This window comes from Pseudomonas sp. 2822-17 (assembly GCF_002742485.1).
Classification (GTDB): Bacteria; Pseudomonadota; Gammaproteobacteria; order Pseudomonadales; family Pseudomonadaceae; genus Aquipseudomonas; species Aquipseudomonas cyclaminis.
The window spans coordinates 109,600-165,533 of the sequence record NZ_LJRZ01000392.1; the positions used below are offsets into that span (position 1 = coordinate 109,600).

Sequence of the window (55,934 nt, forward strand, 5' to 3'; positions counted from 1 at the left end):
GCGCGATGCTGGACAAGGTTCGCGAAGCCGTCAAAGCCCAAGGCGTCAAGCCACTGGGTGAAGAAGGCAAGGGCGACAGCGACTGGGTGCTGCTGGACATGGACGATGTGATCGTTCACATGATGACCTCCAACGCCCGTCAGTTCTACGACCTGGAGCGTCTGTGGAAAGGCGCCGAGCAGAGCCGTGCCGCTGATGGCAAGCACCACAGCCCGGAAGTGGGCCACGCGCACTTCGACAAGCTCAACAAAGACCAGGAATAAGGAACGGCTGTGCGCCTGCGTCTGATCGCTGTCGGTTCACGCATGCCCAAGTGGGTGGAAGAAGGCTGGCACGAGTATGCCAAGCGTCTGCCCGCTGAGCTGTCGCTGGAACTGGTGGAAATACCGCTCAACACCCGGGGCAAGAATGCCGACGTGGCGCGCTTTATCCGTCAGGAAGGCGAAGCCATGTTGGCCAAGGTCGGCCCCAATGAGCGCATCGTCACCCTCGAAGTGCACGGCAAACCCTGGAGCACCGAGCAACTGGCGGTGGAACTGGATCGCTGGCGCCTGGACTCGCGCACCGTCAACTTCATGGTCGGTGGCCCTGAAGGGCTGGCGCCGGAAGTCTGCGCGCGGGCGGACCAGCGCTGGTCGCTGTCGGCGCTGACGTTGCCGCACCCGTTGGTAAGGATTCTGATCGGTGAACAGCTGTATCGCGCCTGGACAGTCCTGTCCGGGCACCCTTACCACAAATAATCTGCGCCCCTCCCGATGACCCAGCCGATCCGCATCAAGGACCACGAGAAAGACGCACGTCTTGTACGCGCTCGGGTCGTGTTTGGTGCGATTCTGGTCGTCGGGCTGATGTGTGTGCTGATCGCCCGCCTGTATTTCCTGCAGGTGATCCAGTACGAGTATCACTCCACGCTGTCGGAAAACAACCGGGTGCATGTGCAGCCGATTCCGCCGACCCGTGGGCTGATTTTCGACCGCAATGGCGTGGTGGTCGCGGACAACCGGCCCAGCTTCAGCCTGAGCATGACCCGCGAGCGTTCCGGTGACTGGCAGCAAGTCCTCGATGTCATCGTCGAAGTCTTGCAGTTGACGCCGGAAGACCGGGTGGTCTTCGAAAAACGCATGAGGCAGGGACGTCGGCCATTCGAGCCGGTGCCGATCCTGTTCGAGCTGACCGAAGAGCAGATCGCCCGTATCGCGGTGAACCAGTTCCGTTTGCCGGGTGTGGAAGTGGTGGCACAGTTGGTGCGTCATTACCCACAGGGTGCGCACTTTGCGCATTCGGTCGGCTACATGGGACGGATCAACGAGAAAGAGCTCAAGAGCCTCGACCCGGTCAACTACAGCGGCACCCACCATATCGGCAAGACCGGCATCGAGCGTTTCTACGAGCCGGAACTGCACGGCCAGGTGGGTTACGAAGAAGTCGAGACCAACGCCCGTGGCCGCGTGTTGCGCGTGCTCAAACGCACCGATCCGATTCCCGGCAAGGACATTGTGTTGAGCCTGGACATCAAGCTGCAGGAAGCGGCGGAGATGGCATTGGGCGGGCGGCGCGGCGCCGTGGTGGCGCTGGACCCGAAAACCGGCGAAGTCCTGGCCATGGTCAGCCAGCCGAGTTTCGACCCTAACCTGTTTGTCACCGGGATCAGCTTCAAGGCCTACGCCGAGTTGCGTGACTCCATCGACCGACCGCTGTTCAACCGCGTACTGCGCGGCCTGTACCCACCGGGTTCGACTATCAAGCCCGCGGTAGCGATTGCGGGCCTGGACGCGGGTGTGGTCACGGCCTCCAGCCGTGTGTTCGACCCGGGCTACTACATGCTGCCCAACTACGATCACAAATACCGTAACTGGAACCGTACCGGTGACGGCTATGTCGACCTGGACACCGCGATCATGCGGTCCAACGACACCTATTTCTACGACCTGGCCCACAAGCTGGGCATCGACCGCTTGTCTGACTATATGGGCAAGTTCGGCCTGGGTCAGAAGGTTTCCCTGGATATGTTCGAAGAATCTCCTGGCTTGATGCCATCGCGGGAGTGGAAGCGTGCGACCCGTCGTCAGGCGTGGTTCCCGGGTGAAACCCTGATCCTCGGTATCGGCCAGGGCTATATGCAGGCCACGCCCTTGCAGTTGGCCCAGGCCACGGCGCTGGTGGCCAACAAAGGCATCTGGAACCGTCCGCACCTGGCCAAGACCATCGAAGGCGAGAAGCCGGTGGATGACAACCCGATCCCGGACATCGTGCTGCGCGACCCGTCGGACTGGACCAAGGTCAACCATGGCATGCAGCAAGTGATGCACGGCGCCCGTGGCACTGCGCGCAAGGCCGCCGTCGGCGCGCAGTACCGCATTGCCGGCAAGAGCGGTACGGCCCAGGTGGTCGCGATCAAGCAGGGCGAAAAATACGACCGCTCCAAGGTCCAGGAACGCCACCGCGACCACGCCTTGTTTGTCGGCTTTGCTCCGGCAGACGACCCGAAAATCGTCGTGGCCGTGATGGTGGAGAACGGCGAGTCCGGCTCCGGTGTTGCAGCGCCTGTAGTGCGTCAGGTGATGGACGCCTGGTTGCTGGCCGACGACGGCAGGCTCAAGCCCGAATATGGCGGCCCCCCTTCAAACACCGAGGTTACGGCCAGTGAAGAGTAATTTTGACCGCATCCTCTCCAGTGAGGATGTGATGCGTCGCCGTGCGACGTTGCTGCAGCGCATGCACATTGATGGCCCGTTGCTGATCCTGCTGCTGACCCTGGCCGCCGGCAGCCTGTTCGTGTTGTATTCGGCCAGCGGCAAGAACTGGGACTTGCTGATCAAGCAGGCGTCGTCGTTTGGCCTGGGCCTGCTGTCCATGGTGGTAATCGCCCAGCTGGAGCCGCGTTTCATGGCGCGTTGGGTGCCGCTCGGCTACGTCGCCGGGGTATTGCTGCTGGTGGTGGTGGATGTGATGGGCCACAACGCCATGGGTGCGACCCGCTGGATCAACATTCCGGGGGTGATTCGCTTCCAGCCGTCGGAATTCATGAAGATCCTGATGCCGGCCACCATCGCCTGGTACCTGTCCAAGCGCACTTTGCCGCCGCAGCTTAAACACGTGGGCATCAGCCTGATCCTGATCGGCGTACCGTTCATCCTGATCGTGCGCCAACCGGATCTCGGCACCTCGTTGCTGATCCTCGCCGGCGGTGCGTTCGTGCTGTTCATGGGTGGGTTACGCTGGCGCTGGATCCTCAGCGTGCTGGCCGCGGCCGTACCGGTGGCAGTAGCGATGTGGTTCTTCTTTATGCACGATTACCAGAAGCAACGGATCCTCACGTTTCTCGACCCGGAAAGCGACCCGCTCGGCACCGGCTGGAACATCATCCAGTCCAAGGCGGCCATCGGTTCCGGCGGCGTGTTTGGCAAGGGTTGGTTGCTGGGCACCCAGTCGCACTTGGACTTTCTGCCAGAGAGCCACACCGACTTCATTATTGCGGTGATGGGCGAAGAGTTCGGCCTGGTGGGCATCTGCGCGCTGTTGCTGATCTATTTGCTGCTGATCGGGCGTGGCCTGGTGATCACCGCACAGGCGCAGACGCTGTTCGGCAAATTGCTCGCAGGCGCCTTGACCATGACTTTTTTTGTTTACGTTTTCGTCAACATCGGTATGGTCAGTGGCCTGCTGCCGGTGGTTGGGGTGCCGTTGCCGTTCATTAGCTACGGCGGAACTTCGCTGGTGACATTGCTGTCAGCGTTTGGGGTTTTGATGTCGATTCATACGCATCGCAAGTGGATCGCACAGGTTTGAATAAGGTGAAGATGTCAATGCAAGTAATGCGCGGCTGGGCAACTCGGCATGCGTCCTGGATGGGCCTGATTGGGCTGCTGGGTGCAACGCAGGAGGCGCAGGCCGGTGACTACGATGGTTCACCTCAGGTCGCCGAATTTGTCGGTGAGATGACCCGCGACTACGGTTTCGCCGGTGAACAGCTGATGGGCGTGTTCCGCGAAGCCCAGAAAAAGCAGGCGATCCTCGACGCCATCTCCCGCCCCGCCGAACGTGTGAAGCAGTGGAAGGAATATCGCCCGATGTTCCTCACCGACGCCCGCGTGGCACGTGGTGTGGATTTCTGGCGTCAGCACGAAGCCGTGCTGGCCCGCGCCGAGCAGGAATATGGCGTGCCGGCCCAGGTGATTGTCGCGATCATCGGCATTGAAACCTTTTACGGGCGTAATACCGGCAGCTATCGGGTGATCGACGCCTTGTCGACCCTGGGCTTCGATTACCCGCCCCGCGCCGACTTCTTCCGCAAGGAGCTGCGCGAATTCCTGCTGCTGGCCCGTGAAGAGCAGGTCGATCCACTGACCCTCAAGGGCTCCTACGCCGGGGCGATGGGCTTGCCGCAGTTCATGCCGAGCAGTTTTCGCGCCTACGCCGTGGATTTCGACGGCGACGGCCACATCAATATCTGGAGCAATCCCGACGACGCCATCGGCAGCGTGGCCAGTTACTTCAAGCGCCACGGCTGGGTGGGTGGCGAGCCGGTGGTGATCCGCGCCGATGTCAGCGGGGAGCGTGCCGATGAAGGCCTCACCCAGGGCATCGAGCCGGCCAAGACGGTCGGGGAGTTGCGGGCGCTGGGCTGGTCGAGTCAGAATGCGCCACGCGATGACATGCCGGTCACGGCGTTCCGCCTGGAAGGCGAAAATGGCCCTGAATACTGGATGGGCCTGAAGAATTTCTACGCGATCACGCGTTATAACCGCAGTGTGATGTACGCCATGGCCGTGCATCAGCTGTCAGACATGCTGGTCCAAGCACGGGGCAACAAGTAATGCGGGCATCGCCGTTCAATCAACCGCTCAAGCTGGTGGCGTTCGCCGCGTTGTCCCTGCTGGTCGTCAGTTGTTCCACCAGCCGTGGCCCGGCAACCCAGAAGCCCGGCGGCACCGCCGTGCGTTCACAGCCGGGCCTGGACATCAACCGCGCCCACAAAGACGGCGCGCCGTGGTGGGATGTCGACGTGTCGAAGATTCCGGACGCCACGCCCACCCTGCACACCGGCCCGTACAAGGCCAACCCCTACACCGTGCTGGGTAAGTCCTACTTTCCGCTACAGGAATCCAAGACCTACGTGCAATCGGGCACGGCGTCCTGGTACGGCACCAAGTTCCATGGCCAGAACACGGCCAACGGCGAGGTCTATGACCTGTATGGCATGAGCGCAGCGCATAAAACCCTGCCGCTGCCTAGCTATGTACGGGTGACCAACCTGGATAACAATCGCACGGTGATCCTGCGGGTCAACGACCGTGGGCCGTTCTATTCGGACCGCATCATCGACTTGTCCTATGCCGCCGCGAAAAAACTCGGCTATGCCGAAACCGGCACCGCACGGGTCAAGGTCGAAGGCATCGACCCTGCGCAATACTGGGCTCAGCGTGGCAAGCCTGCGCCGTTGATGCTCAACGAGCCGCAGAGTGCGCAGCCGCAAGTGACGGCGTCCACCGGCAAGATCGAACAGTGGACACCGCCCCCGCAGCAGCACGCGCCGGACACGGTGGTCGTGCCCCATGCAGCGCCAGGCGCCGCGGTCGCCGGCGGGCAATACCTGCAGGTGGGCGCTTTCGCCAACCCGGATGCGGCAGAACTGTTAAGGTCCAAGCTCAGCGGCATGGTCAACGCACCGGTCTTTATCAGCTCCATCGTGCGTAACCAGCAGACCCTGCACCGCGTGCGCATGGGCCCGATCGGCTCCCCGAGCGAAGTCGCGCAAGTACAGAACAGCGTGCGCCTGGCCAACCTGGGGCAACCCAGCGTGGTCACCGCCGAGTAACAAAGGATTGATGGCCCAGGCCCGTACGCGGGTTTGGGCCGTGGTTGTTGGCTCGTTGAACAATAAAAACCCAGGGGCAAGGGGTGAGCGGGCAACCGAACACGTGACAGTCTGGTAGCGGGCTGTCTGAATAAGTTTTGCCCGCGAGGGCAAGTTTCCATAAGCAATTTCGAGAGACGGATGAACATCACCACCTTAGCCAAACGCACGTGCCTGCTTATCTCGCTGATCATCACCCCGGCCGCCTGGGCGGTTGAAATGGTGCCGGCTTCACCGCAACTGGCCGCCAAGGCCTGGGTCCTGATGGACGCTGCCAGCGGCAACGTGCTGGTCGAGAGCAACGGTGACCAACGCCTGCCACCGGCCAGCCTGACCAAGCTGATGACCGCCTACATCGCGACCCTGGAAATCCGTCGCGGCCAGATCGGTGAGAACGACCCGGTGACCGTCAGCGAAAACGCCTGGCGGACCGGCGGCTCGCGCATGTTCATCAAGGTGGGCTCGCAAGTCACCGTGAGCGACCTGCTGCACGGCATCATCATCCAGTCCGGTAACGACGCCAGCGTAGCCTTGGCCGAGCACATCGCCGGCAGCGAAGACGCGTTCGCCGACATGATGAACAAAACCGTGGCCGACCTGGGCATGACCAACAGCCACTTCATGAACCCGACCGGCCTGCCGAACCCAGAGCACTATTCGTCGGCTCACGACATGGCGATCCTGGCGCGCGCGATCATTCGTGTCGACCCGGTGCACTACGCGATCTACTCCCAGAAGGAGTTCTTCTGGAACAACATCAAGCAGCCTAACCGCAACCTGCTGCTGTGGCGTGACAAGACCGTCGATGGCCTGAAAACCGGTCACACCGACGAAGCCGGCTACTGCATGGTGTCGTCCGCCGTACGTGATGGCCAGCGCCTGATCGCCGTCGTGTTCGGTACCAACAGTGAGCAGGCCCGTGCGGCCGAGACGCAAAAACTGCTGACCTACGGTTTCCGCTTCTTCGAAACCCAGACCTTCTACCAGAAGGGTGCTGAACTGGCGACCGCACCGGTATGGAAAGGCGCGACTTCCCAGGTCAAGGCCGGCCTGGCTGAAGACCTGACCCTGACCATGCCTAAAGGCCAGCTGAAAAAGCTCGCTGCCAGCATGACCATGAACCCCCAATTGGTTGCCCCAATCGCCAAGGGCGACGTGATCGGTAAAGTCGAAGTGAAACTGGACGACAAGGTGGTGCACAGCGCCGACCTGATCGCGCTGGACGCTGTCGACGAAGGTGGTATCTTCCGCCGCGTGTGGGATAGCATCCGTCTATTCTTCTACGGCTTGTTCAACTGATTGTGTGCACCTGCAAAGCCCCGCGTTGATCCGACGGCGGGGCTTTGCTGTCGCCACGGCTTACCGCTTACGAGGCCGTTACGCCATGACCGATAAAGAAGTAAAGGCGCCAAAGATCGAATTCCCAGTGACGGACTATCCCGTCAAGGTGATCAGCGATACCGGTGTAGGCAACAAAGACAAGATCATCGATATCGTGCGTAAACACGCGACGATCAACGATAACCGGGTGGACGAACGTTCCAGCACCAACGGTAAATACACCACGATCCAGTTGCACATCGTTGCGACTGATCAAGACCAGCTCTACAACATCAACAGTGAACTGCGGGCCACCGGCTTCGTGCACATGGTGCTGTGATGTCACAGGTCCTGGGCTTTCGCGAGCTCGGCCAGATGGCCTACGAGCCTGTCTGGCACGCCATGCAGCGGTTCACCAACGAGCGCGGCACCTCAGCCCCCGATGAGGTCTGGCTGGTGGAACACCCGCCGGTGTTCACCCAGGGCCAGGCCGGCAAGGCCGAGCATTTGTTGCTGCCGGGAGATATTCCGGTGGTGCAGGTCGACCGAGGTGGCCAAGTGACTTACCATGGCCCCGGTCAACTGGTCGCTTATCTCTTGCTGGATGTGCGCAAGCTGGGATTTGGCGTGCGCGATCTGGTCAGCCGTATAGAGGCTTGCCTGATCGAGCTGCTGGCCAGTTATGGCGTGACCGCTGCGGCCAAGCCTGATGCTCCTGGCGTGTATGTGGAGGGCGCGAAAATCGCCTCCCTGGGGCTGCGCATTCGTCACGGATGTTCCTTTCATGGCCTGGCCTTGAACGTGGACATGGACCTGGCGCCGTTCCGGCGGATCAACCCGTGCGGCTACGCCGGGTTGGCGATGACCCAGTTGAGCGAACACGCCACACCGATTAAATTTGCCGAGGTAAGTGCCCGGCTGCGCGCGCAGCTCGTCAAACACCTCGACTATGCTGAGCAGACGACCCTTACGGGCGGAATCGACTGATTATGACTACTGATGCAGTGCAAACCATGATCCCGACGCTGGACGTCACCGAACGTCCGGCCCCGGCCCCGCGTGCCAAGGTGGAAGCCGGCGTCAAGCTGCGCGGCGCCGAGAAGGTTGCACGCATCCCGGTGAAGATCATTCCGACTACCGAACTGCCGAAGAAACCCGACTGGATCCGCGTGCGCATCCCGGTTTCGCCGGAAGTCGACCGTATCAAGGCCCTGCTGCGCAAACACAAGCTGCACAGCGTGTGCGAAGAAGCGTCCTGCCCGAACCTGGGCGAGTGCTTCTCTGGCGGCACCGCCACCTTCATGATCATGGGTGACATCTGCACCCGTCGTTGCCCGTTCTGCGACGTCGGCCACGGTCGTCCGAAGCCACTGGACGTCAACGAACCGGAAAGCCTGGCCATCGCCATCGCCGACCTGAAACTCAAATACGTAGTGATCACCTCGGTAGACCGCGACGACCTGCGTGACGGCGGCGCCCAGCACTTTGCCGACTGCATCCGCGAAATCCGCAAGCTGTCGCCGAACGTGATGCTCGAAACCCTGGTTCCGGACTACCGTGGCCGGATGGACGTGGCGCTGGAAATCACCGCCGCCGAGCCGCCGGATGTGTTCAACCACAACCTGGAAACCGTGCCACGCCTGTACAAGGCTGCGCGTCCGGGTTCGGACTACCAGTGGTCGCTGACCCTGCTGCAGAAATTCAAGCAGATGATGCCGCACATCCCGACCAAGTCCGGCCTGATGCTGGGCCTGGGCGAAACCGACGAAGAAGTCATCGAAGTCATGAAGCGCATGCGCGAACACGACATCGACATGCTGACCCTGGGCCAGTACCTGCAACCGTCGCGCAGCCACTTGCCGGTACAACGTTTCGTGCACCCGGACGTCTTCGCCTGGTTCGCCGAGGAAGGCTACAAGATGGGTTTCAAGAACGTCGCCTCCGGCCCGCTGGTTCGTTCTTCGTACCACGCTGATGAGCAGGCCAAGCTGGTCAAGGCAAGCCTGGTCTCGTAATACAGATGTGGGAGGGGGCTTGCCCCCGATTGCGGTGTGTCAGTCGCTACCTGTGCTGGCTGATCCACCGCTATCGGGGGCAAACCCCCTCCCACATTTTTTTGCGCGTTAACTAGGGAGAGTTGTGTATGACTGCAGCCGTTCCAGCCCTTCGTTCCGAAGGCACCATCGCCCTGATCGCCCCCGCCGGCCCCGCCGCATTGGACGTTGAAAAGGCCGGGCAATGGATGCGCACGCGCGGCTACGACCTGCGAATTTTCCCCGGCGTCTATGAGCGCGACGGCTACCTCGCCGGTAGCGATAAAGTCCGCCTCAACGATCTGCACGCCGCCTTCGCCAATCCCGATATCGATGCCATCTTCTGCCTGCGCGGCGGCTATGGCACGCCACGATTGCTGGACGCGCTCGACTTCGACCTGATCCGCGCCAACCCCAAGCCGTTTGTAGGCTATAGCGACATCACCGCCCTGCATCTGGCGATCAACCGTTACGCTGGCTTCGTGACCTTCCACGGCCCGATGCTCAATGCCGACCTGCTCGGTAACAAGAAGCCACCGACCGAGTCCTCCCTGTTCAGCCTGCTGCGTGGTCAGCTCGGCGCTGGCAGCGTGCTTGCACACCCGGTGGCCTTCCCGCTGACCACCATCGCGCCTGGCATCGCCTGTGGGCGCTTGCTGGGGGGCAACCTGTCGATGATCGCGGCGGTGATGGGCACGCCTTTCGAGCTGGACGCTGAAGGCATCATCCTGTTTATCGAGGACGTCAACGAACCGATCTACCGTATCGACCGCTTACTCACGCACCTGCGCCTGGCGGGCAAGCTGGCCCTGGTCGCCGGTGTGCTGGTCGGGGATGTGGCGGGGGTGGATAACGCTGCGCTGGAGCGCTTGCTGACGCAGACCTTCGAACCTTTGGGCATTCCAGTATTGTCCGGCTGGCGCAGCGGGCATTGCGATCCGAACCTGACGCTGCCGATGGGTGCATTGGTGCGGCTGGATGCGGGGGAAAAGCGGGTGGTGTTGGAGCAGGATGTGGTGTTCAAAACCTGAATCTGTGGGTGGCTGCTCAACCGCAATCGGTGGCAAGCACCCTCCCACACTTGAATGTATTCACAAATCAAAATGTGGGAGGGGGCTTGCCCCCGATTGCTTTAGTCGCCATACGCAGATCTAGCGGTTTTGCAGGGACTCCAGCAACTTCACGGTCGGATACCCGTCCGCCGGCCAGCCCAGCGCCTGCTGCGCCGCACGAATCGCCTTGCGGGTGTTGGCGCCGATAATCCCATCCGGGTTGCCCGCGTCGTAGCCATTGGCATTCAACGCCGTCTGCAAATCCATACGCTGGGAGCGACTCAGCGGCAGCTCATCTTTTGGCCATTCGCCACGAATCACGCCACCGCCCCCAAACCGTTCCGACAGCAGGCCAACCGCCAGCGCATAGGACGACGAGTTGTTGTACTTGAGGATCGCGCGGAAGTTATCCAGCACCAGGAACGCCGGGCCGCGATAGCCCGCAGGCAGCAGCAGGGCGGCGGAGAGCTCGTCGACATTGGCCGGCATGCTCGCGCCCGGCGGTAACTGGACCCCCAGTTTCAGCCACTCGGCGACGGTCTTGCGGGTGCCGCCATCGGCCAAGGCGTAATCGAAGTTCGCCGGCAGTTGTTTGAGCTCGAACCCCCACGGCTGGCCTTTCTGCCAACCGGAGCTTTGCAGGTAGTGCGCGGTGGAGGCGAGGGCGTCGGCCGGGCTGTTCCAAATATCGCGGCGACCGTCGCCATCGAAGTCCACGGCATGGGTGTTGTAGGTGGTCGGGATGAATTGGGTCTGGCCCATGGCGCCGGCCCAGGAGCCTTTCATCTGGTCGGCCTGGATATCGCCGTGCTGGATGATCTGCAGAGCCGCCAGCAATTGCGCCTGGGCAAAGGCCGGGCGCCGGCCTTCGTAGGCCAGGGTCGCCAGGGAGCGGATTACCGAGTTGTTGCCCTGGAACTGGCCGAAGTTACTCTCCATGCCCCACACCGAGACGAGCGCCTGGCGGTCGACGCCATAGCGTTGTTCGATACTTTGCAGGATATCGGCGTACTTGATCAGCAGCGCCTGGCCATTGCGCACGCGCAGTGGCGACAGAGCGCCGTCGATGTATTCCCACACCGGGCGGGAAAACTCCGGCTGGCTGCGGTCGGCACGGATCACCGCCATGTCCGGGGTGACATTGGCGAACGCATTGTCGAACACGGCGGCGGTAATGCCGGCCTGCAGGGCTTGTGCGCGGAAGCCGGCCTGCCATTCGGCGAAGGTCTGGGTCGGTTGGATGTCGAGGTTATCCACGGCCAGCGGGGCCACGACAGCGGGCGCTACCACGGGTGCGGTCTGGAGTTTGGGCAGGGGTTGAGCGTCGGCGGCGGTGGGTTTTTCCGCGCAGGCGACAAGCAGAATGAGGCTGGAGGCAGCGATCAATTGGCGAAGGTGCCAATGACGGGAAAGACGAGAGGGCATGCACAGGTCCAGGGATTACAAATCAGACACAGACCTTATCATGCCGGAGGGGCGCTTGCCTTCAGGCAGCCAGAAAGTAAGAAGCCTCCCAGCTATTAGACTGGAAGGCTTCGCGGCGGTAGCTGCCTTTGCCCTTGCCGGCGCGTTCCTGACGGGCGCGGAACAGTGGCTGGGCGATGATGGATTTGGCCTTGTTGGGGCCATGCTTGGATGGCTTTTTGCTCATGGTCTTGACTCTCTTGGGGGAGGGAAGCGGTGCAAATAATCTGCCGAAGTTCGGTCGCTGTAAAGCCCATCAATTGTAAGCGCAATCAAAAGCGTGGGAGGGGCTTGCCGCCTCCCATATTGGTTTTGCAGTGTTTTTAACAGAGGGGCTATTCGGCGGGAAGTGTCAGGCGTTGGCCGGCCATCAACAGCGACAAGCGACTGAGGCTCATCCACGGCGAACCGGCTGCCTGGCCTTTGATCTGCGCATCAATGCGCTGCGCCTCAAGCAACAGCTGCGCCCAGCGTTGCGCTGTGTGCCGTTGCAGGGCCTTGCTCATCAGAGGTTTGCGCTTGTCCCACACTGGCGGCCGGGCCTGGCTGAAACACTTGTCCAGCGGTGTGCCCTGGCTGTATTGCAGGGCAATATTGGCCAAGACCCGCAGCTCACGGGCCAGGGCCCAGAGAATCACCGGCGGCTCCACCCCTTCGCCGCGCAGACCTTCGAGCATGCGCAAGGCGTGGGCGGGTTCGCCGTTGAGGATTGCATCCACCAGTCCAAACACGTCAAAACGCGCGCTGTCTGCCACGGCACCTTGAACGGTCTCGACAGTGATCTGTCCGTCTTCGGCCATCAGCTTGAGTTTCTCGATCTCCTGGGCGGCGGCAAGCAAGTTGCCTTCGACCCGAGCGGCGATCAACTCTACGGCGTCTTGCGTTGCAGACAACCCTGATTGAGACAGGCGCTGGCGAATCCACTGTGGCAACTGATTGCTGTCCACCGGCCAGATCTGGATGAACTGGGTCTGAGCCCCTTCTACCAGGGCCTTGCCCCATTTGGTCTTCTGCGCACTGCCGTCGAGTTTGGGCAGGCTGATCAGCAAGACCGTGTCCTCAGCGGGCCGCGAGCAGTATTCCATCAACGCCGCAGCGCCCTTGTCGCCGGGCTTGCCCGAGGGCAGGCGCAGTTCCAGCAGGCGTTTTTCGGCGAACAGCGACATGCTCGCACCGGCCTGCAGCAGCGTGCCCCAGTCAAAGCTGGCGTCGGCACTGAAGACCTGGCGTTCATCAAAGCCCTGCTGGCGGGCGGCGGTACGGATGGCGTCGGCAGCTTCCTGGCACAGCAACGGGTCATCACCGCTGACGATGTAGACAGGCGCGAGGCTACCTTGCAGGTGTTTGGCGAGTTGGGCGGGGGCGAGTTTCATAGGCAGGTAGAGCGGGGCGCCTGGGGCGCCCCGTTCGGCTTACTCGGCAGGTACTTCAACAGGCGACTGTTTCGGCGTGTTGTCTTCGTACTCTTTTGCGGCTTTAAGTGCGTCGGCGTCAGCCTTGGCCTTGTTGTCAGCAGCTTGCTGCAAGGTTTCCAGCTGTTGCGGGGTCAGCATCGACAGGCGCAGGACCATGCGTTGCACCAGATCCCGACGCATTTCCTGGCGCACCTGGGTGATTTCGGCGTCCGAACCTACCAGGTTGTTGCCGTCGTGGCTGACGATTTTCTGCACCTGGATGTTGTCACCCATCAATGGCAGGTGATCACGGCCCTGGACTTCAAAGCTCAGTACGGTGCTCAGTTCGATATCGGACGCACGGCCGGCGCTGGCGTAGCTCAGGTTGCGCTGGGTTTCTTTCTCGTTCGCCAGGAACAGCTTGTAGGTTGCGCCGGTGTAGACGTGGACACCGTTGTTTTCCAGGACCTGGCGCAGCTGGGTCACGGTTTCGCTGTAAGCGTCGCGTGCGCTGACATCCAGTTCCTTGATCGTCAGTTCATTGGTTCCGGTGCCGCGCAGCTGGAAGCCGCAAGCGCTCAGTAGCACGGCAAGGCCCATAACCAGCAGATTGCGTTTGATCATTTTGTTGCTCCCCTTGAAACCATGTGGGCCTTATCGAGGCCCTGAAGGCTTTGTTCGGCGCAGGGCTCAAGCCCTGCGCCCGATCCGATTAGCTAGCGACGATATTGACCAGTTTGCCAGGCACCACGATCACTTTGCGGATCGTCAGGCCTTCGGTAAAGCGCAGCACGTTCTCGTTGACGCGTGCGGCGGCTTCGACTTCTTCACGGCTGGCAGTGGCCGGCATGTCGATCTGGCCACGCAGTTTGCCGTTGACCTGGATCACCAGTTGCAGCGTGTCCTGTACCAGCGCGCTGTCATCCTGCACCGGCCAGCGCGCATCGATGACCGCGTCGCTGTGGCCCAGACGGCTCCACAGGTCGTGGCTGATGTGCGGGGTGATCGGCGCGAGCAGCAGGGTGACTGTTTCCAGGCCTTCCTGTACCAGGGCGCGGTCCTGTTCGGTCACTTGCGGGGCTTTTTCCAGCACGTTCATCAGCGTCATCACCTGGGCGATGGCGGTGTTGAACTTGTGGTTCTGGCCCACATCATGGCTGGCTTGCTTGATGGCCAGGTGGGTGCTGCGGCGGATGAGTTTCTGCTCGTCGCTCAAGGATGCCACGTCCAGCTTGCCCGGCAGGCCTTGGCTGACATGGGCGTGAGCCAGGCGCCAGACACGCTTGAGGAAGCGGTGCGAGCCTTCGACGCCGGAGTCGGACCATTCGGCGCTCATGTCAGGCGGCGAGGCGAACATCATGAACAAACGGCAGGTGTCGGCGCCGAACTGGTCGATCATCGACTGTGGGTCGACGCCGTTGTTCTTCGACTTGGCCATTTTCTCGGTACCGCCGATTTCCACCGGCAGGCCGTCGGCGATCAGCTTGGCGCTGATGACCTTGGCTTTGCTGTCACGCTCAAGCTCGACGTCAGCCGGGTTGAACCAGGTGTAGGCGCCATTGGCTTCGCGGCGATAGTAAGTCTCGGCGATCACCATGCCCTGGGTCAGCAGGTTCTTGAACGGCTCGTTGGAACTCACCAGGCCTTCGTCGCGCATCAGCTTGTGGAAGAAGCGCGCATACAACAGGTGGAGAATGGCGTGTTCGATACCGCCAATGTACTGATCCACCGGCAACCAGTGGTCGGCTGCGGATTTTTCCACCAGGCCGCCCTCGTAGTGAGGCGAGGCGTAGCGGGCGTAGTACCACGAGGACTCGACGAAGGTGTCCATGGTGTCGGTTTCACGCTTGGCCTGGGCGCCGCATTTCGGGCAGCTGCACGCGTAGAACTCGGGCATGCGCGCCAGCGGCGAACCGGCGCCATCCGGCACCACGTCTTCGGGCAGTACGACCGGCAGTTGGTCTTCCGGTACCGGCACGTCACCGCAGGTATCGCAGTGGATGATCGGGATCGGGCAGCCCCAGTAGCGCTGGCGGCTGATGCCCCAGTCGCGCAGGCGGAACTGGGTGCGCGAGGCGCCGAGGTTCTTCTTGATCAGTGCGACTTCGATGGCGTCGAAGGCGCCCTGGAAGTCCAGGCCGTCGAATTCACCGGAATTGATCAGTGTGCCGTGTTCGTTGTAAGCGTCCTGCCAAGGCGTCGGGGTGGTGTCACCGGCGCTGGTACGCACGACGGGCTTGATCGGCAGGTTGTATTTGACGGCGAACTCGAAATCGCGCTCGTCGTGGGCCGGCACAGCCATTACCGCGCCGTCGCCGTAATGCATCAGCACATAGTTGGCGACCCACACCGGCAGTTTTTCGCCGGTCAGCGGGTGCTCGACGAACAGCGAGGTCGGCAGGCCTTTTTTCTCTTGGGTGGCGACGTCGGCTTCGGCCACGCTGCCGCCTTTGCATTCGGCAATGAACGCCTGCAGTTCAGGATTGTTCTGTGCGGCCAGGGTGGCCAGCGGGTGTTCGGCGGCCACGGCGACGTAAGTCGCTCCCATTAAAGTGTCCGGACGGGTGGTGAAGACTTTGAGCGCGCCCGCTTCGCCGATGGAATCGACGTTGTACGGGAACTGCACTTCCATGCCCTTGGACTTGCCGATCCAGTTGCGCTGCATGGTCTTGACCTGTTCAGGCCAGCCCGGCAGATCGTCGAGGCTCGACAGGAGCTCATCCGCGTAGGCGGTGATCTTGAAGTAGTACATCGGGATCTGGCGCTTCTCGATCACCGCGCCGGAACGCCAGCCGCGACCGTCGATGACTTGTTCGTTGGCCAGCACGGTCTGGTCAATCGGGTCCCAGTTCACGGTACCGTTCTTGCGGTAGATCACGCCTTTTTCGAACAGGCGAGTGAACAGCCATTGTTCCCAGCGGTAGTAATCCGGCTTGCAGGTGGTCACTTCGCGGGACCAGTCCACCGCCAGGCCCAGGCTGCGCAGCTGGGTCTTCATGTAGGCGATGTTTTCGTAGGTCCACTTGGCGGGAGCCACGTTGTTTTTCATCGCGGCGTTTTCTGCCGGCATGCCGAAGGCGTCCCAACCCATGGGTTGCAGAACGTTTTTGCCGAGCATGCGCTGGTAGCGGGAAATCACGTCGCCGATGGTGTAGTTGCGCACATGCCCCATGTGTAGCTTGCCGCTGGGGTAAGGGAACATCGACAGGCAGTAGAAAGTTTCCTTGCCCGGCTGTTCACTGACTTCAAAGGACTTTTGCTCGTCCCAGAAGGTTTGGGCGGCATTTTCTATTTCACGGGGCTGATATTGTTCGTGCATGGCTACTTTTGAACTGGATAGGGGTGGCCTAATCCTCTTCGGTGCAACGTTCAGGTTGTTCGACACCAAAAAGCGGCGCGTCCGTGCCCAAACCCTGCGGGAAGTGGAGTTACAGGAAGCGCCGTAGCATACATGACCCCACTCTATCGAGGGAAACCCTGATTGCGCAGCCGAGGCCGTCTGTCGCGGCGCCGGGCAGGCGTAGCTACGGGGGCTACGCTGTTTATTGGGGAGCAAGTCTTTCTTCAATGAGGTGAGGGGATGGTTGAATCGCAGCGAATCGCAACGAAACCGGAAGTCTACGAAGGACTGATCGACCGATTGGGTCGTGCATTGGATGCAGCGAGAACAGCGGGCCGATTGCGTGATGAACGGCCTGTCGAGTTGGAACTGCGCGGGTTGAGCCGTGCAGAGCTGGAACTGATCAAGGCTTATTTGGAACGCAACAAGCGCAGTGCGCCCCCTTGGGTGGCAACCCCGCCAGCCCAGGAGCCTACGCACTCTGCCAAGGTGGTGTGGCTCAAGGACTTGCCGGCCGGTCGTGGCCCGGAAACATTCCGGTCCGCCCGCTACAAGTAGTTCACTCCCCGCAGAACCACACCACTGCGCTATGTCACTGTAGAGATTGTCGCTAAACCCCGTTACACCTTAGGCTTCGGGCATCTATGGAGATGCCCGATGCCTATTCGTTATTTCATCAAACAACTGCTCCTGCCCCCCGGCATTCTCTTGCTGCTGCTGGCCCTTGCCTGGTGGTTTCGTCGCAGCCGTCCACGTTTGGCCGGATGTTGCTTCGCCTTGGGCTTGGGCGGCATGTGGTTGATCAGCCTGCCGGTGGTGGTGGAGTGGGGCGCGCGCGCTCTGGAAACCTCACCGCCCTTGGCTCGTGAAGACTGGTCGACGTTGGCCCAGCGCGCCGATGCCATCGTGGTACTGGGCTCGGGGCGTGAGCGCGGGGACCCCGCATGGGGCACTGACCAGCCTACCGGTATCGGCCTGGAGCGCCAGCGGTATGCCGCCCGATTGGCCAAGGCGTCCGGCCTGCCGGTGCTCACCACCGGTGGATTGCACTACGGCACGCCGCCCAGCGAAGCTGAGCTGATGGCGGTGTCGATGCAGGATGATTTCGGCGTGGCGGTACGCTGGAAGGAAGAGCGCAGCCGCACCACCTGGGAGAATGCGCAAATGAGTGCCGAGATTCTACTGCCCGAGGGGATCAAGCGCGTGGTCGTGGTGACACAGGCCTGGCACATGCCGCGTTCAGTGTGGAGTTTTGAAAAGGCCGGTTTTACCGTGGTGCCGGCGCCCGTGGGCTTCCTTGGCGTGGACAACGCCCGGCCGCTGGGCGGCTGGATGCCGGAGTTCAAGTCGGTGTGGCAGAGCGGGCAGTTGATCAATGAAGCGGTGGGGCAGGTGGGGTATCGGCTGTTCTATCAATAACACCGTAAGTCAAAAATGTGGGAGGGGCTTGCCCCCTCCCACATTTGTTTCGGTGTTGGTCTGTTAGACGGTTTTCGACATGCGGGCCGCGAGCAACGCCCAACCAAACAGCATCAGGCACACGATGATCAGCGGCCACGAGCGCCATTGCAGGTACGGCGTGAGGTTATGCATCGGCACCACTTCCCCGTAGAGAATGCCGCGTTCGAATTGCGGGATCTGCACGGTGATCTGGCCATACGGATTAATCAGCCCGGTCACGCCATTGTTGGTGGCGCGGATCATCCAGCGCCCCGCTTCCAGCGCGCGCATCTGCGCCATTTGCAGGTGCTGCAATGGGCCGATGGAGCGGCCAAACCAGGTGTCATTGCTGATGGTCAGCAGCAGATCGCTCTGGGCCGACAGGCCGGCGGCAAATTCCGGGTACACCACTTCGTAGCAAATAAACGGCGCTATCTGATAGCCCTTGGCCTGCAACATCGCCTGGTCGGCGGGGCCGCGAGCGAAGTCCGACATTGGCAGGTCGAAGAAGGCAATCAGTCCGCGCAGCACGTCTTGCAGCGGAACGTACTCGCCAAAGGGCACGAGCTTCTGCTTGAGGTAAGTCCCATCACCTTCGCCCACCACGGTAATCCCGTTGAAGTAGCGCTTCTGGTGGTGCACTTCCTGGCGAATCGGTACGCCGGTGATCAGCGCGGTGTGCCGGTCGGCCGCGAACTTGCCCATCATGCCCAGGTAACCCTCGACGGATTCCTTGAGCACCGGCACCGCCGTTTCCGGCCACACCAGTAAATCGACGGGCTTGGAGCTGAAACTCATGTCACGGTACAGCGCCAACTGCGCGGTGAGCTGCTCCGGATCCCATTTCATGCTTTGTTCGATGTTGCCCTGGATGGCGGCCACGGTCAGCGGCGCGCCGGACGGAGCCGTCCAGGCGTGATGCTTGAGCGCCAGTCCGATGGCCCAGGGGGCGACCAGCAACACCAGCCCTGCGCCGATAAAGGCATTGCGCTTGCCCGCCAACAGGCGCGGCAGGTTGCACAACAGGGCTGCAGTCAGCGCAAGCGCGAAGGAAATCAGCCACATCCCGCCGATGGGCGCCAGGCCTGTCAGGGGGCCATCGAGCTGGCTGTAACCGGAGTACAGCCACGGGAAACCGGTGAGGAACCATCCGCGAAAGGCTTCCTGGCCGACCCACAATGCGGCAAACGTGAGCGCGTCCGCCAACGGCGCTTCATTGCGGCGCAGCCAGCGCGCCCACAGCCAGGCGGGCAGGGCGAAGAACCAGGCAATGGCGGCGGTGAACAGCAGCATCAAGAACCCCGCCAGCAGCACCGAAGCGCCGCCGAAGTGGTGGATGCTGTAGTAGATCCAGCTGGTCCCTGCGCCGAACAGACCGAAACCGAAACACCAGCCACGGCCCAGGGCCTGGCGGGGTGTCAGTTCCCGCAGGCCGATATAAAACACTGCGACTGCGACCAGTGCAAACGGCCACAGATCGAACGGCGCCAGCGCCAGGGTGGTGATGGCGCCGGCCACCACGGCCAGCAAGTTACCGGGCCAGCCGGGTGCGATCAAACGGCGCATGTCAGTCCTTAGCGGGCAATCGGAGTCAGGCGGATCAAGTGGATACGACGGCTGTCCGCATTCAGGATGCGGAAGCGATACGCGCCGATCTCAGTGGTCTCGTTACGTTTTGGCAGGTGGCCAAACGCACTCATCACCAGGCCGCCAACGGTATCGAACTCATCATCGGAGAATTCGCTGTCGAAGAACTCGTTGAAGTTCTCGATCGGTGTCAGGGCCTTGACCAGGAAGTCACCGCTCGGCAGCGGCTTGATGTAGCTGTCTTCTTCGACGTCGTGCTCGTCTTCGATGTCGCCGACGATCTGTTCCAGCACGTCCTCGATGGTCACCAGGCCAGCCACGCCGCCGTATTCGTCGATCACAATGGCCATGTGGTTGTGGTTGGCGCGAAACTCGCGCAGCAGCACATTCAGGCGCTTGGATTCGGGCACGAAGGTGGCCGGACGCAGCAGGTCCTTGATGTTGAAGCTGTCGCCGTTCTCCTTGAGGATCAGCGGCAGCAGGTCCTTGGCCAGCAGGACGCCCATGACGTCGTCATGGCTTTCACCGATGACCGGGTAGCGCGAGTGCGCCGAGTCGATCACGGCCGGGAGGAATTCCCGTGGGGTCTGGGTCGCCTTGATGCTGATCATCTGCGAGCGCGGGACCATGATGTCCCGGACTTGCAGGTCAGCCACCTGGATGGCGCCTTCGACGATGGCCAGCGCTTCGCTGTCCAGCAACTTGTTCTGGTGGGCCTCGCGCAGCAGCTCCAGCAGCTCCTGGCGGTTTTTCGGCTCGTGGGCAAAAGCCTGGGTCAGTTTACCCAGCCATGACTTTTGCCCGTTGCTCGATCGGTCTTCGCTCATAGCGATTACTCTAAATCCTTTGTTGTGTCAGTTAGGTTTCGTCGTCTGCATACGGATCAGGGTGACCCAATTCGGCAAGCAACGTTTGTTCCAGTGTTTCCATTTCCTCGGCTTCGTCATCGTCTATATGGTCGTAACCCAAGAGATGCAAGCAGCCGTGGATGACTAGATGAGCCCAGTGGGCTTCAAGTTCCTTGTCTTGTTCCTTCGCCTCGCGCTCAACCACCTCGACGCAGATCACCAGATCGCCCAGCAACGGGATATCCAGCAGCTCGTCGGGGACGTCGGCGGGGAAGGACAGCACGTTGGTTGCGTAGTCTTTCTGGCGCCAGGTGTGGTTCAGTTCGCGGCCTTCGGGCTCGTCCACCAGACGGATGGTCAGTTCCGAGTCGGCAGTGCGCTGGCGCAGGGCCAGCTCGCACCATTGGCGGAACTGGTCTTCGCTGGGGGCAGGCGCGTCGGTGGCCAGTTGCAGGTCAAGCTCAAGCATCGCGGCGAACGTCCTTTGACAGTCCATCGTCGCGGTGTTCGAAGCGCTCGTAGGCTTCGACAATGCGCTGCACCAACGGGTGGCGTACCACGTCCTTGGGCATGAAGTGCGTGAAGCTGATGCCCGGCACGTCCTTGAGTACCTCGATCACCTGGCCCAGGCCGGACTTGGTGCCCTTGGGCAGGTCGACCTGGGTGATGTCGCCGGTGATTACGGCGGTAGAGCCGAAACCGATACGGGTGAGGAACATCTTCATCTGCTCGACGGTGGTGTTCTGGCTTTCGTCGAGGATGATGAAACTGTTGTTCAAGGTGCGACCGCGCATGTAGGCCAGCGGGGCGATCTCGATCACCTGGCGCTCGATCAGCTTGGCCACGTATTCAAAACCAAGCATCTCGTACAGCGCGTCATACAGCGGGCGCAGGTACGGATCGATCTTCTGGGCCAGGTCGCCGGGCAGGAAGCCGAGTTTTTCACCCGCTTCAACCGCCGGGCGCACCAGCAGGATGCGGCGCACTTGCTCGCGCTCCAGGGCGTCGACCGCACAGGCCACGGCCAGGTAGGTCTTGCCGGTGCCGGCCGGGCCGATGCCGAAGTTGATGTCGTTGCCGAGGATTTCCTTGACGTACTTCTGCTGATTCAGGCCGCGTGGGCGAATCATGCCTTTTTTGGTACGCAAGGCCACGCTGGCTTCGGCCACAGGGTTGTTGGCCAGGTCTTCTACAGCGGACTCTTGCAAGTACAGGTGCACCGTTTCCGGTGACAGTTCACTGCCCTTGGTCTCGCGATAGAGGCGACGCAGCAGGTTTTCTGCAGACGTGGTGTGTTGGGGTTCACCAATAAGCTCGAACTGATTGCCGCGATTGCGGATTTCGATGCTCAGGCGTTGTTCGATCAGGCGCAGGTGCTCGTCGAACTGTCCGCACAGATTGGCGAAACGGCGAGCCTCAAAGGGCTCAAGGATAAAACGATGGGGTTCTACTATGGGTGCGTTCAAGGTCGCTTTTAGCCGCCCTTTGGCAATTGAGGTGAAAGAGAGAATAACGCCAGAGGCGCGGGTACGAAAGCACTTACGTCATCGGAATGTGCACGTTTCAAATGTGGGAGGGGGCTTGGCCCCCGATGGCGGAGTGTCAGAAACAGGTGGGCCATCTGATCCACTGCCATCGGGGGCAAGCCCCCTCCCACATTTTGATCTCCAATGATCTGAAAATTATTGGATCAGCGAGCCACGCAACGAGTGCGGTTGCGCCGCATCGATGTGCACATCGGCAAACTGGCCGATCAGGGTCGGGTTGTCGCAACGGAAGTTGACGATTCGGTTGTTCTCGGTACGGCCTTGCAGCTCGCCCGGGTCTTTCTTCGAATAGTCGGTGACCAGAATGCGCTGGGTCGAGCCGACCATTTGTCGGCTGATTTCGAAACCCTGCTGATTCAGGCTGTGCTGCAGCGCGTTCAAGCGTTCTTTTTTCAGCGCTTCCGGGGTTTCGTCCACGAGGTCAGCGGCCGGTGTGCCGGGGCGCTGGCTGTAGACGAACGAGTAGGAAAAGTCGAAACCAACGTCTTCAATCAGCTTCATGGTCTGCTGGAAGTCTTTTTCGGTCTCGCCGGGGAAACCCACAATAAAGTCCGAGCTGATGCAGATGCCCGGCACCGCTGCGCGCAATTTGCGCAGTTTGGATTTGTACTCCAGGGCGGTGTGGTTGCGCTTCATGGCCGACAGGATGCGGTCCGAGCCCGATTGCACCGGCAAGTGCAGGTGTTTGACCAGCTCCGGCACGTCGGCGTGGGCCTGGATCAGGCTGTCGGAGAATTCCAGTGGGTGCGAGGTGGTGTAGCGGATGCGCTCGATACCGTCCACAGCCGCCACCACGCGGATCAACTCCGCCAGGTCCGCGAGGCGGCCGTCGTCAGTCAGGCCGCGATAGCCGTTGACGTTCTGGCCCAGCAGGGTCACTTCGCGTACGCCGTTTTCGGCCAGGTGGATGATTTCCGCCAGCACGTCGTCGAATGGCCGGCTGACTTCTTCACCGCGGGTGTAGGGCACCACGCAGAAGGTGCAGTACTTGCTGCAGCCTTCCATCACCGACACATAGGCGCTTGGGCCGTCGATACGCGGCTCGGGCAAGTGGTCGAATTTTTCAATTTCCGGGAACGAGACGTCTACCTGAGGCAGCTTGGTGACACGGGCGGCGTCGATCATTTCCGGCAAGCGGTGCAGGGTTTGCGGGCCGAAGACCACATCGACATAGGGCGCGCGGTCGCGAATCGCGGCGCCTTCCTGGCTGGCCACGCAACCGCCGACGGCGATGACCATGTCCGGGTTGGCCAGTTTCAATTCACGCCAGCGGCCCAGCTGCGAATACACGCGGTCCTGGGCCCGTTCGCGGATCGAGCAGGTATTGAGCAGGATTACGTCGGCATCTTCGGCGCGGGCGGTGACTTCCAGGGCCTGGTGTTCGCCCAGCAGATCGACCATGCGCGAGCTGTCGTACTCGTTCATCTGGCAACCGTGGGTTTCGATATAAAGCTTCTTGGCCATGGGAATCGTCAACTGGTGGTAAAGAACCGCGCATTATAGGGGGCATGCCCATTGGTTCCTAGCGTTGTGCATCGGGTGCCATGCTATAGTTCGCGCCCTCTTTTATATCCCCGATGTGTTGCTCGCCCACCATGACCAAACGTGAAGCTCCAATCTACAAGGTGATTTTCCTTAACCAGGGCCAGGTGTTCGAAATGTACGCCAAGCAGATCTATCAAAGTGATCTGTGGGGTTTCCTGGAAGTGGAAGAGTTCGTCTTTGGCGAGCGCACCCAATTGGTCGTCGACCCGGGCGAAGAAAAGCTCAAGGCTCAGTTCGAAGGCGTGGTGCGCAGTTTTGTGCCGATGCATTCGATCGTGCGCATCGATGAAGTCGAGCGCCTGGGCACGCCCAAGATCAGCGAGGCGCGGGGCGTGAGCAATGTGATGCCATTTCCGATGCCGATGCCTGAAAAGTAAGGCGGCTGTCAGGGCAGGGGGGAGAAGGGCGAGCGCCCATCGGCACTCTGCAATTCCTGAAGATAGTTGCGGAAAATCTGGCCCAACACCTGGGTAGCGACTTCCAGCTCATCGCGTTGCATGTGCTCGGCGACTTCGTCGGCGGTGTCCAGCGCGTCTTCGGCGCCGTTGACCGCGGCCATTTTCAGCACGATATACGCCTGAACGTTATTGGCCGGCACGCCTTCGCCTTTGAAGAACATGGTGCCGAGCTGAAATTGTGCCTGGGCGTGGCCCTGCAACGAAGCTTTCTCGAAGTAGCTCAAGGCTTTGTTGAGGTCGCGTGCAGGGTTTTTACTGTCGTGGAAGTACTCGCCCAACTCGTATTGCGCCTGCGCATCCCCGTCGTCGGCCTGTTTCTGGCACGCGCTCAGGGATTCGGCCTGGCTGTCTGGCTGGGTATTGAGGGTGCAACGACCCATCGCTGGAATTAACAACGAGTTGCCGCCTGCCTGGGCATGTGCCAGCAGCGGCTGAAGGAGCAACAGGCAGCCCAGTACCAGGGTGCGGCCGGTGCGTTTCATGGGAATCGACTTACCTCTGACGGGGCGCGCGGACCCTCACGGGATCCAATAAGCGCGCATTATGAAATAAGCAGGCCTCTGCTTACAAAGTCTTTACTCGTTTTTCTGCTGCTTGGGCAAGTTATCTGCCGGATTGCAGGTAAATTCTCGAAAAAATAAGGAAAGCTCTGTCAGAAAAGTAGCAAATCTGACGCCACCTATGGCGACGCCAGATTTTTGCGACCGTTTATTTCAGGGCAGCGAATGCGCGCTCGGCGGCGTCCAGAGTCAGTCGCAACTCGGTTTCGCCATGGGCAATCGACGTGAAACCCGCTTCAAAGGCACTCGGGGCCAGGTAGACCCCGCCTTCCAGCATCAGGTGGAAGAAGCGCTTGAACAGATCGGCGTCGCTGCCCATCACGTCATCAAAGGTGACGATATCGTCGGCACCGCTGAAATACAGGCCGAACATGCCGCCCGCCTGCGTGGTGACAAATGGGATACCGGCCGCGTCGGCGCGCTGTTGCAGGCCATCCAGCAGACGCGTGGTGTAGTCGGTCAACTCGGCGTGGAAGCCGGGGCGGCTGATCAACCGCAGGGTAGTCAGGCCAGCGGCCATGGCCAACGGGTTACCGGACAACGTGCCAGCCTGGTACACCGGGCCCAGTGGTGCGATGTGTTGCATGATTTCGCGCTTGCCGCCAAAACAGCCCACCGGCATGCCGCCGCCGATGATCTTGCCGAAGGTGCTCAGGTCCGGCGTCACGCCGTAGTGCGCCTGGGCACCGCCGAGGGCGACGCGAAAGCCAGTCATCACTTCGTCGAAAATCAGCACCACGCCATGCTTGTCACACTGCTCGCGCAGGCCTTCGAGGAAGCCCGGCGCCGGCGGTACGCAGTTCATGTTGCCAGCCACGGGCTCGACGATGATGCACGCCACGTCTTGGCCGACTTCGCTGAGCATCTGCTCGACGGCAGCGATGTCGTTGAACGGCAGCGTCAGGGTGTGCCTGGCAAATGCCGCCGGCACACCGGCCGAGCTTGGCACGCCCTGGGTCAGCAGGCCGGAGCCGGCTTTGACCAGCAGGCTGTCGGAGTGGCCGTGGTAGCAGCCTTCGAACTTGATGATGCTGTCGCGGCCGGTGAAACCTCGGGCCAGGCGAATCGCGCTCATGGTGGCTTCGGTGCCGGAGCTGACCATGCGCACCATCTCCATCGACGGCACGATTGAGCACACCAGGTCCGCCATCTCGGTTTCCATGGCGGTTGGGGCGCCGTAGGACAACCCGTGCTCCAGCTGTTTACGCACGGCATCCAGCACGTCCGGGTGGCTGTGGCCCAGGATCATCGGGCCCCAGGAGCCCACGTAATCCACATAACGCTTGTCGTCTTCGTCGGTGACGTAGGCGCCTTCGGCATGCTTGAAGAACAACGGCGTGCCGCCCACGCTCTTGAACGCACGCACGGGGGAGTTCACACCGCCGGGGATGTGTTTCTGGGCATTGGCAAACAGGGTTTCGGAACGAGACATGGTGAGGGCTCTCTGAATTCAGGATGTGATTAAAGCGTTGAAGGCGCGGGCGCGGCGCGTGACTTCCTGGGTGCTGTCGGCGCCGAACAAACCGTGGACCACGGCCAGCAGATCGGCACCATGGGCCACCAGGGGCTCGGCGTTCTCCAGGGTGACACCGCCGATCACGCAGATCGGCAGGTGCAAGCGCTTGCGGGCCTCGGCCAGCATTTCAACGGTGGCGGCAGGTGCGCCGGGCTTGGTAGTGGAATTGAAGAAGCGACCGAAGGCGACGTAACTGGCGCCTTCCTTCGCGGCCTGCTCGGCCAGTTCGATCTGGCTGTGACAGGTGGCGCCGATGATGGCTCTGGAACCGAGCAGCGCACGGGCTGGCGTCAGTGGGCCGTCGGTCTGGCCCAGATGCACGCCGACGCCCAGGCGCGCGGCCAATTCGGCGTCATCGTTGATGATCAGTTGGGTCTTGTAGCGCGAGCACAGCTCCCGCAGCTTTTCGGCTTCGCGCAGGCGCCGGGCTTCGTCGCTGCTTTTGTCGCGGTACTGCAACAGGGTCACGCCACCGTCCAATGCCGCTTCTACATAGGCGAGGAATTTGCCGGCCAGCAGTTGGCTGTCGGTGATGGCGTAAAGGCCACGTAGTTTCATCGGGCAGGCCTCTTGCTTCTAAGAGCAGAAAGTTACGAACAGAAATCCAGCGGCAAACGGCGCGGTACAAACTGACCCTGGCCGAGCTGTTCGGCGTCACGCAGGGTACGCCACGTGTAGTTGAGCGCCGATTGCACCGCGCTCACCAGCCCTTCGCCCTGAGCGATCCGCCCGGCCAGTGCGCTGGCCAGGGTGCAGCCCGAACCGTGATAACTGCCGGGCAGGCGTTGGCAGGTAAAGGTCTGCTGGGTGCCGTCGCGGCTGTAGAGGCGATTGTGCACTTCATGCTCGTCGCCATGGCCGCCCGTGATCAACAGGTGCTTGATAAACGGCAGCAGCTTTTCGGCGCACTCGTCCGCCGTGCCTTCGGGCAACTCTGCAAGGATGCGCGCTTCGGGCAGGTTGGGCGTGGCAATCAGCGACAACGGCAACAGCCGCTCGCGCATGGCGTAGCCGACTTCGTCCTTGCCCAGGCTGCCGCCGCCGCCGGCACGCAGCACCGGGTCGCACACCACTGGCAGGTGCGGGTGCGCCTGCAGCAGTTCGACCACAGTGTCGACCATCGCGGTGGAGCCGAGCATACCCAGTTTGACCGCCGCCACTTCGGAATCGCCAAGCACGGCATTGGCCTGTGCCAGCACCCACTCGCGGTCGAGCACACGGAAGTCGCTGACATTGACGGTGTTCTGCACGGTCAGGGCGGTGACGGCCGGAGCCGCATGGCACCCCTGGGCGAGCAGGGCTTCGATATCTGCCTGCAAGCCGGCGCCACCACTGGGATCATGGCCGGAGAGACAGAGGACAACAGGGCGAGAGCTGTAGATATTCATGGTGCGCGAGCTTACCACCAAACGCTTTTGGCGTGGCCGTCGGGCGATGGTTGAATTTTGTCCAAAGTGCGACGCTTTTTTGGCGCTTTTCTCTCCGCAAAAGTGCGCTGAAACGCTTGTTCTAGAGCCTTCAGGAAAATTATTTCAATGGTGTCCAATGGCCTTTAGCGGCTATGCTAAAGTGGATCCAAACAACTTAACTGTACCGCCGGTGTACGTCTTCTCAAAAGGAATGGGGAGCTTTTGACCTTACCGGACACGCCACGCTGGGGCTCTATGCGCTATTTGCTGATTTTATTGTTGTGCGGGCTGCCGATGCTCGCCAGCGCCATTGAGTTCAACCAGGACACCCGCAGCCTGGCGCTGGGCCGAGCTATGCAAGTGCTCGAAGACCCCACCGATTCGCTCACCATTGCCGACGTCAGCGCGCCTTCCGCCGCCCGGCAGTTCAAACCCCACGATAAAGACACCCTCAATGCCGGCTATTCACGTTCGGTGTTCTGGCTCAAGGTCAACCTGCATTACCTGCCCTACGGCCCCGAGGCCCAACGCACCTGGCTGTTGGAGTTGGCCTACCCGCCGCTGGACCACCTCGACCTGTACCTGCCCGACAGCGCCGGCAACTACCGTCTGGCCGGGCGCACCGGGGATGCGCTGCCGTTTTCCGCCCGTGAGATTCGCCAGAACAACTACCTGTTCAAGGTCGACTTCAATCCTGGAGAGGCGAAAACCGTCTACCTGCGTCTGCAAAGCGAAGGTTCGATCCAGGCCCCGCTGACACTCTGGTCCAGCACCGCCTACCTGGAGCAGCAGCCGCTGCGCCTGTATGTATTGGGCCTGATCTACGGTGTGTTGCTGGGGATGCTGGTCTACAACCTGTTTATCTACCTCAGTGTGCGCGATACCAGCTACCTCTATTACATCTTCTATATCGCTTCGTTCGGCATGTACCAACTGTCGGTCAACGGCGCGGCGGTGGAGTATTTCTGGCCGAACAACCCGTGGTGGGCGAATGCCGCGACGCCGTTCCTTATTGGCGCGGCGGCGTTGTTTGGCAGCCTGTTTGCGCGCAGTTTCCTGAACACCGCACTGCACAGTCGCTGGATCAACCGTTTTCTGCTGGCGCTGGTGGGCTGCGGCGCGGTGGTCATGTTGCTGTCGCTGATGACCAGCTACGCCCTGGCGCTGCGCCTGGCTACCGGCTTGGCGTTGGTGTTTACCGTGACCATCTTTGTCGCCGCCATCAAGGCCTGGTATTGCGGCCAGCGGGTGGCGCGCTATTTCATCATCGCCTGGTCGGCCTTCCTGCTGGGCGGGGTGGTGAATACGCTGATGGTGCTGGGCTACCTGCCCAATGTGTTCCTTACGATGTACGCCAGCCAGATCGGTTCGGCGATTGAAGTGGCGCTGTTGTCCCTGGCGTTGGCAGACCGCATCAATTCCATGCGTGAGCAACAGGCGCAGATTCTCCTCGACGCCAGCCAGAAGCTCGAAGTGCTCAACCAGCAGCTTGCCCGCAGCAACCGGCTCAAGGATGAGTTCCTCGCCACACTGACCCACGAACTGCGTACCCCCATGAACGGCGTGATCGGCTCCCTTGAGCTGATGCAAACCGTGCCGCTGGACGACGACCTGGCGCAATACCAGCAAACCGCTGCCGGCTCGGCGCGAGACATGATGCGCATGGTCAATGGCATTCTCACCCTCACCGAACTTCAGGCTGGGCGCCTGAGTGCCCAGTCGCAGGTGTTCAGCCTGCGCGGGGTGCTCGACACCTTGCGCCAGCAGTTCAGTGTCAGCGCCCAAAGCAAGGGCCTGGCGTTTTCCATCGACGTGGCCGATGAACTGCCGGACCGGGTGGTGGGCGACGCCGACAAACTGATCCAGTGCCTGGATTGCCTGCTGGACAACGCATTCAAATTCACCCACGAAGGCGCCGTACGCCTGCGGGTGGTGGGCGTGCCCCACAGTGACGGTGGCTTGCGCCTGAGCTTTATTGTGACTGACACCGGTATTGGCTTCGCCTTCCTGGACGAGGCCACCCTGTACCAGCGGTTTTTCCAGCTGGATGGTTCCATGACTCGCGAATACGGCGGCCTGGGTATCGGCCTGGCGATCTGTCGGCAATTGATCGAGCTGCTGGGCGGGCGCCTTACCCATCATTCCGAGTTGCGCAAGGGCAGCCGCTTCCAATTGGAGGTGGAGGTCAGCCCGGTGGCGCCAGAAGCAAAACCAGCAGTGGACCGGCAGCGTGCGCCCCAAGACTGCGCGGTGCTGCTGGTGGATGACAACAGCGTCGGCCAACTGGCAGTGCGCGGCATGTTGCTCAAACTGGGTTACCGGGTAAAAAACGTGGACAGCGGCCCCAGCGCTCTAGCGGCCTTGCAGGGCGGCAATTTCGACGCAGTCGTGTTGGATCTACCTGAAGGCGGCTTCTCATTGTGCTGTCAGATCCGTGCTCTGCCGGGCTGCGGTGAGTTGCCGGTGATTGCCTTGAGCACGTCACTGAATGTGTCTGAACGCGAGCACTGTCATGGCATCGGCGTATCCGACCGCCTCGCCAAGCCCGTGCGTTTCGAGGCCTTGCAGGCGGTGTTGACACGCCGGGTGCTGTGTCCGCAAGAGGGTGAACGCGCCGGGTATTCGGCGGGTATGCCACTTTTTTAAGGCGGATGACGGTGCTTAACTGAAATTCAGGCCTCAACCCAACGGGGCTGTTTCCAGGAGGCCCGTCATGAATCTGCACCCATTCGCTGAAACCCACGACGTCACCAACCAGCCCCCATCCCTGGATGGCACCAACCTGTACCGCATTGACCTGCCTTTGCAAGAGTGGTCGCGCCGCTATGGCGCAGGCTGGGCAGAGGCGCGCATCGATGCCTACGGCGCGCTGGCCGGTGGGCCGTTGATGGCGGCCGGGTTCCTGGCGAACCAGAATAAACCGGTGTTCAACAGTCATGACCGTTATGGTCATCGCATCGACCTGGTGGAGTTTCACCCGGCCTACCACGAGCTGATGCGCACGGCTGTCGAACATGGCCTGCCGTCGTTGCCGTGGGCTCATCCGCAATCCGGCGCCCATGTGGCGCGGGCCGCGATGACGTACCTTCACAGCCAGGCCGAAGCCGGCACCGGCTGCCCGCTGACCATGACCTTCGCCTGCGTCCCGGCCCTGCGCCTGCAACCAGACCTGGCCAAGACCTGGTTGCCGAAAATCCTCAGCACCGAATACGACCCGCGCAATGTCGGCATTGCCCACAAGGCCGGCGCCGCCATCGGCATGGCCATGACCGAAAAACAGGGCGGCACCGATGTGCGGGCCAACACGACCCGTGCCTATCCCGTGGGCGCGGGCGGCCCGGGGCAGGCTTACGAACTGGTAGGGCATAAGTGGTTCTGCTCGGCGCCGATGTGCGATGGGTTCCTGACCCTGGCCCAGACTGACAAGGGCCTCACCTGTTTCCTTCTACCTCGGCACCGTCCAGATGACACGCGCAACGAGTTCTATATCCAGCGCCTGAAAAACAAGCTCGGCAACTGCTCCAACGCCTCCAGCGAAGTAGAGTTCCGTGGTGCCCTGGCCTGGATGATCGGCGAAGAAGGCCGCGGCGTTCCGACCATCATCGAGATGGTTGCCATGACCCGCTTCGACTGCATGGTCGGCTCCAGCGCCTTGATGCGCCAGGCGCTGACCCAGGCCAGCCATCATTGCGCCCACCGCTTGGTGGGTGGCCGCGTTCTCAGTGAGCAACCGCTGATGCAAAACGTGCTGGCCGACCTGGCCTTGGAAAGCGAGGCCGCCTTGGCCTTGAGCCTGCGCATGGGCCGCGCCCTGGATCACCTGGGCGATGAGCAGCAAGCCAAATTCGCCCGGCTGGTGACGGCGGTGGGCAAGTATTGGATCTGCAAGCGCGCGCCGGCGATGATCAACGAAGCGGCCGAATGCATGGGCGGTGCCGGGTATGTCGAGGACAGCATCCTGCCGCGCCTCTACCGTGAGGCGCCGGTGAACTCGACGTGGGAAGGTTCCGGCAATGTGCAGTGCCTGGATGTGCTGCGCGCATTGTCCAAGGAGCCGGGTGTATTGGAAGCGCTGTTTGTCGAGCTGGGCGATGGCCAAGGTGACAAGCAACTGGCGCGGCACATCGAACGCCTGAAGTCGGCGTTCATGGACACCCAGGACATCCAGTACCGCGCACGCCAGCTGACCGAGGATATTGCTGTCGCCTTGCAGGCCAAGCTGTTGCTGGAGGCGGGGAATGCGGCGGTCAGTGATGGCTTTATCGCCAGCCGGTTGGGTGAATCGTCGGGTCGGGTGTATGGCGCCTTGCCACGCGGCATTGATGTGGCGGCGATTGTCCAGCGAGCCACACCCCATCCCCCCAAGTAAACACGGGCCAAGGGAGGGCAAGCCCCCTCCCGCATTTTAAAATGCATTCCAAACCACCTGTTTCAGTGAAGCCGGGATACAGGCAAGATAAAGGCCTGCACGTCAGAACACAGGATGCTTACCGTGACCGAAGCTTTTGTTGTCGTTCAAACCGCCGAAGAAGCCGTGGACCGGCTGGCGGCTCTGCATGAGCGTGCTACCGGCGCGCTCAACCAGGCTCTCAAGCAATACCTCAAGGACCGCGTCGAACCCGACGCCGCACAACGCGCTCTGTTTCGCTATCCGGAACTGCGCCTGACCTACCACTGCCACGGCGAAGTCCCACAGACCACCCGGGCATATGCCAAGGTTCAGTTGCCGGGGACCTACAGCGTCACCGTCACCCATCCGTCGGCATTCCGTAAATACCTGCTGGAGCAACTGGTGCCGTTGATGCACGACTTCACCGTGACGGTGGAAGTGGGCGTCAGCCAGCAGAATATTCCTTACCCGTACGTGGTGGAGCAGGGCGACGAGTTGGCCGGTTCCGGCGTGACCGCTGCGACCCTGGCCCGGGTGTTCCCGAGCACCGACTTGTCGGCCGCCACCGATGGCATTGCCGATGGCCTCTACGACTGGGAAAACACCGACCCGCTGCCCCTGGCACTGTTCGATGCGGCCCGTGTGGACTTCTCTCTGCGCCGTCTGGTGCATTACACCGGCAGCGACTGGCGACATGTGCAGCCGTGGATCCTGCTGACCAACTATCACCGTTACGTTGACCAGTTCATCCTGCATGGCCTGGAGCAATTGCGCAGCGACCCACGCTTTATCCGCATGGTGCTGCCGGGCAACGTGGTGATCGACAAGAGCATGGACCATGGCGAAGCGTCAGCCATCGCTGCGGGTGTGGTCTGGCACCGTTACCAGATGCCGGCATACCACCTGCAGGCCAGTGATGGCCACGGCGTGACATTGGTGAATATCGGCGTGGGCCCATCCAACGCCAAGAACATCACCGACCACCTCGCTGTGCTGCGTCCGCATTGCTGGCTGATGATCGGCCACTGCGGCGGCCTGCGCCAATCCCAGACCATCGGCGACTACGTACTGGCCCACGCCTACATGCGTCGCGATGGGATTCTGGACCGCGTGGTACCGCCGAACATCCCGATTCCGGCCCTGGCCGAAGTGCAGATGGCCTTGCAGCAAGCCGCTGCCAATGTCACCGGCGAAAAAGGCGAAGAGCTAAAAAAACGCCTGCGCACCGGCACCGTGCTGACCTACGACGACCGTAACTGGGAACTGCGCTGGGCTCAGGAACGGCCGCTGATCAACCTGTCCCGCGCCGTGGCGGTGGACATGGAAAGCGGCACCATCGCTGCCCAAGGCTACCGTTTGCGAGTGCCGTACGGAACCTTGCTGTGTGTCTCGGATAAACCGCTGCACAGTGAGATCAAACTGCCCGGTTCGGCCAACGCGTTCTATGAGCGTGCGGTCAGCCAGCACTTGAAGATCGGCATCGAGGCGGTGGACCTGTTGCGCACCGAACTCAACTCGCTGCATTCGCGCAAACTGCGCAGCTTCGACGAACCGCCGTTCCGCTAAGCGGTTGGGATGGTCATTTAGCGGTCAGGCCACTAGCATTGTCGGTCCTGACCGTTAGATGTTCCTTTTGCCATGTCCCGTCCTACTCGCCCCGATTCGCGCCGCCCTGGTGTGAAACCTCCGCATTCCGCCGCTCGTCGTGTCGCCAAGGCGCCACCGGCCGAGCCGAAGTTGATCCTGTTCAATAAGCCATTCGACGTGCTGACCCAGTTCAGCGACGAAGGCGGACGGGCGACCCTCAAGGATTTTATCGACATCCCCGGCATCTACCCGGCGGGCCGACTGGACCGCGACAGCGAAGGCCTGTTGCTGCTGACCAACGATGGTCAGTTGCAGGCGCGTATTGCCGATCCCAAGCACAAGTTGGCGAAAACCTACTGGGTTCAGGTGGAAGGCGAGCCGACGCAAGAACAACTGCAGCAACTGCGCGACGGTGTCGAGCTTAACGACGGCAAGACCTTGCCCGCCGAAGCGCGACAACTGGAAGAACCGGAGTTATGGCCGCGCAACCCGCCGGTGCGGTTTCGCAAAAGCGTGCCGACCCACTGGCTGGAGCTGGTGATTCGTGAGGGGCGTAACCGCCAGGTACGGCGTATGACCGCAGCGGTAGGCTTGCCGACCTTGCGCCTGGTGCGCGTGCGCATTGGCGACTGGTCTATCGAAGGCCTCGACCAAGGCCAGTGGAAGGAAGTGCCGGCGCGCTTATAAGGCGCCGGACTCGATCAGGCCGATCACCACGCTCTTGATGATGAACGCGGCCACGCCCAGGCCCAGCACAAAAAACAGGATGAACGAGCCAAAGCGCCCGGCTTTGGATTTCTTCGCCAGGTCCCAGACGATAAAGCCCATGAAAATGATCAGGATGGTGACGAGGCCGGTCATCATCCATTCTTCGAAGAGGGCGGGGTCGATGTTGTTCATGGGGCTCTTCCGTGGGGCGGGTGGCAAGTATAAGGCAGCGCTACAGGCGCAACATTGACCTGAGTCCAAGCGCAATCCAAATGTGGGAGGGGGATTGCTCCCTCCCACATTTGACCTTCACTGATCTCAGGTGCGCAGGTGGGTCAATGGCAGCTCGGTGCTGTTCAATACCTGGTTGAGCACAAAACTCGACCGCACACTGGTCACGCCTTCGATCCGGGTCAGGTGCCCCAGCAGCAATTTCTGATAGTGATCCATATCCGGCACCACCACTTTCAACTGGTAGTCCGCATCCATCCCCGTCACAAGGCTGCATTCGAGCACTTGCGGCAAGGTGCGGATGGCCGCTTCGAAGTTCTCGAAACGCTCGGGCGTGTGACGGTCCATGCCGATCAGCACGTAGGCCGTGAGGCTCAGGCCGAGCATCTTGCGGTCGAGCAGGGCGACCTGGCGCGAGATGTACCCATCGTCCTCCAACTGCTTGACCCGGCGCGAGCACGGCGAAGGCGACAAGCCGATGCGCTCGGCCAACTCCTGGTTGGAGATCCTCGCGTCACGCTGCAATTCCGCCAAAATACTCAGGTCGTATCGGTCAAGCTTGCTCATTGGGTTGGCCTTTGTCGTAACTATTGCGGTGAATTATCCATGAAGGGTTAAAAATTGCGCAAGCACTGTTTATTGACGCAATCTTCGCAATCATCTGGCGGGCGCGGGCCTGTATCTTTATCAACAGAATCACCGCCTGGACAACAGTCCACAGCAGCGAGCCCAATCAGGCCTGCTGCGGCCGCCACCCCAGCAGGGTTGAGCCGGCCTCCAGGCTGCACACTGTCTACAAGACGGCGTGAGGTGAGCCAACGCCAAAAGCGTTGAGCCAGGACGAAGTTCTCAAGGGGTGGCCGACGGGTCACCCCTTTTCTTTTGCCTGCTGATAACCTGTGCCAGAACCGGGCCCCTCTTTTCCAGTCTCATGGACAGGCCCTAATCCGCAGTGAGGAATAGCATGAAGCGCATCTGGCGTATGGCAGGTGTTGGTTTGCTGGTGGTCAGTGTCGGCACGCAAGTCGTGGCTGACGAGCGCGATAACTCACCGAATCAAGGGCAGCGGCCGCAAGGCGGTGGTGGGCAGCATGAGCGGGGTCCTGAAGGCGGGCGGGCAGAAAATAATCCGCCGCGACCCGAGAACAATCAGCCACGTCCGCAGAATCAGCATTTTGAACGTGGCGGCCCTAACGGCGGCGGGCAATGGCAAAGTCGTCCGCAAAACAATGAGCAGCCTCGGCCGGCGCCGCAGCCCCAACCGGCAAACAACCTGCCGATCCAGGGCCGGCCCGATACCGTGCGCCAGACCCAGGAACCGCGCCAGGGTTACTACCGCGACATTCCCCGGCGCAACGACGACAACCGGCACTGGGAGGCCGGCGGCCCAGGTTCCCGTCCGGGCGACAACGGACGTCCCAACGATAATCGCTGGCCAGGTCGCCCGGACGGCCATGGCAATGGCTGGGGCCCAGGCCCGCAGCATCGTCCCGGCTATATCATTGATCGTTTCCCCGACCGCAACTACCGCGTGCCGTATCGCGGGCAGGACTACTTTTTCTCCGGCGGCTACTGGTATCGCCCACAGGGGCCGCGCTACGTCGTAGTGGCGCCGCCGTATGGCATCCGGGTGCATTACCTGCCGGATTATGCGCGGGAAGTATGGGTGGGGGGTTCACTGCTATTCCTTGCCGCTGGCGCCTACTACGCCTACGAGCAAAGCACCCAGCAATACGTGGTGGTCCAACCCCCGGCGCAAGTGCCTTCGCCGCAACCGGCGCCGCAGGGCAATGGCTATGACGTGGTCGCCTATCCCGCCAACGGCCAGTCACCGGCGCAAGTGCAGCAGGACGGTTATGACTGTTACCGCTGGGCGGTGCAGCAAAGCGGCTTCGACCCGCAGGCCGTCACCTACGCCCCTGACCCGGCGGTGGTGCAAGCCTACCGTCAGGCCCAGGGCAACTGCTTGAGCAGTCGCGGTTACCAGGTCCAGTATTAGGCCTTGGCGCCCGTGACCACTTCCTGCGGGTCGGCGTGCACCAGCACTTCGGCGCGCGGGTAGACGTGGTGAATGGCATCGGCGGCCTGATCGCTGATGCCGTGGGCCACTGACAGGGTCAACTCCCCCGGCAGCTCCAGGTGCAACTGCACAAACCAGTGGTTGCCCGACACCCGCGTGCGCAGGTCATGGGCCCCCAGTACCCCGGGCACCCCACGGGCGAGTTCGAGCATGTGCTGGCTCACGTCCGGCGGCAGTTCTTCATCCATCAGCACCGCAAAGCTTTCGCGGGCGATCTGGATCGCGCTCCACAAAATGTAGGCGGCAATCCCCAGCCCGAACCAGGCATCGACCTGATGGAAACCGAAGCCCGCCAGCACCAGCGCCACCAGGATGCTGCCATTGAGCATCAGGTCGGAGCGGTAATGCAGCGAATCGGCGCGCACAGCATTGGAGCCGGTTTCGCGGATCACCCGGTGTTGCAGCATCAGCAGCGCCACCGTCAGCGCCAGCGAAAACACGATCACCCCGATGCTCAACCACGGCGCCCCCACGGGCTCGGGATGCTGCAAGCGCGCATAGGCCTGCAGCGCGATCAACACCGCACTGCCGCCGATAAACAGCGCCTGAGCCATGCCCGCCAGCGACTCTGCCTTGCCATGGCCGTAACGGTGATCGTCATCGGCCGGGCGCAAGGCGTAATGCACCGCCAACAGGTTCAACAGTGACGTCACGCCATCGAGCAACGAGTCCGTCAGCCCGGCGAGCATGCTCACCGAGCCGCTGAACCACCAGGCAATCGCCTTGGTAACAATTAGCACACAGGCCACGCCAACGGAGGCGCGGGTGGCCAGGCGCAGAAGCCTGGCGTGTTCGGGGCTGCTGGTCATGGGCAGTCCTTATGCGGCGGGTTGCAGGCCCAGGCTGGCGAGTTGCTGCACGCTGCCCTTGAACTGGATCATGCGCGGATCGTCCAGCGGCAAGGTACGGCCGGTTTCTTTCTGGATGATGCTTTGCAGCTTGGCGTTGTCGACCTTGCCGTCGGTGCCAATGGCTTCGTGGAGTTTTTCCGGGGACACCTGGGCGGTCTTGCCCGGTTCGAAGTAAATGGCGCCGGTGGCGAAGTCGACGCCAAACGCGATCAGGCCAGGGATTACATAAAACAGCAGGCCCACGGCGTCGAGTACGGCAATCGTCGGGTCGATCTTGCCGTCGATCTGGCCACGGCGGTCCGGGTAGAAAATCGAACCGCAGGCCGTCAGTTGGCTCAGCAGGGTGACGGCGAGGACACCGCCGATGACACGGGAAGCGATACGCATGAAGACTCTCCTGAACACAGTTGATACGGGACTATATAGCACTGCCATTGAGACCAGCGTCGGCATCCGGCAGTTCGCCGTTATACTCGCCGCTCTGCTTTGGAGCCAGTATGAATTCGTTGCCAATCGATGATGTTTTACCCGCCCTGCGTGACGCCTTGGCGAATCGCCATGAAGCCGTGCTGGAAGCGCCGCCCGGCGCCGGTAAAACCACCCGTGTGCCCTTGGCCTTATTAAACGAGCCCTGGCTGGCCGGGCAGACCATCCTGATGCTCGAACCACGCCGCCTGGCCGCACGCGCCGCTGCCGAACGCCTGGCCAGTGAGCTGGGTGAAAAGGTCGGCGAAACCGTCGGCTACCGCATCCGCCTCGACAGTAAAGTCGGCCCCAACACGCGCATTGAAGTGGTTACCGAAGGCATCCTCACCCGTCGCCTGCAGGACGACCCGGCGCTGGACGGCGTGGGCCTGCTGATCTTTGACGAGTTCCACGAACGCAGCCTCGACGCCGACCTGGCGCTGGCCCTGAGCCTTAACGGCCGCGAGCTGTTTCGCGACGAGCAACCGCTGAAGATCTTGCTGATGTCCGCCACCCTTGAGGGCGAGCGCCTGGCCAGCCTGCTGGATGACGCGCCTATCCTGCGCAGTGAAGGGCGCATGTTCCCGGTGCAGATGCGCTGGGGCCGGCCGTACCAGGCTGGCGAATTTATCGAGCCGCGGGTGGTGCAGACCGTCCTCGAAGCGGTGCATGACGAGACCGGCAGCGTGCTGGTGTTTCTGCCGGGGCAGGCCGAGATTCGCCGGGTCCACCAGCAACTGGCCGACGCGCTGGGTGATCGCCCGGACGTGCTGTTGTGCCCGCTGCATGGCGAGTTGGACTTGAACGCCCAGCGCGCCGCCATCGACCCGGCACCTGCAGGTAAACGCAAAATCGTACTGGCCACCAACATCGCCGAGACCAGCCTGACCATCAACGGCGTGCGCGTGGTGATCGACGCCGGGTTGGCGCGGGTGCCGCGTTTCGACCCCGGCAGCGGCATGACCCGCCTCGACACCCAGCGCATTTCCCGTGCCAGCGCCACCCAGCGCGCTGGCCGGGCAGGGCGCCTGGAGCCGGGCGTGTGTTATCGGTTGTGGTCCGAGGACCAGCATGAAGGCCTGGCCGCGTATGGCAGTGCGGAAATCCTCGCGGCGGACCTCGCCGGCCTGGCCTTGCAACTGGCGCGCTGGGGCGTTACGCCGACGCAACTGGTGTGGCTGGATGTGCCGCCGACCGCCGCCTATGCCCAGGCCCACGAACTGTTGCAACGTCTCGGCGCGTTGAATGAAGACACACTCACCGCCCATGGCCAGAAAATGGCCGAATTGCCGGCTCACCCGCGCATCGCCCATCTGCTGCTGCGCGGGCAGGATCTGGGGCTGGCGGCCACCGCGTGTGATGTTGCCGCCTTGTTGGGTGAGCGCGATATCTTGCGCGGCGGCGGCGCGGATGTGCACAGTCGTCTGGCGTTGCTCTCCGGCGAAGAACGGGCGCGGGGCACCCAAGGCGGCGTACAACGGGCTAGGCAATTGGCGCGGCAATATCGCGGGTATTTGCGAGGCAAGGCCACGCAACCGGTGGCCGATCCCGAGCATCCACGTTGGCTCGGCGCTTTGCTCGCCCTGGCGTACCCGGACCGCGTCGCCCAGCAACGCCGCCCCGGCGGCGCCGAGTACCGCCTGGCCAACGGCCGCGCTGCGCTGTTCGCCGAAGCCGACAGCCTGATGAAACAACCCTGGCTGGTCATCGCCGACCTGGGCAGCCGCCAGGGCCAGCGCGAAGAACGCATCTACCTGGCAGCGGATTTTGATCCAGCGCTGTTCGAGTCGGTACTCGCCGAGCAAGTGCGCAATGTTGACCAGTTGGACTGGGACGAGCGCGAAGGCGTGTTGCGCGCCGAACGCCAGCGCAAAGTCGGTGAACTGGTGCTCAGCCGCGAACCGCTGACCGGCCTCGACGAATCCGCACGCAGCCAGGCGCTGGTCAATCTGGTGCGGCGCAAAGGCCTGGAACTGTTGCCCTGGACGCCCGAGCTGCGCCAATGGCAGGCCCGCGTGATGCTACTGCGCCAGTTGGACACCGGCAAAACCAGCGAATGGCCCGACATCAGCGACAAGGCCTTGCTCGCCGGTTTGGAGCACTGGCTGATGCCCTACCTGGGCAAAGTCTCGCGCCTGAGCCATTTTGCCAGCCTGGATATCTCCAGCTACCTGCACAACCTGCTGCCCTGGCCGCTGCCCCAGCGCCTCGACGAACTGGCGCCGCAGCATGTGAAAGTGCCGTCTGGCTCGTCGGTGCGCCTGGACTACAGCGAACAGCCGCCGATTCTGGCGGTGCGTTTGCAGGAGCTGTTCGGGCTGGCGGATACGCCACGCATCGCGGGTGGGCGTCAGGTGGTCAAGCTGCACCTGTTGTCCCCGGCGCGGCGGCCGGTGCAGGTGACGCAGGACCTGGCGAATTTCTGGCGCAGTACCTACGCCGAGGTGAAGAAGGATTTGAAGGGGCGTTATCCGAAACACTACTGGCCGGATGATCCGTTGATCGCCGAGCCGACGGCCCGGATCAAGCCGCGCAAGTAAGCGTTACAGAGATCCAAATGTGGGAGGGGGCTTGCCCCCGATAGCAGTAGGTCAGTGAAAGGTATTTCAACTGATACACCGCCATCGGGGGCAAGCCCCCTCCCACATTTGGATCTTTAGCGTTAGTTATTGCGCGGCGGGCAGCAGGAACCGGGCTATTACCGGCAGATGATTTGAGATACGCAACGTATCCTCCTGCCGCACCTTCGCCTCCACCCGCTTGATCCGCGAGCTATAGAACAGGTAATCCACCGTGCGATCCGGCCCGTCCAGGCTTGGGTCATTGGGGAAATACGTCAGCCATTTTTCACGATTTATCCCGCTGGATTGGCTGTTGCTCGGGATCATCGGGTATTTGTCCCACAACAAATGCAGTTCGCTGTCCGGCGAATACTGCCCGCGCTTGCCAGCATCCAACCGTAGGAATTGCCCCAGTGGCAGCAGGTTGAAGTCGCCGCCGATCAGCCACGGGGTGCCGCGGCCTTCGAATTTATCCAGTAATTTCACGGTGGCTTGCACTTGCTCCTGCACGGCACTGCGCCCAGGTGCGTCGTCGTCCAGGCGGGTGTTGAGCACCGCCAGTTGGCCGCCGTCGCTCAGGGGCAGGTAGGTCAGCAGCAAGGCCGGTTTTGGCTGGAATTGGCGGCGGATGATGTTGGCGTCCGGCGCCGGCAGTTGCAGGCGTTCGGCGTGTTCGATCTGGTAGCGGCTGAGGGTCGCGAGTTTGCGGCCGACGCTGCCGAAGATATGCAGGTCGGGCACAAAGTCGGCCTTCCAGTCGAAGGCCTGGGCGCTGCACGGGTAGAGGTCGACCAGGCGTTCCTGCAACAGCGCGAACTGGTCCTGGTAATGGGAGGGCTTGGCGTTTTCGTCGAGTTCCTGCAACAGCAGGATGTCGGGCTGTTCGTCGCGAATCACCCGCGCCACTTCGTCCAGGCTCACGGCCATGTCTTCCACGGTGGGGCGGTCGTCCGGGCCGTTGCCGTCGGGGGTGTCGTACCAGAACACGTAGTTCTTGCCGGCCAGGTATTGCACGTTCCACGTCATGACCTTGAGCGCCTGCCCCGGCAGCAGCGTCGGCGCACGGGGCGCGACGCAGCTCACTGGCAAGGTTTCCTTGGGCGCGGGGCGCCAGGTCAGGCTGTAGATCAGGGCGGTGAGCACGCCTGCGAGAATCAGCAGGCCCAGCAAGGTGATGCGCAATAAACGGGTCATCGGCTCGGCTTATAGCGTTTCAGGAATGGCACGGAGCATATCACCGCGCGTCGGCATCGCCACCGATCAGCATGAATAAACGGAACAGCACCACACTGGTGAACAACTGCAGGAAGCTGTGGGCACTGTCCATCAACAGCCCCAGCAACGGCGCCGGGTTGGGATACGCCGCCACGCTGGCGCCTTTGAGCAGCCACAGCGGGGTCATGACGCACAGCAGGCACACCAGGATCCGCCAGAAATGCCCACGGGTCAGACGCAAGCTTTCCTTCATCGCCTCCAGTGCCGGCATGCCGCGCAGCACCAGCAGGTACTCGGCGAAGGCCAGCACCACCATCAGCCACAGGCCCGGCAGGAAATACAGCGACAGGCCCAGCAGGATCAGCAGCGTGCTCATGGCCGTCAGCAGCGCGAAACGCGGCCACAAGGCCAGCGCCATCGCCCACACATCCTTGGTGCGCGGCGACTCGCCACGGGTGCGCGCATCGAGGAACAGGATCAGCGCGCCGGTGTACAGCGGGTACACCAATAACCCCACCACCACGCTGTAGCCGGCAAACGCATCCGCGCCCAGCGTGTGGTCCAGTATCTGTTGCAGCAAGGCTTCGAGAATCACCAGCGGCAGGCACAACTGGACGATGGCGCCCAGGTTGCTGCGGGTAAAACGGAGGGAGTCGCGCAAGACGTCTAACGGATTCATCAGGTTCATCGCAGGCCTGGAAACAAGGGCGACACTTTAACCGATCACGGTCAGAGGGGCACAAACGTAAACCTTGAGTAAAGACCATTGAAACAACTCGTAACACCCCCATAACTGGAAAGCACCCGACCTGATCACAGGCGGGACCAGAATTTCTACCGGCAATCTAACGAGGTCGCCATGAACAGCGAAGAGCAAACCCTGATCGATGGACTGTTTTCACGGTTGCAGCAAGCCGAAACGGACTCAGCCCCCCGCGACGCCCAGGCCGAAGCGCGGATCAAGGAGCACATGACTCGCCAACCGGCCGCCGGGTACTACATGACCCAGTCGATTCTGGTGCAGGAACACGCACTCAAGAGTCTCGACGCGCAGAACAAACAGCAGGCGCAACAGATCCAGCAATTGCAGGACGAGTTGCAGCGGGCCAAATCCACGCAGCCGGCGGCGTCGAGCGGCGGTGGTTTCTTGTCGAGCATCTTTGGCGGCGGCGGTTCCCGTGACGCGCAACCGGCGCCGAGCGCGCCGAGCAATTCGGGCGGCGGCTGGCGTGAACCAACGCGCCCTTCGTTCGGCGGCCAGCCCGCGCCGCAGCAAAACTATCAACAGCCCCAACAACCGGCCGCCGCCGCGCCAATGGGCAGTGGCTTCCTCGGCGGCGCGATGAAAACCGCCGCCGGCGTGGCCGGTGGTGTATTGCTGGCCGAAGGCATCAGCAGCCTGTTCCATCACAACCAGCAGCCGCAGGTGGTGGAAGAAATCATCGAGCAGCCGGCACCGGCCAGCGATCAAGGCGGCTGGGGCAATGATGACCAAAAATTTGCCGGCAATGACAACTGGGGCGGCAACAACGCGGACAGTTTTGCCGACAGCGATTATTCCGACGATTCCTCTTCCTTTGGCGACGACGATTCCTTCGTCTGACATACCTAATCCGGGGCGCTGCGGCGTCCCGGTCTGATTTTTTCCGGAAACTTTCTCGCGGCTGGCATACTGGCACCCTTTCCGGGCTCTGGCGCCTGGCTGTCATGAGGAAGTGCGGTGAAGAAAATTGCAGTGTTCGCCGATGTACAAAACCTCTACTACACCGTCCGCCAGGCATACGGCTGCCACTTCAACTACGCCGCCCTCTGGGCAGACATCGGCTCCCGCGGGCAGATCGTCGAGGCGTACGCCTATGCCATCGACCGTGGCGACAGCAAGCAGCAGCAATTCCAGCAGATCCTGCGCAACCTGGGCTTTACGGTGAAACTCAAACCGTACATCCAGCGCAGTGACGGCTCGGCCAAGGGCGACTGGGACGTGGGTATCACCCTCGACATCATGGACGCCGCCGATCACGTCGACGAAGTGGTGCTGGCCTCCGGCGACGGTGATTTCGACATGCTGCTCGAACGCATCATCCAAAAGCATGGGGTTGAAGCCGTGGCCTACGGCGTACCGGGGCTGACGGCCAATTCACTGATACGCGCCGCCAGCCGCTACGTGCCGATCGAAGGCGCGCTGCTGCTCAAATAAATGCTCAGACGGAGTTGGAACAGGTTTGGAACGTATAGCGGTCATCGACTTTGAAACCACCGGCATCACGCCGAGCAGCCACTGCCGGGCCACGGAAATTGCCGTTGTCATCCTTGAGCGTGGCCAGATCGTGGACCGCTACCAGAGCCTGATGAACGCAGGCGTGCGCGTGCCGGGCTTTATCGAACAACTCACCGGCATCAGCAACGCCATGCTGCGCAGCGCACCGCCGGCGGAGCGGGTGATGAACGAGGTCAACGAATTCGTCGGCACCACGCCGTTGATGGCGCACAACGCCGCGTTCGACCAGAAGTTCTGGGACTTTGAACTCGGCCTGATCCGCCGCACCCGCCTGCAAAAATTCGCCTGCTCCCTGCTGCTGGCCCGCCGATTGATGCCGGCTGCGCCGAACCACAAGCTCGGCACGTTGAACTCATTCGCAAAACTGCCCCACACCGGCCAGGCCCACCGGGCGCTGGCGGATGCGGAAATGGCGGCCAACCTTACGGCGCACCTGGCTCAGGAACTGCGGCGTACCCACGGCTTGCGCGAGCTGTCCCACGATTTTCTGTGCACCCTGCAGAAAGTGCCGGCGGCGAAGATCAATGAGCATTTGAAGAAGCATCGCGGGTTCTGACAGAACAACGCCGCTCAAAATGTGGGAGGGGGCTTGCCCCCGATAGTGGTGTGTCAGTCGTTTTTCTGTAACTGACCCGCCGCTATCGGGGGCAAGCCCCCTCCCACATGGGTTATGCGGTGTTCATCGCGGCTGTACACACTCCAACGCCCGATCCACCACGCCCTTCGCCATCTCCACCAAATGCATCACTGCCCGCTGCTGCACAGCCATCGCCTCGCCCGACGAGTGAGCAGTGCCCACCGCCAATGCAGCAAATCTGCCGCATGGGCGAGGGCGTCTTCGAGGCTCAGGTTGTCGTTCAGGATGAAGGGCGGGGCATCTGGGGCGCAGGTTTTGAGGTAGTAGTCGATGGCTCGGCGATTGAGCAGGGCGTCTTCGCTGAGGAAACTGGGTGGATCGGGGGTGACTTTGACCATGGTGAAACTCCTCTTGTTAAGCAGGAGCTGCGTCTATTCGCTTGCACGCGATTAGGGTGGCAGCGGCACGCGGGTGTGCAAGACCGGGACAAAAGGCAAACCCAGTAGATCCGAAGATCTCCCGCGTACAGCTGCCATAACAGACCAGCGCCATCTCGCAATAAATGGGCGCTGATTTTGCGGGCATCTATAAAGCCTATGTTTGGTCGGACTTGCACGTCCGGCCACCGAACATTCGATGACTGGATGAGACTAGCTACCTGATCCGACGGAAACAAGGCTGTGGGATTCTCTCGGAAACGTCCCGCAAATGAAAGGGATCGGTCTTGCTGGCCATTGAAACAACAGTTTTTTTTGGGCTTTTATCTGCTTTCTGAATAGTCAGTAGGCTTAGCCCTGCTGTCATGTCGGACCTTTCTGGATTTTCCCTTCTCCCGTCTATAGCCCTTTGCTGCGACCTAAGATCCCGGCTGTCATTTACGTACAGGGACTACGTCATGCAGGAAAGCGATCTTCACACAGCAATCATGCGAAGCCAGTTTGAGCTCCAAGGCAACGGCATCGATTTCGGCTCAACTTCAAGCATGGCGTTTCATTTGGGAAACACGATGACAAGTTGCCCGGCAGTCATGGTGTTACCTAATTCGCCAGGCTGGACCCATGGTGCCAGTTACCAGTTACTCAAACCCGTTCATGCTGATTCCTCTGTGCCGAGCACCACGTTTGACGAACTCTGGAAATGTACACAGCAACACTATGGCTTGACGGCCGCAACGGTTCTCACTGGCGCCGCAGGCATACCTATAAGCAAAGTTGCTGTGGGCACTTGGGTTCACGTTGGCTCCAGCAAAACGACGAATCTGGCGAGCCTCATTGGAATGCGCTTTTTCCCTCGTACCTTGATCAGGCAGCCCACGGTGGCCAGAATGGCGAAAGCAACGTTTGGCACAGTCCGTGTGTTTGGCATTATCGGACGAGGCATTCCTTTCGTTGCTGCCGGGCTTGCAGTCTTTGATCTAGTGAGTATTGGTAAATGTGCTTATGAGGCGAGAAATGGAAGGTAATCCGACCAGAGCCGAAATCAGCGAGAAGGTAGTTCAGCTATTCGTCGATATCATCGGCTTCATCGACCCAAGCCAGGTCACGGAGCAAACGGACTTCATCCATGATTTCAAGATTATTGATGAGGATTTGACCTGCTTTGTCATGCAGATCAAGTGGCAATTCAACCTGCAAGCGACGCAGGAGGATTGGGATCGCATCACGACCATCCAGCAGATAGTCGACTTGATTGTTGAACGCTCGAATTTGCAGTGCGGCCACTGACGTCATCGGGGGCAAGCCCCCTCCCACAGTGTTATGTGTAAGCCTTTGAGAGTTGTGTAGATACCCATGCCCCGATGACGGTAGATCAGTCACCATCATTTCCCATTAACGGCCAACTGCCCCAACGGCACCCGCCGCTCTATCGCGCTCGACAAGATGATCGAAGTCTTGCTGAAGCCAAACTTCGCCACCCGATTGATCAAGTTCTCCAACTGCGGCATTGACCCCACCGCAGCCTGCATGATCACGCACGGATCGCCGGTCACCCGGTGGCATTCGGTCAGCTCGGGGATTTCGGCCAGTGCGTCGTACACCTTCTGGCTCCCATGATTGGTCAGCCTCAGCTCAATCACACACTGGATCGGCAAACCGACCTTCGACATATCCACCTTGGCCTGGTAACCGGTGATCACCCCGCTGGCTTCCAGCTTGGCCACGCGCTCGGCCACGGCGGGGGCGGAGAGGTTTACCGTGCGCGCCAGTTGCGCGTAGGACGCGCGGCCGTCTTCGAGCAGGGCGCTGAGGAGCATGCGGTCGTATTTGTCCATGATAAGGCTCCAGTAGCGGGTGGCTTTCGAAAGCATGGGTTATAGCCTTCATAACCATGGTTTGAAAAGTGTATGGGCGGTTTAAACAGGTTTTGTAACTTATGTTTAACGACCTGCCTTTTTAGAATAAGCGTCTCTTATATCTGCCTTCGAGCCGCCCCATGCCTGGCACACGTCGCTTTCCCTTACCGTTGATCGCCGCCTTTTTTGCGTTGTATGTGATCTGGGGGTCTACCTATCTGGTGATCCGCATCGGCGTCGAATACTGGCCGCCGCTGATGCTGGGCGGGATCCGCTTTCTGCTGGCGGGGGCGGCGATGTATGGCTTCCTGCGCTGGCGCGGGGCGCCGGCGCCGACCTGGGAGCAGTGGAAGGCGGCCGCGAAGATCGGCATTTTGCTGCTCACCTTCGGTAACGGTGCGGTGAGCGTGGCCGAGCACACGGGGGTGTCGTCCGGTGTGGCTGCGCTGGCGGTGGCGACGGTGCCGCTGTTCACCTTGCTGTGCGGGTATTTCTGGGGCGCACGCAATACCCGCTTGGAATGGGCGGGCGTGATCCTGGGGATGGTCGGCATTGCCATGCTCAATATGGGCAGCACGTTGCAGTCGAGCCCGATGGGCGCGGCATTGCTGCTGTTTGCAGCGGCGTCGTGGGCGTTTGGTTCGGTGTGGAGCCGGCGCCTGCCGCTGCCGCCGGGTGCCATGGCCAGTGCCGCAGAAATGCTGGTAGCCGGCGTGACGCTGTTGATCGCCAGTGCGCTCACCGGCGAACACCTGCAAGCCATGCCGCCGCTGGAAGGCTGGCTGGCCCTGGCGTACCTGGCCGTGTTCGGCTCGATCATCGCGTTCAACGCCTACATGTACCTGCTCAAACACGTCCGCCCGGCGGCGGCCACCAGTTATGCCTACGTCAACCCGGCGGTGGCGGTGTTGCTGGGGATTGTGTTCATTGGCGAGACCATCGGCCTGGAAGAAGCCTTGGCGATGCTGGTGATCATCAGCGCGGTGCTGTTGATCAGTCTGCCCCAGTGGCGAAAGCCCAAGCCGGAAATAAGGTAAACTGCCGCGCATTACGCCCTTGCGCTGAATTTTTCCTACGGTAAACACATGACTTTCGCCACACTTGGCCTGATCGAACCCTTGCTGCGCGCCCTTGAGACGCTTGGCTACCAGACCCCGACGCCGGTGCAGGCGCAAGCCATTCCGGCAGTGCTGGCCGGTCGCGACCTGATGGCTGCGGCCCAGACCGGCACCGGCAAGACCGCCGGTTTTGCCTTGCCGCTGCTGCAACTGCTGACGATGGAAGGGCCGAAAGTCGCCGCCAACTCGGCGCGTGCATTGATCCTGTGCCCGACCCGCGAACTGGCCGAGCAGGTACACGCCAGCGTCGCCGAATACGCGCAAAACCTGCCGTTGACCACCTACGCGGTGTACGGCGGCGTGAGCATCAACCCGCAGATGATGAAGCTGCGCAAGGGCGTCGACATCCTGGTCGCCACCCCTGGCCGCCTGATCGACCTGTTCCGCCAGAACGCGCTGAAGCTCAATCAGCTGCAAACCCTGGTGCTGGACGAAGCCGACCGCATGCTCGACCTGGGCTTCTCCGAAGAGCTGGCGAACATCTACCGCATGCTGCCGAAAAAGCGCCAGACCTTGCTGTTCTCCGCGACTTTCTCCGATGAGATCCGCACGCTGGCCGGGCAGATGCTCAACGACCCGCTGAGCATCGAAGTCAGCCCGCGCAACGTCGCCGCCAACACCGTCAAGCAGTGGGTGGTGCCGGTGGACAAGAAGCGCAAGGCCGAGCTGTTTGTGCACCTGATGCGCAAAGGCCGCTGGAAGCAGGTGCTGGTGTTCGCCAAGACCCGCAACGGCGTGGATGCGCTGGTGGATAAGTTGCAGGGCCTGGGCATCAATGCCGACGGCATCCATGGCGACAAGCCGCAAGCCACTCGCCAGCGCGCGCTGGATCGCTTCAAGAGCAGCGAAGTGCAGATCCTGGTCGCCACCGATGTGGCGGCCCGTGGTCTGGATATCGAAGACCTGCCGATGGTGGTCAACTTCGACCTGCCGATCGTGGCTGAGGACTACATCCACCGTATCGGCCGTACCGGGCGTGCGGGCAACACCGGCGAGGCGATTTCCCTGGTGTGCGCCGATGAAGTGAACATGCTGTCGGCCATCGAGATGCTGACCCGTCAGACCCTGACCCGCAAGATGGAGCCCGACTTCGAACCGGAACACCGCGTGCCGGACACCGATGCCAGCGGGCAAGTGGTGAAGAAACCGAAAAAACCGAAGAAGCCTAAAAACTCGGGTGGCGGCGGCGGTAAGCGCAACCTGGGCAAGTGGGTGGACAGCGGGGAATCGGCGCCGGTGGAGCCGTCGATCAAGCCGGTGCGCAAGGTGCCGGTGTTTAATACTGGGCCGCGTAAGAAGAAGTGATTTTGCGGTTTGGCTGATGGCCCTATCGGGGGCAAGCCCCCTCTCACATTTTGATTTGTGAATACATTCAACATTGTGGGAGGGGGCTTGCCCCCGATGGCGGCTTTGAACTAAGCAAAAATCTCAGCGCTCAAGCCACTCCAAAACCCCCCGCCCAGCCGCTCTGCCACTGGCAAAACACCCCGTCAGCAAATATCCGCCCGTCGGCGCTTCCCAATCCAGCATCTCCCCCGCACAAAACACCCCCGGCAATTGCTTGAGCATCAGTCGCTCATCCAACGCCTCAAACGGCACGCCGCCTGCGGTGCTGATGGCCTCATCAATGGGCCGCGTCTTCACCAGCCTCAACGGCAAGGCCTTGATATCCACCGCCAGTTGCGCCGGATCATTGAAATGATCGGCTGGCGCCAACTCACGCAACAGCGCCGCCTTGACCCCATCCAGCCCCAACTGACTGTGCAAATGTTTGCTCATAGAGCGTGAACCGCGTGGCTTGGCCAGCGCCGCCAGCACCTTATCCAGTGGCTTGCTCGGCAGCAGATCGATATGCACCGTGGCTGAGCCACCGCGGTTGATCGCCTCGCGGATCGGCGCCGACAGCGCATAGATCAGGCTGCCCTCGATACCGGTGGCGGTGATCACACATTCGCCGAGCCGGGGTTTGTCATCCCCCAGCCCAATGGCGACGTTTTTCAACGGGGCGCCCGCGAATTTGCTGACCAGTAATTCGCTCCAGGCCGACACATCAAAGCCGCAGTTGCTCGGCTGCAGTGGCACATAAGGCACGCCTTTGTCTTCCAGCAAATTGAGCCATGCACCGTCGGAACCCAGCCGCGACCAGCTGCCGCCGCCAAGGGCCAACAGCACGGCGTCGTTGTGGACAACCTTCTCACCTTCCGGGCTGTGGATAAGTAAATCGCCCTCGGCATTCCAGCCGGTCCAGCGATGCCGGGTGTGGATAACCACGCCTTGTTCGCGCAGGCGCTTGAGCCAGGCACGCAGCAGGGGAGCAGCTTTCATGTCTGTAGGAAACACCCGGCCGGAGGTACCGACAAAGGTCTCGATACCCAGGCCATGAATCCATTCGCACAAGGCGTCGGCACCAAATCCACGCAGCAACGGCGCCATCTGTGGTGCACGTTCGGCGTAGCGCGAAAGGAAGGCCGGGTAAGCCTCGGAGTGGGTGATGTTCATACCGCCCACACCCGCCAGCAGGAATTTTCGCCCCACGGACGGCATGCCGTCATACAGATCTACGCGCACCCCGGCTTGACTCAAGACTTCGGCGGCCATCAGCCCGGCAGGGCCGCCGCCGATAATGGTGACGTGGTGAGGTACGGTCTGAGGCATGGGCAGGGCTACGGTGACGTGAATAGGCCGAGCATTCTACCCGACGTCGGCCTAACTGCCTGATCAAAAAATGTACACTTTCCTACAGGCCTTATGGCTTCTGGCTTTCAGCCGCTTACGCTCAAGTTATCCACAGGCCGCTCCACAGCCATTGTGGGTAACACCCACCACTCAATGACAACCTGATGACGTCCACACCCGTTGTGCACTGTGGTGCAGGATGCCGTGGCGGCGAGCGAGGGCCGGGCGGTCTTTGCTGTAGCCGCCGCCGATCACGCCCATTAACGGTATGTCCCGGCCCAGGCAGTGGCGCATCACGCTTTCATCGCGGGCGGCTACGCCTTCGTCTGTCAGCTTGAGGTAACCGAGGGCGTCATCCTTATGCACATCGACGCCAGCGTCGTAGAGCACCAGGTCGGGCTGGTAGAGCGGCAGCAGGTAATTGAGGGCGTCGTCGACTACGCGCAGGTAGTCGGCATCGCCCGTGCCCATGGGCAGCGGGATGTCCCAGTCGCTCTGGGCCTTGCGCGCCGGGAAGTTCTTTTCGCAGTGCAACGACACGGTGATGGCATCCGGCGTGTCATGCAGGATGCGTGCGGTGCCATCGCCCTGGTGAACGTCGCAGTCGAAGATCAATACGCGGTTCACTCGACCGCTGGCCAGCAGGTATTGGCTGATCACCGCGAGGTCATTGAAGATGCAAAAGCCCGCCGGATTGTCGTAATGGGCGTGGTGGGTGCCGCCTGCCAGGTGACAGGCGAGGCCGTGCTCCAGCGCTTGCTCCGCCGCCAGGATCGAACCGCCTACCGCCCGCACCGTGCGCCGGGCCAGGTCTTCACTCCAGGGCAGGCCGAGGCGACGTTGGTCTTCGCGGGACAATTCGCCGCTCATGTAGCGTTCGATATACCCAGGTTCATGGGCCAGGGCCAGGATCTCCGGTGGGCATAGCTCGGGGCGCAGCAACAGGCTGTCTTCGGTCAGCCCCGTGGACACCAGGTGGTCGCGCAACAGGCGGAATTTATCCATGGGGAACCGGTGGTCCGCCGGGAACTCGGGGCTGTAGTCATCGTGGTAGATCAATGGCAAAGGCATGGGATTTTCTGACGGGAACCTGCGAAGGATCTTACCAGCGCTGTACACTCACGCACATGGCAAGGGGAGGGGACCCATGGAGCCGATACTCGAATTGGAAAGTGCACGTCTGGTGATGCGCCAATGGCGCGACACGGACCTGCCGGACTTTGCGCGCATGTGCGCTGACCCGCAGGTGATGCGCTATTTCCCGGCCAGGCTGAGCCATCTGGAAAGCGCCGCGCTGATCGGGCGGATTCGCGGCCATTTTGCCGAGTACGGCTTTGGTTTCTGGGCGTTGCAACGCAAAGATACCGGCGCCTTCATCGGCCTGACCGGGCTGCAGCATGTCGGCTTTGACGCGGGGTTTACCCCAGCAGTGGAAATCGGCTGGCGCCTGGCCCGTGAGCATTGGGGCCTGGGTTATGCCAGCGAGGCGGCGTGGACCGCGCTGCGCTGTGGGTTCGACCGTTTGCAATTGGATGAGATCGTCGCCTTCACCACCGAAGCCAATCTGCCATCACAAAAAGTCATGCAGGCCATCGGTATGCATTACGATCCCCAGGCCGACTTTGAACACCCCCAGGTCGCAGCCGATGACCCGCTGCGCCCACATGTTTTGTACCGCATCACCCGCGCCCAATGGTTGGACACGTTGCACGGATAGCAGCCCGGAATGCCCCATAGATTGTAGGAGTTGCTCTATGAGCCAAGTATTGGAAGATCTGGTGAACCTGCTGACCCTGGAGCCGATCGAGGAAAACCTCTTTCGCGGCCGCAGCCAGGACCTGGGTTTTCGCCAACTGTTCGGCGGCCAGGTGCTCGGCCAGTCGCTGTCGGCCGCCAGCCAGACCGTTGAAGAAGCGCGCCACGTGCACTCGTTGCACGGTTATTTCCTGCGCCCCGGCGATGCCGCATTGCCGGTGGTGTATTCGGTCGACCGGGTGCGTGATGGCGGCAGTTTCAGCACGCGCCGCGTGACCGCGATCCAGAAGGGCCATCCGATTTTCACCTGCACCACCTCGTTCCAGTACGACGAAGAAGGCTTCGAGCACCAGACCACCATGCCCGTGGTGGTCGGCCCGGAGAACCTGCCCTCGGAACTGGAGCTGACCCAGCAGCGCGCGCACCTGATCCCCGAGCACATGCGCGAGAAGCTGCTGTGCCCCAAGCCGATTGAAGTGCGCCCGGTCACCGAAAAAGACCCGTTCAACCCGCAGCCGTCCGATCCGGTCAAGTACGTATGGTTTCGTGCCGACGGTGCTTTGGCCGACACCCCGGCGCTGCATAAATACCTGCTGGCCTACGCCTCGGACTTCGGCCTGCTGACCACTTCGCTGCTGCCCCATGGCAAGACCGTGTGGCAGAAAGACATGCAGGTCGCCAGCCTTGACCACGCGCTGTGGTTCCACGCCGACCTGCGTGCCGACGACTGGTTGCTCTACGCCATGGACAGCCCTTGGGCCGGCAATTCCCGTGGGTTCTCCCGTGGCAGCGTGTACAACCGCGCCGGGCAACTGGTGGCCTCGGTGACCCAGGAAGGCTTGATCCGCCACCGCAAGGATTGGGCATGAGCCTGAGCAACATTAAGCACTGGGTGTTCGACATGGACGGCACCCTCACCGTGGCCGTGCATGACTTTGCGGCCATTCGCGTGGCACTGGAAATCCCGCCCGAGGACGACATCCTCACGCACCTGGCGGCGTTGCCGGCGGATATCGCGGCGGCCAAACATGCGTGGTTGCTGGAGCACGAGCGCGAGCTGGCGCTGGGTTCGGTCGCCGCTGAAGGCGCGGTGGAGCTGGTGCGTGAGTTGGCCGGGCGCGGTTATCGCCTGGGCATCCTGACCCGTAATGCCCAAGAGCTGGCTCATGTGACGCTGCAAGCGATTGGCCTGGCGGACTGTTTTGCCATTGAAGATGTGCTGGGCCGTGATGACGCGCCACCCAAGCCGGATCCAGGCGGCCTGCTGAAGCTGGCGGCGGCCTGGGATGTGTCGCCGAGCGCGATGGTGATGGTGGGGGATTATCGGTTTGACCTGGATTGCGGCCGGGCGGCGGGGACCAAGACGGTGTTGGTTAACCTGCCGGAGAACCCGTGGCCGGAGTTGGCGGATTGGCATGCGCAGGATTGCGCGGTCTTGCGGCAAATGATCCAGTCCAGACATTTTGAGCCAGTTTCTTCAGGTATTACTGAGTAAACAACACCTTTTGCCCCTCGGGCGACGTAAACATCCCATCCCCGTTATGCCCCACTCCTGGCACTTCTACCAGCGTCTGGCGCAACTGCGGATGACGTTGCTTGAGGTAGTCAAAATAGTTGTGCCCACGTATCAGTCGATACGCGCCCTGCGTCTCGGCCTCACAGCTTTTATCCAGCGCCGGGTGGTTCGGGTCGGTGTCTTGCTGGCCCAGCAGGTAGGTGATGTCCCGTGACACATAGGCCTGTTCCAGCTGTTCGGCGCTCTGGCCCTTGGCATAAGCCGGCAGGTGTTGCAGACCGTATTTCCAGTCGTTGAAACCGGGGCAGTTGGCGGTGTCGAACGGCACTGGCCGCTGCGGGCTGAAGTAGGCGTAGGACGAAGGATTGGCCACCACATACCGCAGGCGGATACCTTCGTTTTGCAGGGTGGGATGATCATGGCCCATGAGGGCGAAGCGCTGCACCACTTGGCCACCGCCGGAATGACCAGCGACGACGATGTCCTTCAAGGCCGGAAACAGTGTGCGGTTGCCCAGGTGCTTGATGATCTGGTCGAGGGCGCCGTACGAGCTGACCTGGCCGGGACCGGTGGAAGGCTCGCCGGCCATCCAGTCGTTGCCATTCCAGCGCAGGACTTGCCCGTCCAAATGGTTGCGCTTCACATCAGAAGCATTCAGAAACTGCGGCGCAATCACCAGCGTGTTCGCGCCCACACCTGCATGCTCGGCGGCATCGACACCACTTTGCAGGTAGGTCTGCGCATTGCGCAGCCGGCCATGCACGATGATCAACACGCGGGACACGTTGGGCAGCGGCTGGCGCCAGTCCTGGCTTACGCCGAGGCTGAGGTCGCCGGCGTCCAGGTGGAAACGATCGGGGCTGACGATTTTGACGCCGTGTTCCGCCGCCAGGGCGGAGCACGACACGACTAGACCCATCAGCAAACCCAATCGTTTATTCATTTAAAGACTCTTGGCGGTGAAGGTGTCGCACTGTGTGATCTGGCCCTGGGCGAAGCCCGTCTTGAACCAGCGAACCCGCTGCGCCGAGGTGCCGTGGGTAAACGAGTCCGGCACCACGCGGCCCTGACCCTGTTGCTGCAAACGGTCATCGCCGATGGCGTTGGCGGCGTTCAGGGCTTCTTCAATGTCGCCGGGCTCCAGCCAGTTCAGGCGTTTTTGCGCACGGTTGGCCCACACGCCGGCAAAACAGTCGGCTTGCAGTTCCTGGCGTACCAGCAGGCCGCCGTCGCCTTGCATCTGCCGGCCCTGTTGGCGTGCGGCCTGGATCTTCGAGGAAATCCCGAGCAACGTCTGCACATGGTGCCCAACTTCGTGGGCGATCACGTAGGCCTGGGCGAAATCGCCGGCGGCCTGGAAGCGTTGGGACATTTCCCGGAAGAAATCCAGGTCCAGATAGACCTGCTGGTCCGCCGGGCAATAGAACGGACCGCTGGCCGAGGTGGCACCGCCACAGGCGGAATTGACCCGGCCACGGAACAGGATCAGTTTCGGGTTCTTGTAGGTCAGGCCGTTTTCCTGGAACACCTGGCCCCAGGTGTCTTCGGTATCGCCGAGCACGGCGCGGACGAAATCGGCCTGTTCATCATTGGCCGGTGGCGCCTGGCGCGACTGTGTGCTGACCGACGGTGCCTGTTCCATCTGGCCGGTCAATTGGCCGAGGATCTGCATCGGGTCCTGGCCGGTCAGCCAGCCAATGCCGACGATCAGCACAATCGCCGTCAGACTCAGGCCCTTGCCACCGCCAAAGCGCATGCCGCCACCGCCGCCGCCACTGTCATCGCGGGCATCCACCACGTTGTCGCTGCGTCGGCCTTTTTTCCATAGCATGGGGGCAATCCTCTTGATGAACGGTCCTACAAAGATGTGGGTTGAGTATGGCCGGTATTAGCGGCAATACCCTTCGCCGGTGTCGACGATCAGGCAGTCTTTTTTATCTGCCAGCCATTTCAAACCAGTGGCTTCACCGTCGCCGGCACGCAGCAATTGCGGGCCGTCCGGGCGGGTGAAAGCGATGCCGTCTTCGGAGGCCTCACCCTTGAAGGTGCCGGAATCGTCCGCATCCAGGCCGTATTGCATGGTGAGCACGTAGTGGCCACGGCCGATGGCGTCGTCCTTGGCGATGGTCAGGTTCAGGCCTTCGACGCCGATCCACTTGCCGACCCATTTGTCGGTCGGTGGTGTCTCCGGCACCAGGGTGGCCTGCACGGAGGCGGGTGCGGGTTTAGGTGCGTCCTGGGCTTGCTGGTTGCAGGCGGTGAG

Annotated in this window: 56 protein-coding genes and 1 pseudogene (2 of these 57 only partly in view); 30 read left to right on the top strand and 27 right to left on the bottom strand. The window is 61.6% G+C overall.

Annotation, left to right across the window (positions count from 1 at the left end):
* The 11 genes from rsfS to AOA60_RS12505 all read left to right on the top strand — a co-directional run.
* Positions 1–263, top strand: the 3' portion of a protein-coding gene (gene rsfS, locus AOA60_RS12455; protein WP_003176298.1) for a ribosome silencing factor. The gene continues 232 nt to the left of window position 1, outside the view; the window shows 263 of its 495 coding nt (coding positions 233–495); its start codon lies off the left edge, out of view; the stop codon is at positions 261–263.
* A 9-nt stretch (positions 264–272) separates the two neighbouring features.
* Positions 273–740: a 23S rRNA (pseudouridine(1915)-N(3))-methyltransferase RlmH gene (gene rlmH / locus AOA60_RS12460; protein WP_003176297.1), complete on the top strand. Its 468-nt coding sequence runs from the start codon at positions 273–275 to the stop codon at positions 738–740.
* Between the two features lie 15 nt (positions 741–755).
* Positions 756–2,654, top strand: a complete 1,899-nt coding sequence (mrdA, locus tag AOA60_RS12465; protein ID WP_099584670.1) for a penicillin-binding protein 2 — start codon at positions 756–758, stop codon at positions 2,652–2,654.
* A gap of 31 nt (positions 2,655–2,685) precedes the next feature.
* Positions 2,686–3,789 (top strand): rod shape-determining protein RodA, encoded by a 1,104-nt coding sequence (gene rodA / locus AOA60_RS12470; RefSeq protein ID WP_042570827.1) that lies wholly within the window; start codon positions 2,686–2,688, stop codon positions 3,787–3,789.
* Positions 3,790–3,806: 17 nt separating this feature from the next.
* Positions 3,807–4,817, top strand: a complete 1,011-nt coding sequence (gene mltB / locus AOA60_RS12475; RefSeq protein ID WP_032884595.1) for a lytic murein transglycosylase B — start codon at positions 3,807–3,809, stop codon at positions 4,815–4,817.
* The gene (locus AOA60_RS12480; RefSeq protein ID WP_099584671.1) at positions 4,817–5,818 is read left to right on the top strand and encodes a septal ring lytic transglycosylase RlpA family protein; all 1,002 of its coding nucleotides are present in this window, start codon (positions 4,817–4,819) and stop codon (positions 5,816–5,818) included. The genes mltB and AOA60_RS12480 overlap by 1 nt, the downstream gene beginning before the upstream one ends.
* A 180-nt stretch (positions 5,819–5,998) precedes the next feature.
* Positions 5,999–7,156 carry a D-alanyl-D-alanine carboxypeptidase family protein gene (locus tag AOA60_RS12485; protein ID WP_099584672.1) on the top strand — a complete coding sequence of 386 codons (1,158 nt, stop codon included), beginning with the start codon at positions 5,999–6,001 and terminating at the stop codon, positions 7,154–7,156.
* 85 nt (positions 7,157–7,241) lie between these two features.
* Positions 7,242–7,517, top strand: a complete 276-nt coding sequence (locus tag AOA60_RS12490; protein ID WP_099584673.1) for a DUF493 domain-containing protein — start codon at positions 7,242–7,244, stop codon at positions 7,515–7,517.
* The gene (gene lipB / locus AOA60_RS12495; RefSeq protein WP_099584674.1) at positions 7,517–8,164 is read left to right on the top strand and encodes a lipoyl(octanoyl) transferase LipB; all 648 of its coding nucleotides are present in this window, start codon (positions 7,517–7,519) and stop codon (positions 8,162–8,164) included. Before AOA60_RS12490 ends, lipB begins: the two co-directional genes overlap by 1 nt.
* A gap of 26 nt (positions 8,165–8,190) precedes the next feature.
* The gene (gene lipA, locus AOA60_RS12500; protein WP_160385010.1) at positions 8,191–9,192 is read left to right on the top strand and encodes a lipoyl synthase; all 1,002 of its coding nucleotides are present in this window, start codon (positions 8,191–8,193) and stop codon (positions 9,190–9,192) included.
* A 128-nt stretch (positions 9,193–9,320) separates the two neighbouring features.
* Positions 9,321–10,241 (top strand): LD-carboxypeptidase, encoded by a 921-nt coding sequence (locus tag AOA60_RS12505; protein WP_099584675.1) that lies wholly within the window; start codon positions 9,321–9,323, stop codon positions 10,239–10,241.
* A gap of 120 nt (positions 10,242–10,361) precedes the next feature.
* Here the strand turns inward: AOA60_RS12505 and AOA60_RS12510 are convergent, their stop codons facing one another.
* From AOA60_RS12510 to leuS, 5 genes are all read right to left on the bottom strand, one after another.
* A complete protein-coding gene (locus AOA60_RS12510; protein WP_099584676.1) occupies positions 10,362–11,687 on the bottom strand; it encodes a lytic murein transglycosylase in 1,326 nt (441 codons plus the stop codon).
* Between the two features lie 61 nt (positions 11,688–11,748).
* Entirely contained in the window at positions 11,749–11,913 is a 165-nt protein-coding gene (gene arfA, locus AOA60_RS12515; protein WP_099584677.1) for an alternative ribosome rescue factor ArfA, read from the bottom strand.
* 148 nt (positions 11,914–12,061) lie between these two features.
* On the bottom strand, positions 12,062–13,099 hold the full coding sequence (gene holA / locus AOA60_RS12520; RefSeq protein WP_099584678.1) for a DNA polymerase III subunit delta: 1,038 nt from the start codon (positions 13,097–13,099) through the stop codon (positions 12,062–12,064).
* 39 nt (positions 13,100–13,138) lie between these two features.
* On the bottom strand, positions 13,139–13,744 hold the full coding sequence (gene lptE, locus AOA60_RS12525) for an LPS assembly lipoprotein LptE (RefSeq protein WP_099584679.1): 606 nt from the start codon (positions 13,742–13,744) through the stop codon (positions 13,139–13,141).
* An 88-nt stretch (positions 13,745–13,832) separates the two neighbouring features.
* The gene (leuS, locus tag AOA60_RS12530; protein ID WP_099584680.1) at positions 13,833–16,439 is read right to left on the bottom strand and encodes a leucine--tRNA ligase; all 2,607 of its coding nucleotides are present in this window, start codon (positions 16,437–16,439) and stop codon (positions 13,833–13,835) included.
* A 261-nt stretch (positions 16,440–16,700) separates the two neighbouring features.
* On the opposite strand from leuS, the gene AOA60_RS12535 reads away from it, so the two are divergent.
* Entirely contained in the window at positions 16,701–17,018 is a 318-nt protein-coding gene (locus tag AOA60_RS12535; protein WP_099584681.1) for a hypothetical protein, read from the top strand.
* 99 nt (positions 17,019–17,117) lie between these two features.
* Positions 17,118–17,879, top strand: coding sequence for a YdcF family protein (locus AOA60_RS12540; protein WP_099584682.1), 762 nt, complete (start codon positions 17,118–17,120; stop codon positions 17,877–17,879).
* A gap of 63 nt (positions 17,880–17,942) precedes the next feature.
* Here the strand turns inward: AOA60_RS12540 and lnt are convergent, their stop codons facing one another.
* The 5 genes from lnt to miaB all read right to left on the bottom strand — a co-directional run bounded on the left by lnt (position 17,943) and on the right by miaB (position 23,346).
* A complete protein-coding gene (gene lnt / locus AOA60_RS12545) occupies positions 17,943–19,466 on the bottom strand; it encodes an apolipoprotein N-acyltransferase (protein ID WP_099584683.1) in 1,524 nt (507 codons plus the stop codon).
* Positions 19,467–19,474: 8 nt separating this feature from the next.
* Positions 19,475–20,314, bottom strand: coding sequence for an HlyC/CorC family transporter (locus tag AOA60_RS12550; RefSeq protein WP_005791724.1), 840 nt, complete (start codon positions 20,312–20,314; stop codon positions 19,475–19,477).
* A 31-nt stretch (positions 20,315–20,345) separates the two neighbouring features.
* Positions 20,346–20,804 (bottom strand): rRNA maturation RNase YbeY, encoded by a 459-nt coding sequence (gene ybeY / locus AOA60_RS12555; protein ID WP_099584684.1) that lies wholly within the window; start codon positions 20,802–20,804, stop codon positions 20,346–20,348.
* Entirely contained in the window at positions 20,797–21,801 is a 1,005-nt protein-coding gene (locus AOA60_RS12560; protein WP_069673128.1) for a PhoH family protein, read from the bottom strand. Before AOA60_RS12560 ends, ybeY begins: the two co-directional genes overlap by 8 nt.
* Before the next feature lie 216 nt (positions 21,802–22,017).
* Positions 22,018–23,346 carry a tRNA (N6-isopentenyl adenosine(37)-C2)-methylthiotransferase MiaB gene (miaB, locus tag AOA60_RS12565; protein WP_099584685.1) on the bottom strand — a complete coding sequence of 443 codons (1,329 nt, stop codon included), beginning with the start codon at positions 23,344–23,346 and terminating at the stop codon, positions 22,018–22,020.
* A 131-nt stretch (positions 23,347–23,477) separates the two neighbouring features.
* On the opposite strand from miaB, the gene AOA60_RS12570 reads away from it, so the two are divergent.
* Positions 23,478–23,804: a DUF1820 family protein gene (locus tag AOA60_RS12570; protein WP_003236992.1), complete on the top strand. Its 327-nt coding sequence runs from the start codon at positions 23,478–23,480 to the stop codon at positions 23,802–23,804.
* 8 nt (positions 23,805–23,812) lie between these two features.
* On the opposite strand, the gene AOA60_RS12575 is transcribed toward AOA60_RS12570, so the two are convergent.
* The 4 genes from AOA60_RS12575 to AOA60_RS12590 form a co-directional block, all read right to left on the bottom strand.
* Entirely contained in the window at positions 23,813–24,367 is a 555-nt protein-coding gene (locus tag AOA60_RS12575) for a tetratricopeptide repeat protein (protein ID WP_099584686.1), read from the bottom strand.
* A 226-nt stretch (positions 24,368–24,593) separates the two neighbouring features.
* Positions 24,594–25,877, bottom strand: coding sequence for a glutamate-1-semialdehyde 2,1-aminomutase (hemL, locus tag AOA60_RS12580; protein ID WP_099584687.1), 1,284 nt, complete (start codon positions 25,875–25,877; stop codon positions 24,594–24,596).
* A gap of 18 nt (positions 25,878–25,895) precedes the next feature.
* Positions 25,896–26,519: a thiamine phosphate synthase gene (thiE, locus tag AOA60_RS12585; protein ID WP_099584688.1), complete on the bottom strand. Its 624-nt coding sequence runs from the start codon at positions 26,517–26,519 to the stop codon at positions 25,896–25,898.
* Positions 26,520–26,551: 32 nt separating this feature from the next.
* Entirely contained in the window at positions 26,552–27,349 is a 798-nt protein-coding gene (locus AOA60_RS12590) for a hydroxymethylpyrimidine/phosphomethylpyrimidine kinase (RefSeq protein ID WP_099584689.1), read from the bottom strand.
* A gap of 276 nt (positions 27,350–27,625) precedes the next feature.
* On the opposite strand from AOA60_RS12590, the gene AOA60_RS12595 reads away from it, so the two are divergent.
* The 4 genes from AOA60_RS12595 (at position 27,626) to AOA60_RS12610 (ending at position 34,034) form a co-directional block, all read left to right on the top strand.
* Positions 27,626–30,016 carry a hybrid sensor histidine kinase/response regulator gene (locus AOA60_RS12595; RefSeq protein ID WP_099584690.1) on the top strand — a complete coding sequence of 797 codons (2,391 nt, stop codon included), beginning with the start codon at positions 27,626–27,628 and terminating at the stop codon, positions 30,014–30,016.
* Positions 30,017–30,083: 67 nt separating this feature from the next.
* Entirely contained in the window at positions 30,084–31,739 is a 1,656-nt protein-coding gene (locus AOA60_RS12600; protein ID WP_099584691.1) for an acyl-CoA dehydrogenase family protein, read from the top strand.
* A gap of 114 nt (positions 31,740–31,853) precedes the next feature.
* On the top strand, positions 31,854–33,326 hold the full coding sequence (gene amn / locus AOA60_RS12605) for an AMP nucleosidase (RefSeq protein WP_178075353.1): 1,473 nt from the start codon (positions 31,854–31,856) through the stop codon (positions 33,324–33,326).
* Between the two features lie 72 nt (positions 33,327–33,398).
* A complete protein-coding gene (locus AOA60_RS12610) occupies positions 33,399–34,034 on the top strand; it encodes a pseudouridine synthase (protein ID WP_099584693.1) in 636 nt (211 codons plus the stop codon).
* Here the strand turns inward: AOA60_RS12610 and AOA60_RS12615 are convergent.
* Together AOA60_RS12615 and AOA60_RS12620 are read right to left on the bottom strand one after the other, a co-directional pair.
* Positions 34,029–34,238, bottom strand: a complete 210-nt coding sequence (locus AOA60_RS12615) for a DUF2788 domain-containing protein (RefSeq protein WP_025999909.1) — start codon at positions 34,236–34,238, stop codon at positions 34,029–34,031. The two genes, AOA60_RS12610 and AOA60_RS12615, sit on opposite strands and share 6 nt — an antisense overlap.
* Before the next feature lie 135 nt (positions 34,239–34,373).
* Complete coding sequence (locus tag AOA60_RS12620) at positions 34,374–34,853, bottom strand: Lrp/AsnC family transcriptional regulator (protein ID WP_003176264.1); 480 nt, start codon at positions 34,851–34,853, stop codon at positions 34,374–34,376.
* Positions 34,854–35,250: 397 nt separating this feature from the next.
* Between AOA60_RS12620 and AOA60_RS12625 the strand changes: the two genes are divergently transcribed.
* Positions 35,251–36,285: a DUF6515 family protein gene (locus tag AOA60_RS12625; protein ID WP_099584694.1), complete on the top strand. Its 1,035-nt coding sequence runs from the start codon at positions 35,251–35,253 to the stop codon at positions 36,283–36,285.
* Here the strand turns inward: AOA60_RS12625 and AOA60_RS12630 are convergent.
* The gene (locus tag AOA60_RS12630) at positions 36,282–37,175 is read right to left on the bottom strand and encodes a cation diffusion facilitator family transporter (protein ID WP_099584695.1); all 894 of its coding nucleotides are present in this window, start codon (positions 37,173–37,175) and stop codon (positions 36,282–36,284) included. The two genes, AOA60_RS12625 and AOA60_RS12630, sit on opposite strands and share 4 nt — an antisense overlap.
* A 9-nt stretch (positions 37,176–37,184) precedes the next feature.
* The gene (locus AOA60_RS12635; RefSeq protein WP_099584696.1) at positions 37,185–37,604 is read right to left on the bottom strand and encodes a polyribonucleotide nucleotidyltransferase; all 420 of its coding nucleotides are present in this window, start codon (positions 37,602–37,604) and stop codon (positions 37,185–37,187) included.
* Between the two features lie 110 nt (positions 37,605–37,714).
* On the opposite strand from AOA60_RS12635, the gene hrpB reads away from it, so the two are divergent.
* Positions 37,715–40,222, top strand: a complete 2,508-nt coding sequence (gene hrpB / locus AOA60_RS12640; protein ID WP_099584697.1) for an ATP-dependent helicase HrpB — start codon at positions 37,715–37,717, stop codon at positions 40,220–40,222.
* 126 nt (positions 40,223–40,348) lie between these two features.
* On the opposite strand, the gene AOA60_RS12645 is transcribed toward hrpB, so the two are convergent.
* Together AOA60_RS12645 and AOA60_RS12650 are read right to left on the bottom strand one after the other, a co-directional pair.
* On the bottom strand, positions 40,349–41,437 hold the full coding sequence (locus AOA60_RS12645) for an endonuclease/exonuclease/phosphatase family protein (protein ID WP_099584698.1): 1,089 nt from the start codon (positions 41,435–41,437) through the stop codon (positions 40,349–40,351).
* A gap of 40 nt (positions 41,438–41,477) precedes the next feature.
* Complete coding sequence (locus AOA60_RS12650; RefSeq protein WP_099584828.1) at positions 41,478–42,137, bottom strand: YciC family protein; 660 nt, start codon at positions 42,135–42,137, stop codon at positions 41,478–41,480.
* A 180-nt stretch (positions 42,138–42,317) separates the two neighbouring features.
* On the opposite strand from AOA60_RS12650, the gene AOA60_RS12655 reads away from it, so the two are divergent.
* From AOA60_RS12655 to AOA60_RS12665, 3 genes are all read left to right on the top strand, one after another.
* The gene (locus AOA60_RS12655) at positions 42,318–43,061 is read left to right on the top strand and encodes a DUF2076 domain-containing protein (RefSeq protein WP_099584699.1); all 744 of its coding nucleotides are present in this window, start codon (positions 42,318–42,320) and stop codon (positions 43,059–43,061) included.
* 117 nt (positions 43,062–43,178) lie between these two features.
* A complete protein-coding gene (locus AOA60_RS12660; RefSeq protein WP_099584700.1) occupies positions 43,179–43,655 on the top strand; it encodes an NYN domain-containing protein in 477 nt (158 codons plus the stop codon).
* Positions 43,656–43,680: 25 nt separating this feature from the next.
* Positions 43,681–44,292, top strand: a complete 612-nt coding sequence (locus tag AOA60_RS12665) for a PolC-type DNA polymerase III (protein WP_099584701.1) — start codon at positions 43,681–43,683, stop codon at positions 44,290–44,292.
* A 123-nt stretch (positions 44,293–44,415) separates the two neighbouring features.
* Here AOA60_RS12665 and AOA60_RS12670 read toward each other — a convergent pair.
* A pseudogene (locus AOA60_RS12670) lies at positions 44,416–44,711 on the bottom strand (DUF3077 domain-containing protein).
* Positions 44,712–45,208: 497 nt separating this feature from the next.
* On the opposite strand from AOA60_RS12670, the gene AOA60_RS12675 reads away from it, so the two are divergent.
* The gene (locus AOA60_RS12675; protein WP_099584702.1) at positions 45,209–45,775 is read left to right on the top strand and encodes a hypothetical protein; all 567 of its coding nucleotides are present in this window, start codon (positions 45,209–45,211) and stop codon (positions 45,773–45,775) included.
* Entirely contained in the window at positions 45,765–46,037 is a 273-nt protein-coding gene (locus AOA60_RS12680; protein ID WP_099584703.1) for an acyl carrier protein, read from the top strand. The genes AOA60_RS12675 and AOA60_RS12680 overlap by 11 nt, the downstream gene beginning before the upstream one ends.
* A gap of 95 nt (positions 46,038–46,132) precedes the next feature.
* Here the strand turns inward: AOA60_RS12680 and AOA60_RS12685 are convergent, their stop codons facing one another.
* Positions 46,133–46,585, bottom strand: coding sequence for an Lrp/AsnC family transcriptional regulator (locus AOA60_RS12685; protein WP_099584704.1), 453 nt, complete (start codon positions 46,583–46,585; stop codon positions 46,133–46,135).
* 161 nt (positions 46,586–46,746) lie between these two features.
* Here AOA60_RS12685 and yedA point away from each other — a divergent pair, with 161 nt between their 5' ends.
* Both yedA and AOA60_RS12695 read left to right on the top strand, forming a co-directional pair.
* Positions 46,747–47,643, top strand: a complete 897-nt coding sequence (yedA, locus tag AOA60_RS12690) for a drug/metabolite exporter YedA (RefSeq protein ID WP_099584705.1) — start codon at positions 46,747–46,749, stop codon at positions 47,641–47,643.
* A 48-nt stretch (positions 47,644–47,691) separates the two neighbouring features.
* Positions 47,692–49,029: a DEAD/DEAH box helicase gene (locus tag AOA60_RS12695; protein WP_099584706.1), complete on the top strand. Its 1,338-nt coding sequence runs from the start codon at positions 47,692–47,694 to the stop codon at positions 49,027–49,029.
* A gap of 123 nt (positions 49,030–49,152) precedes the next feature.
* Here the strand turns inward: AOA60_RS12695 and AOA60_RS12700 are convergent, their stop codons facing one another.
* Together AOA60_RS12700 and AOA60_RS12705 are read right to left on the bottom strand one after the other, a co-directional pair.
* Entirely contained in the window at positions 49,153–50,379 is a 1,227-nt protein-coding gene (locus AOA60_RS12700) for a TIGR03862 family flavoprotein (protein ID WP_099584707.1), read from the bottom strand.
* A 171-nt stretch (positions 50,380–50,550) separates the two neighbouring features.
* Positions 50,551–51,471, bottom strand: coding sequence for a histone deacetylase (locus AOA60_RS12705; RefSeq protein ID WP_099584708.1), 921 nt, complete (start codon positions 51,469–51,471; stop codon positions 50,551–50,553).
* A 76-nt stretch (positions 51,472–51,547) separates the two neighbouring features.
* On the opposite strand from AOA60_RS12705, the gene AOA60_RS12710 reads away from it, so the two are divergent.
* Genes AOA60_RS12710 through AOA60_RS12720 form a run of 3 tightly spaced genes read left to right on the top strand, consistent with a single transcriptional unit; the run spans position 51,548 to position 53,650 of the window.
* Complete coding sequence (locus tag AOA60_RS12710) at positions 51,548–52,117, top strand: GNAT family N-acetyltransferase (protein WP_099584709.1); 570 nt, start codon at positions 51,548–51,550, stop codon at positions 52,115–52,117.
* A gap of 37 nt (positions 52,118–52,154) precedes the next feature.
* Positions 52,155–53,024 (top strand): acyl-CoA thioesterase II, encoded by an 870-nt coding sequence (tesB, locus tag AOA60_RS12715; RefSeq protein WP_099584710.1) that lies wholly within the window; start codon positions 52,155–52,157, stop codon positions 53,022–53,024.
* Positions 53,021–53,650, top strand: coding sequence for an HAD family hydrolase (locus AOA60_RS12720; protein WP_099584711.1), 630 nt, complete (start codon positions 53,021–53,023; stop codon positions 53,648–53,650). The genes tesB and AOA60_RS12720 overlap by 4 nt, the downstream gene beginning before the upstream one ends.
* Here AOA60_RS12720 and AOA60_RS12725 read toward each other — a convergent pair.
* The 3 genes in view from AOA60_RS12725 to AOA60_RS12735 are tightly spaced (at most 57 nt apart) and all read right to left on the bottom strand, a layout consistent with a single transcriptional unit that may run on beyond the window.
* Complete coding sequence (locus AOA60_RS12725) at positions 53,640–54,614, bottom strand: alpha/beta hydrolase (RefSeq protein WP_099584712.1); 975 nt, start codon at positions 54,612–54,614, stop codon at positions 53,640–53,642. The two genes, AOA60_RS12720 and AOA60_RS12725, sit on opposite strands and share 11 nt — an antisense overlap.
* Positions 54,615–55,502, bottom strand: coding sequence for a neutral zinc metallopeptidase (locus AOA60_RS12730; protein ID WP_099584713.1), 888 nt, complete (start codon positions 55,500–55,502; stop codon positions 54,615–54,617). It abuts the gene before it with no gap.
* A 57-nt stretch (positions 55,503–55,559) separates the two neighbouring features.
* A protein-coding gene (locus AOA60_RS12735) for a membrane lipoprotein lipid attachment site-containing protein (protein ID WP_099584714.1) crosses the window boundary here: on the bottom strand, positions 55,560–55,934 show its 3' portion. Its footprint extends 39 nt past the window's final position; 375 of the gene's 414 nt are visible here — the last part of the coding sequence; its start codon lies off the right edge, out of view; it ends in the stop codon at positions 55,560–55,562.

Coding starts and splice junctions, on each gene's coding strand:
- AOA60_RS12720 (WP_099584711.1), top strand. CDS start 53,021: ATGAGCCTGAGCAACATTAAGCACTGGGTGTTCGACATGGACGGCACC.
- AOA60_RS12635 (WP_099584696.1), bottom strand. CDS start 37,604: ATGCGTATCGCTTCCCGTGTCATCGGCGGTGTCCTCGCCGTCACCCTG.
- mrdA (WP_099584670.1), top strand. CDS start 756: ATGACCCAGCCGATCCGCATCAAGGACCACGAGAAAGACGCACGTCTT.
- yedA (WP_099584705.1), top strand. CDS start 46,747: ATGCCTGGCACACGTCGCTTTCCCTTACCGTTGATCGCCGCCTTTTTT.
- AOA60_RS12685 (WP_099584704.1), bottom strand. CDS start 46,585: ATGGACAAATACGACCGCATGCTCCTCAGCGCCCTGCTCGAAGACGGC.
- AOA60_RS12540 (WP_099584682.1), top strand. CDS start 17,118: ATGCCTATTCGTTATTTCATCAAACAACTGCTCCTGCCCCCCGGCATT.
- AOA60_RS12595 (WP_099584690.1), top strand. CDS start 27,626: ATGCGCTATTTGCTGATTTTATTGTTGTGCGGGCTGCCGATGCTCGCC.
- lipA (WP_160385010.1), top strand. CDS start 8,191: ATGATCCCGACGCTGGACGTCACCGAACGTCCGGCCCCGGCCCCGCGT.
- AOA60_RS12550 (WP_005791724.1), bottom strand. CDS start 20,314: ATGAGCGAAGACCGATCGAGCAACGGGCAAAAGTCATGGCTGGGTAAA.
- AOA60_RS12600 (WP_099584691.1), top strand. CDS start 30,084: ATGAATCTGCACCCATTCGCTGAAACCCACGACGTCACCAACCAGCCC.
- AOA60_RS12645 (WP_099584698.1), bottom strand. CDS start 41,437: ATGACCCGTTTATTGCGCATCACCTTGCTGGGCCTGCTGATTCTCGCA.
- AOA60_RS12700 (WP_099584707.1), bottom strand. CDS start 50,379: ATGCCTCAGACCGTACCTCACCACGTCACCATTATCGGCGGCGGCCCT.
- amn (WP_178075353.1), top strand. CDS start 31,854: ATGCTTACCGTGACCGAAGCTTTTGTTGTCGTTCAAACCGCCGAAGAA.
- AOA60_RS12570 (WP_003236992.1), top strand. CDS start 23,478: ATGACCAAACGTGAAGCTCCAATCTACAAGGTGATTTTCCTTAACCAG.
- rodA (WP_042570827.1), top strand. CDS start 2,686: ATGCGTCGCCGTGCGACGTTGCTGCAGCGCATGCACATTGATGGCCCG.
- AOA60_RS12510 (WP_099584676.1), bottom strand. CDS start 11,687: ATGCCCTCTCGTCTTTCCCGTCATTGGCACCTTCGCCAATTGATCGCT.
- AOA60_RS12705 (WP_099584708.1), bottom strand. CDS start 51,471: ATGCCTTTGCCATTGATCTACCACGATGACTACAGCCCCGAGTTCCCG.
- AOA60_RS12680 (WP_099584703.1), top strand. CDS start 45,765: ATGGAAGGTAATCCGACCAGAGCCGAAATCAGCGAGAAGGTAGTTCAG.
- tesB (WP_099584710.1), top strand. CDS start 52,155: ATGAGCCAAGTATTGGAAGATCTGGTGAACCTGCTGACCCTGGAGCCG.
- lnt (WP_099584683.1), bottom strand. CDS start 19,466: ATGCGCCGTTTGATCGCACCCGGCTGGCCCGGTAACTTGCTGGCCGTG.
- AOA60_RS12655 (WP_099584699.1), top strand. CDS start 42,318: ATGAACAGCGAAGAGCAAACCCTGATCGATGGACTGTTTTCACGGTTG.
- mltB (WP_032884595.1), top strand. CDS start 3,807: ATGCAAGTAATGCGCGGCTGGGCAACTCGGCATGCGTCCTGGATGGGC.
- AOA60_RS12710 (WP_099584709.1), top strand. CDS start 51,548: ATGGAGCCGATACTCGAATTGGAAAGTGCACGTCTGGTGATGCGCCAA.
- AOA60_RS12480 (WP_099584671.1), top strand. CDS start 4,817: ATGCGGGCATCGCCGTTCAATCAACCGCTCAAGCTGGTGGCGTTCGCC.
- AOA60_RS12675 (WP_099584702.1), top strand. CDS start 45,209: ATGCAGGAAAGCGATCTTCACACAGCAATCATGCGAAGCCAGTTTGAG.
- AOA60_RS12650 (WP_099584828.1), bottom strand. CDS start 42,137: ATGAATCCGTTAGACGTCTTGCGCGACTCCCTCCGTTTTACCCGCAGC.
- lipB (WP_099584674.1), top strand. CDS start 7,517: ATGTCACAGGTCCTGGGCTTTCGCGAGCTCGGCCAGATGGCCTACGAG.
- hemL (WP_099584687.1), bottom strand. CDS start 25,877: ATGTCTCGTTCCGAAACCCTGTTTGCCAATGCCCAGAAACACATCCCC.
- lptE (WP_099584679.1), bottom strand. CDS start 13,744: ATGATCAAACGCAATCTGCTGGTTATGGGCCTTGCCGTGCTACTGAGC.
- AOA60_RS12610 (WP_099584693.1), top strand. CDS start 33,399: ATGTCCCGTCCTACTCGCCCCGATTCGCGCCGCCCTGGTGTGAAACCT.
- thiE (WP_099584688.1), bottom strand. CDS start 26,519: ATGAAACTACGTGGCCTTTACGCCATCACCGACAGCCAACTGCTGGCC.
- AOA60_RS12630 (WP_099584695.1), bottom strand. CDS start 37,175: ATGACCAGCAGCCCCGAACACGCCAGGCTTCTGCGCCTGGCCACCCGC.
- arfA (WP_099584677.1), bottom strand. CDS start 11,913: ATGAGCAAAAAGCCATCCAAGCATGGCCCCAACAAGGCCAAATCCATC.
- hrpB (WP_099584697.1), top strand. CDS start 37,715: ATGAATTCGTTGCCAATCGATGATGTTTTACCCGCCCTGCGTGACGCC.
- AOA60_RS12485 (WP_099584672.1), top strand. CDS start 5,999: ATGAACATCACCACCTTAGCCAAACGCACGTGCCTGCTTATCTCGCTG.
- AOA60_RS12695 (WP_099584706.1), top strand. CDS start 47,692: ATGACTTTCGCCACACTTGGCCTGATCGAACCCTTGCTGCGCGCCCTT.
- AOA60_RS12725 (WP_099584712.1), bottom strand. CDS start 54,614: ATGAATAAACGATTGGGTTTGCTGATGGGTCTAGTCGTGTCGTGCTCC.
- holA (WP_099584678.1), bottom strand. CDS start 13,099: ATGAAACTCGCCCCCGCCCAACTCGCCAAACACCTGCAAGGTAGCCTC.
- AOA60_RS12505 (WP_099584675.1), top strand. CDS start 9,321: ATGACTGCAGCCGTTCCAGCCCTTCGTTCCGAAGGCACCATCGCCCTG.
- ybeY (WP_099584684.1), bottom strand. CDS start 20,804: ATGCTTGAGCTTGACCTGCAACTGGCCACCGACGCGCCTGCCCCCAGC.
- AOA60_RS12535 (WP_099584681.1), top strand. CDS start 16,701: ATGGTTGAATCGCAGCGAATCGCAACGAAACCGGAAGTCTACGAAGGA.
- leuS (WP_099584680.1), bottom strand. CDS start 16,439: ATGCACGAACAATATCAGCCCCGTGAAATAGAAAATGCCGCCCAAACC.
- AOA60_RS12625 (WP_099584694.1), top strand. CDS start 35,251: ATGAAGCGCATCTGGCGTATGGCAGGTGTTGGTTTGCTGGTGGTCAGT.
- AOA60_RS12620 (WP_003176264.1), bottom strand. CDS start 34,853: ATGAGCAAGCTTGACCGATACGACCTGAGTATTTTGGCGGAATTGCAG.
- AOA60_RS12730 (WP_099584713.1), bottom strand. CDS start 55,502: ATGCTATGGAAAAAAGGCCGACGCAGCGACAACGTGGTGGATGCCCGC.
- miaB (WP_099584685.1), bottom strand. CDS start 23,346: ATGGCCAAGAAGCTTTATATCGAAACCCACGGTTGCCAGATGAACGAG.
- AOA60_RS12490 (WP_099584673.1), top strand. CDS start 7,242: ATGACCGATAAAGAAGTAAAGGCGCCAAAGATCGAATTCCCAGTGACG.
- AOA60_RS12575 (WP_099584686.1), bottom strand. CDS start 24,367: ATGAAACGCACCGGCCGCACCCTGGTACTGGGCTGCCTGTTGCTCCTT.
- AOA60_RS12590 (WP_099584689.1), bottom strand. CDS start 27,349: ATGAATATCTACAGCTCTCGCCCTGTTGTCCTCTGTCTCTCCGGCCAT.